61 protein-coding genes (1 of these 61 running past the window's edge) are annotated in these 56879 nt (G+C 46.7%); 49 read left to right on the top strand and 12 right to left on the bottom strand.

The genetic code is table 11. The features are described 5' to 3' along the window. The 4 genes from EGV91_RS00775 to EGV91_RS00760 all read left to right on the top strand — a co-directional run. A protein-coding gene (locus EGV91_RS00775) for an alpha-ketoacid dehydrogenase subunit beta (protein WP_135500266.1) crosses the window boundary here: on the top strand, positions 1 to 962 show its 3' portion. The gene continues 16 nt to the left of window position 1, outside the view; 962 of the gene's 978 nt are visible here — the last part of the coding sequence; its start codon lies beyond the left edge, outside the window; the stop codon is at positions 960 to 962. A 27-nt stretch (positions 963 to 989) separates the two neighbouring features. Beyond that, positions 990 to 2408 carry a dihydrolipoamide acetyltransferase family protein gene (locus tag EGV91_RS00770; RefSeq protein WP_135500265.1) on the top strand — a complete coding sequence of 473 codons (1419 nt, stop codon included), beginning with the start codon at positions 990 to 992 and terminating at the stop codon, positions 2406 to 2408. A gap of 5 nt (positions 2409 to 2413) precedes the next feature. Beyond that, positions 2414 to 3823: a dihydrolipoyl dehydrogenase gene (gene lpdA, locus EGV91_RS00765; protein WP_135500264.1), complete on the top strand. Its 1410-nt coding sequence runs from the start codon at positions 2414 to 2416 to the stop codon at positions 3821 to 3823. Between the two features lie 91 nt (positions 3824 to 3914). Then, on the top strand, positions 3915 to 4742 hold the full coding sequence (locus tag EGV91_RS00760) for a polysaccharide deacetylase family protein (RefSeq protein ID WP_135500263.1): 828 nt from the start codon (positions 3915 to 3917) through the stop codon (positions 4740 to 4742). A gap of 39 nt (positions 4743 to 4781) precedes the next feature. Here the strand turns inward: EGV91_RS00760 and EGV91_RS00755 are convergent, their stop codons facing one another. Beyond that, positions 4782 to 6251: an aminotransferase class I/II-fold pyridoxal phosphate-dependent enzyme gene (locus EGV91_RS00755; protein WP_135500262.1), complete on the bottom strand. Its 1470-nt coding sequence runs from the start codon at positions 6249 to 6251 to the stop codon at positions 4782 to 4784. A gap of 136 nt (positions 6252 to 6387) precedes the next feature. Between EGV91_RS00755 and EGV91_RS00750 the strand changes: the two genes are divergently transcribed. Both EGV91_RS00750 and EGV91_RS00745 read left to right on the top strand, forming a co-directional pair. Then, positions 6388 to 7359 (top strand): NAD(P)H-dependent flavin oxidoreductase, encoded by a 972-nt coding sequence (locus tag EGV91_RS00750; RefSeq protein ID WP_135500261.1) that lies wholly within the window; start codon positions 6388 to 6390, stop codon positions 7357 to 7359. A 9-nt stretch (positions 7360 to 7368) separates the two neighbouring features. Further along, positions 7369 to 7644, top strand: a complete 276-nt coding sequence (locus tag EGV91_RS00745) for a UPF0223 family protein (protein WP_135500260.1) — start codon at positions 7369 to 7371, stop codon at positions 7642 to 7644. 16 nt (positions 7645 to 7660) lie between these two features. Here EGV91_RS00745 and EGV91_RS00740 read toward each other — a convergent pair whose 3' ends face one another. Further along, entirely contained in the window at positions 7661 to 8296 is a 636-nt protein-coding gene (locus EGV91_RS00740; protein WP_135500259.1) for a YktB family protein, read from the bottom strand. 165 nt (positions 8297 to 8461) lie between these two features. Here EGV91_RS00740 and EGV91_RS00735 point away from each other — a divergent pair, with 165 nt between their 5' ends. Together EGV91_RS00735 and EGV91_RS00730 are read left to right on the top strand one after the other, a co-directional pair. Then, positions 8462 to 8656 carry a hypothetical protein gene (locus EGV91_RS00735; protein WP_135500258.1) on the top strand — a complete coding sequence of 65 codons (195 nt, stop codon included), beginning with the start codon at positions 8462 to 8464 and terminating at the stop codon, positions 8654 to 8656. Positions 8657 to 8751: 95 nt separating this feature from the next. Then, positions 8752 to 9543 (top strand): inositol monophosphatase family protein, encoded by a 792-nt coding sequence (locus EGV91_RS00730; RefSeq protein ID WP_135500257.1) that lies wholly within the window; start codon positions 8752 to 8754, stop codon positions 9541 to 9543. Between the two features lie 70 nt (positions 9544 to 9613). On the opposite strand, the gene EGV91_RS00725 is transcribed toward EGV91_RS00730, so the two are convergent. After that, positions 9614 to 9799, bottom strand: a complete 186-nt coding sequence (locus EGV91_RS00725; RefSeq protein ID WP_135500256.1) for a YlaF family protein — start codon at positions 9797 to 9799, stop codon at positions 9614 to 9616. Positions 9800 to 9910: 111 nt separating this feature from the next. Between EGV91_RS00725 and typA the strand changes: the two genes are divergently transcribed. Together typA and EGV91_RS00715 are read left to right on the top strand one after the other, a co-directional pair. Next, positions 9911 to 11758 (top strand): translational GTPase TypA, encoded by a 1848-nt coding sequence (typA, locus tag EGV91_RS00720; RefSeq protein ID WP_135500255.1) that lies wholly within the window; start codon positions 9911 to 9913, stop codon positions 11756 to 11758. A gap of 56 nt (positions 11759 to 11814) precedes the next feature. Then, positions 11815 to 12114, top strand: a complete 300-nt coding sequence (locus EGV91_RS00715) for a YlaH-like family protein (protein WP_135500282.1) — start codon at positions 11815 to 11817, stop codon at positions 12112 to 12114. Between the two features lie 501 nt (positions 12115 to 12615). Here EGV91_RS00715 and EGV91_RS00705 read toward each other — a convergent pair. Both EGV91_RS00705 and EGV91_RS00700 read right to left on the bottom strand, forming a co-directional pair. Beyond that, positions 12616 to 12819 carry a YlaI family protein gene (locus tag EGV91_RS00705; RefSeq protein WP_135500254.1) on the bottom strand — a complete coding sequence of 68 codons (204 nt, stop codon included), beginning with the start codon at positions 12817 to 12819 and terminating at the stop codon, positions 12616 to 12618. A gap of 11 nt (positions 12820 to 12830) precedes the next feature. Beyond that, on the bottom strand, positions 12831 to 13337 hold the full coding sequence (locus EGV91_RS00700; protein WP_135500253.1) for a peptidyl-prolyl cis-trans isomerase: 507 nt from the start codon (positions 13335 to 13337) through the stop codon (positions 12831 to 12833). A 165-nt stretch (positions 13338 to 13502) separates the two neighbouring features. On the opposite strand from EGV91_RS00700, the gene EGV91_RS00695 reads away from it, so the two are divergent. From EGV91_RS00695 to pyc, 3 genes are all read left to right on the top strand, one after another. Next, on the top strand, positions 13503 to 13784 hold the full coding sequence (locus EGV91_RS00695) for an Fpa/YlaN family protein (protein ID WP_135500252.1): 282 nt from the start codon (positions 13503 to 13505) through the stop codon (positions 13782 to 13784). A 64-nt stretch (positions 13785 to 13848) separates the two neighbouring features. Beyond that, positions 13849 to 15015, top strand: a complete 1167-nt coding sequence (locus EGV91_RS00690; protein ID WP_135500251.1) for an FtsW/RodA/SpoVE family cell cycle protein — start codon at positions 13849 to 13851, stop codon at positions 15013 to 15015. A 15-nt stretch (positions 15016 to 15030) separates the two neighbouring features. After that, complete coding sequence (gene pyc / locus EGV91_RS00685) at positions 15031 to 18471, top strand: pyruvate carboxylase (protein ID WP_135500250.1); 3441 nt, start codon at positions 15031 to 15033, stop codon at positions 18469 to 18471. 62 nt (positions 18472 to 18533) lie between these two features. Here pyc and EGV91_RS00680 read toward each other — a convergent pair whose 3' ends face one another. After that, the gene (locus tag EGV91_RS00680) at positions 18534 to 19397 is read right to left on the bottom strand and encodes a COX15/CtaA family protein (RefSeq protein WP_241666076.1); all 864 of its coding nucleotides are present in this window, start codon (positions 19395 to 19397) and stop codon (positions 18534 to 18536) included. A 403-nt stretch (positions 19398 to 19800) separates the two neighbouring features. Here EGV91_RS00680 and cyoE point away from each other — a divergent pair, with 403 nt between their 5' ends. From cyoE to EGV91_RS00645, 7 genes are all read left to right on the top strand, one after another. Beyond that, a complete protein-coding gene (gene cyoE / locus EGV91_RS00675) occupies positions 19801 to 20718 on the top strand; it encodes a heme o synthase (RefSeq protein WP_135500248.1) in 918 nt (305 codons plus the stop codon). 51 nt (positions 20719 to 20769) lie between these two features. After that, on the top strand, positions 20770 to 21864 hold the full coding sequence (gene coxB, locus EGV91_RS00670; protein ID WP_135500247.1) for a cytochrome c oxidase subunit II: 1095 nt from the start codon (positions 20770 to 20772) through the stop codon (positions 21862 to 21864). Positions 21865 to 21898: 34 nt separating this feature from the next. Next, complete coding sequence (locus EGV91_RS00665; RefSeq protein WP_135500246.1) at positions 21899 to 23785, top strand: cytochrome c oxidase subunit I; 1887 nt, start codon at positions 21899 to 21901, stop codon at positions 23783 to 23785. After that, the gene (locus tag EGV91_RS00660) at positions 23772 to 24398 is read left to right on the top strand and encodes a cytochrome c oxidase subunit 3 (protein WP_135500245.1); all 627 of its coding nucleotides are present in this window, start codon (positions 23772 to 23774) and stop codon (positions 24396 to 24398) included. The genes EGV91_RS00665 and EGV91_RS00660 overlap by 14 nt, the downstream gene beginning before the upstream one ends. Position 24399: 1 nt before the next feature. Continuing rightward, complete coding sequence (gene ctaF, locus EGV91_RS00655; RefSeq protein ID WP_135500244.1) at positions 24400 to 24732, top strand: cytochrome c oxidase subunit IVB; 333 nt, start codon at positions 24400 to 24402, stop codon at positions 24730 to 24732. A gap of 159 nt (positions 24733 to 24891) precedes the next feature. Then, positions 24892 to 25815: a cytochrome c oxidase assembly factor CtaG gene (ctaG, locus tag EGV91_RS00650; protein ID WP_135500243.1), complete on the top strand. Its 924-nt coding sequence runs from the start codon at positions 24892 to 24894 to the stop codon at positions 25813 to 25815. Positions 25816 to 25838: 23 nt separating this feature from the next. Further along, positions 25839 to 26300 (top strand): DUF420 domain-containing protein, encoded by a 462-nt coding sequence (locus tag EGV91_RS00645; RefSeq protein WP_135500242.1) that lies wholly within the window; start codon positions 25839 to 25841, stop codon positions 26298 to 26300. A 151-nt stretch (positions 26301 to 26451) separates the two neighbouring features. On the opposite strand, the gene ytvI is transcribed toward EGV91_RS00645, so the two are convergent. Both ytvI and EGV91_RS00635 read right to left on the bottom strand, forming a co-directional pair. Continuing rightward, positions 26452 to 27510 (bottom strand): sporulation integral membrane protein YtvI, encoded by a 1059-nt coding sequence (gene ytvI, locus EGV91_RS00640; RefSeq protein WP_135500241.1) that lies wholly within the window; start codon positions 27508 to 27510, stop codon positions 26452 to 26454. Between the two features lie 180 nt (positions 27511 to 27690). After that, complete coding sequence (locus EGV91_RS00635) at positions 27691 to 28056, bottom strand: YugN family protein (protein WP_135500240.1); 366 nt, start codon at positions 28054 to 28056, stop codon at positions 27691 to 27693. Positions 28057 to 28413: 357 nt separating this feature from the next. On the opposite strand from EGV91_RS00635, the gene EGV91_RS00630 reads away from it, so the two are divergent. Next, positions 28414 to 29481 (top strand): CAP domain-containing protein, encoded by a 1068-nt coding sequence (locus EGV91_RS00630; RefSeq protein ID WP_135500239.1) that lies wholly within the window; start codon positions 28414 to 28416, stop codon positions 29479 to 29481. A 7-nt stretch (positions 29482 to 29488) separates the two neighbouring features. Here the strand turns inward: EGV91_RS00630 and EGV91_RS00625 are convergent, their stop codons facing one another. Further along, positions 29489 to 29974 carry a PaaI family thioesterase gene (locus EGV91_RS00625; protein ID WP_135500238.1) on the bottom strand — a complete coding sequence of 162 codons (486 nt, stop codon included), beginning with the start codon at positions 29972 to 29974 and terminating at the stop codon, positions 29489 to 29491. A 73-nt stretch (positions 29975 to 30047) separates the two neighbouring features. Here EGV91_RS00625 and EGV91_RS00620 point away from each other — a divergent pair, with 73 nt between their 5' ends. Then, positions 30048 to 30494: a YlbF/YmcA family competence regulator gene (locus tag EGV91_RS00620; protein WP_135500237.1), complete on the top strand. Its 447-nt coding sequence runs from the start codon at positions 30048 to 30050 to the stop codon at positions 30492 to 30494. A gap of 55 nt (positions 30495 to 30549) precedes the next feature. On the opposite strand, the gene EGV91_RS00615 is transcribed toward EGV91_RS00620, so the two are convergent. Next, positions 30550 to 31461, bottom strand: coding sequence for a glycerophosphodiester phosphodiesterase family protein (locus EGV91_RS00615; protein WP_135500236.1), 912 nt, complete (start codon positions 31459 to 31461; stop codon positions 30550 to 30552). A gap of 174 nt (positions 31462 to 31635) precedes the next feature. On the opposite strand from EGV91_RS00615, the gene EGV91_RS00610 reads away from it, so the two are divergent. Beyond that, positions 31636 to 31908, top strand: a complete 273-nt coding sequence (locus tag EGV91_RS00610) for a YlbG family protein (protein WP_135500235.1) — start codon at positions 31636 to 31638, stop codon at positions 31906 to 31908. Here the strand turns inward: EGV91_RS00610 and EGV91_RS00605 are convergent, their stop codons facing one another. Further along, on the bottom strand, positions 31909 to 32289 hold the full coding sequence (locus EGV91_RS00605; protein WP_135500234.1) for a DUF7147 family protein: 381 nt from the start codon (positions 32287 to 32289) through the stop codon (positions 31909 to 31911). 81 nt (positions 32290 to 32370) lie between these two features. Between EGV91_RS00605 and rsmD the strand changes: the two genes are divergently transcribed. From rsmD to EGV91_RS00590, 3 genes are read left to right on the top strand one after another with little or no spacing between them, the layout of a single operon-like run. Beyond that, the gene (rsmD, locus tag EGV91_RS00600; protein WP_135500233.1) at positions 32371 to 32946 is read left to right on the top strand and encodes a 16S rRNA (guanine(966)-N(2))-methyltransferase RsmD; all 576 of its coding nucleotides are present in this window, start codon (positions 32371 to 32373) and stop codon (positions 32944 to 32946) included. Beyond that, entirely contained in the window at positions 32939 to 33418 is a 480-nt protein-coding gene (coaD, locus tag EGV91_RS00595; RefSeq protein ID WP_135500232.1) for a pantetheine-phosphate adenylyltransferase, read from the top strand. Before rsmD ends, coaD begins: the two co-directional genes overlap by 8 nt. A 55-nt stretch (positions 33419 to 33473) precedes the next feature. Next, positions 33474 to 34499: a SepM family pheromone-processing serine protease gene (locus EGV91_RS00590; protein ID WP_135500231.1), complete on the top strand. Its 1026-nt coding sequence runs from the start codon at positions 33474 to 33476 to the stop codon at positions 34497 to 34499. Here the strand turns inward: EGV91_RS00590 and EGV91_RS00585 are convergent. After that, positions 34487 to 35686, bottom strand: a complete 1200-nt coding sequence (locus EGV91_RS00585; RefSeq protein ID WP_135500230.1) for a nucleotidyltransferase — start codon at positions 35684 to 35686, stop codon at positions 34487 to 34489. The two genes, EGV91_RS00590 and EGV91_RS00585, sit on opposite strands and share 13 nt — an antisense overlap. 128 nt (positions 35687 to 35814) lie before the next feature. Between EGV91_RS00585 and EGV91_RS00580 the strand changes: the two genes are divergently transcribed. The 23 genes from EGV91_RS00580 to EGV91_RS00475 form a co-directional block, all read left to right on the top strand. Then, positions 35815 to 36348: a YceD family protein gene (locus tag EGV91_RS00580; protein ID WP_135500229.1), complete on the top strand. Its 534-nt coding sequence runs from the start codon at positions 35815 to 35817 to the stop codon at positions 36346 to 36348. 24 nt (positions 36349 to 36372) lie between these two features. Continuing rightward, positions 36373 to 36549, top strand: a complete 177-nt coding sequence (rpmF, locus tag EGV91_RS00575) for a 50S ribosomal protein L32 (protein ID WP_135500228.1) — start codon at positions 36373 to 36375, stop codon at positions 36547 to 36549. 83 nt (positions 36550 to 36632) lie between these two features. Beyond that, positions 36633 to 37385 (top strand): enoyl-CoA hydratase/isomerase family protein, encoded by a 753-nt coding sequence (locus EGV91_RS00570; RefSeq protein ID WP_135500227.1) that lies wholly within the window; start codon positions 36633 to 36635, stop codon positions 37383 to 37385. Positions 37386 to 37934: 549 nt separating this feature from the next. Then, positions 37935 to 39284, top strand: a complete 1350-nt coding sequence (locus EGV91_RS00565; RefSeq protein WP_135500226.1) for an acetyl-CoA carboxylase biotin carboxylase subunit — start codon at positions 37935 to 37937, stop codon at positions 39282 to 39284. Beyond that, positions 39281 to 39496: a biotin/lipoyl-containing protein gene (locus EGV91_RS00560; RefSeq protein WP_135500225.1), complete on the top strand. Its 216-nt coding sequence runs from the start codon at positions 39281 to 39283 to the stop codon at positions 39494 to 39496. The genes EGV91_RS00565 and EGV91_RS00560 overlap by 4 nt, the downstream gene beginning before the upstream one ends. 32 nt (positions 39497 to 39528) lie before the next feature. Further along, positions 39529 to 41079, top strand: coding sequence for an acyl-CoA carboxylase subunit beta (locus EGV91_RS00555; RefSeq protein WP_135500224.1), 1551 nt, complete (start codon positions 39529 to 39531; stop codon positions 41077 to 41079). A gap of 80 nt (positions 41080 to 41159) precedes the next feature. After that, the gene (locus tag EGV91_RS00550) at positions 41160 to 42017 is read left to right on the top strand and encodes a ketopantoate reductase family protein (protein WP_135500223.1); all 858 of its coding nucleotides are present in this window, start codon (positions 41160 to 41162) and stop codon (positions 42015 to 42017) included. 3 nt (positions 42018 to 42020) lie between these two features. Next, positions 42021 to 42404 (top strand): DUF3397 family protein, encoded by a 384-nt coding sequence (locus EGV91_RS00545; RefSeq protein WP_135500222.1) that lies wholly within the window; start codon positions 42021 to 42023, stop codon positions 42402 to 42404. Positions 42405 to 42525: 121 nt separating this feature from the next. Next, positions 42526 to 42783, top strand: a complete 258-nt coding sequence (gene bshC, locus EGV91_RS17430) for a bacillithiol biosynthesis protein BshC (protein ID WP_277751525.1) — start codon at positions 42526 to 42528, stop codon at positions 42781 to 42783. 35 nt (positions 42784 to 42818) lie between these two features. Beyond that, positions 42819 to 44144, top strand: a complete 1326-nt coding sequence (gene bshC / locus EGV91_RS00540; protein ID WP_277751524.1) for a bacillithiol biosynthesis cysteine-adding enzyme BshC — start codon at positions 42819 to 42821, stop codon at positions 44142 to 44144. Between the two features lie 148 nt (positions 44145 to 44292). Further along, positions 44293 to 44724 (top strand): division/cell wall cluster transcriptional repressor MraZ, encoded by a 432-nt coding sequence (gene mraZ, locus EGV91_RS00535; RefSeq protein WP_135500281.1) that lies wholly within the window; start codon positions 44293 to 44295, stop codon positions 44722 to 44724. 21 nt (positions 44725 to 44745) lie between these two features. Continuing rightward, complete coding sequence (gene rsmH / locus EGV91_RS00530; RefSeq protein ID WP_135500221.1) at positions 44746 to 45690, top strand: 16S rRNA (cytosine(1402)-N(4))-methyltransferase RsmH; 945 nt, start codon at positions 44746 to 44748, stop codon at positions 45688 to 45690. Between the two features lie 31 nt (positions 45691 to 45721). Then, the gene (gene ftsL, locus EGV91_RS00525; RefSeq protein WP_135500220.1) at positions 45722 to 46081 is read left to right on the top strand and encodes a cell division protein FtsL; all 360 of its coding nucleotides are present in this window, start codon (positions 45722 to 45724) and stop codon (positions 46079 to 46081) included. Further along, the gene (locus EGV91_RS00520; protein ID WP_135500219.1) at positions 46078 to 48393 is read left to right on the top strand and encodes a penicillin-binding protein; all 2316 of its coding nucleotides are present in this window, start codon (positions 46078 to 46080) and stop codon (positions 48391 to 48393) included. Before ftsL ends, EGV91_RS00520 begins: the two co-directional genes overlap by 4 nt. Before the next feature lie 29 nt (positions 48394 to 48422). Then, positions 48423 to 49391 carry a phospho-N-acetylmuramoyl-pentapeptide-transferase gene (gene mraY, locus EGV91_RS00515; protein ID WP_135500218.1) on the top strand — a complete coding sequence of 323 codons (969 nt, stop codon included), beginning with the start codon at positions 48423 to 48425 and terminating at the stop codon, positions 49389 to 49391. A 1-nt stretch (position 49392) separates the two neighbouring features. Continuing rightward, complete coding sequence (gene murD / locus EGV91_RS00510; RefSeq protein ID WP_135500217.1) at positions 49393 to 50757, top strand: UDP-N-acetylmuramoyl-L-alanine--D-glutamate ligase; 1365 nt, start codon at positions 49393 to 49395, stop codon at positions 50755 to 50757. Positions 50758 to 50776: 19 nt separating this feature from the next. Then, complete coding sequence (locus EGV91_RS00505; protein WP_135500216.1) at positions 50777 to 51559, top strand: cell division protein FtsQ/DivIB; 783 nt, start codon at positions 50777 to 50779, stop codon at positions 51557 to 51559. Next, positions 51537 to 52259, top strand: coding sequence for a DUF881 domain-containing protein (locus EGV91_RS00500; RefSeq protein WP_135500280.1), 723 nt, complete (start codon positions 51537 to 51539; stop codon positions 52257 to 52259). The genes EGV91_RS00505 and EGV91_RS00500 overlap by 23 nt, the downstream gene beginning before the upstream one ends. Positions 52260 to 52275: 16 nt before the next feature. Next, positions 52276 to 52989 (top strand): DUF881 domain-containing protein, encoded by a 714-nt coding sequence (locus EGV91_RS00495; RefSeq protein ID WP_135500215.1) that lies wholly within the window; start codon positions 52276 to 52278, stop codon positions 52987 to 52989. A 5-nt stretch (positions 52990 to 52994) separates the two neighbouring features. Further along, a complete protein-coding gene (locus tag EGV91_RS00490; protein WP_135500214.1) occupies positions 52995 to 53360 on the top strand; it encodes a small basic family protein in 366 nt (121 codons plus the stop codon). A 101-nt stretch (positions 53361 to 53461) separates the two neighbouring features. Next, positions 53462 to 54742, top strand: coding sequence for a cell division protein FtsA (gene ftsA, locus EGV91_RS00485; RefSeq protein WP_135500213.1), 1281 nt, complete (start codon positions 53462 to 53464; stop codon positions 54740 to 54742). Positions 54743 to 54798: 56 nt separating this feature from the next. Beyond that, the gene (gene ftsZ, locus EGV91_RS00480) at positions 54799 to 55977 is read left to right on the top strand and encodes a cell division protein FtsZ (RefSeq protein ID WP_135500212.1); all 1179 of its coding nucleotides are present in this window, start codon (positions 54799 to 54801) and stop codon (positions 55975 to 55977) included. Between the two features lie 241 nt (positions 55978 to 56218). After that, positions 56219 to 56879: YggS family pyridoxal phosphate-dependent enzyme (locus tag EGV91_RS00475; protein WP_135500211.1), on the top strand; the 661-nt coding region annotated here is incomplete at its 3' end.

The raw sequence follows: 56879 nt of genomic DNA, 5'->3' as shown, positions 1-56879 counted from the left end.
TGGTTCAAGCAATCACTGACGCTCTAAGAACAGAGATGAAAGACGATGAAAATGTTCTGGTTTTTGGAGAAGATGTCGGCAATAACGGCGGCGTTTTCCGGGCTACGGAAGGGCTGCAAAAAGAATTCGGAGAAGACCGCGTTTTTGACACGCCTTTGGCAGAGTCAGGAATCGGCGGACTGGCAATCGGTTTAGGCCTTCAAGGGTTCCGCCCGGTAGCTGAAATCCAATTTTTCGGTTTTGTTTATGAAGTGATGGATTCAATCAGCGGACAAATGGCACGCATGCGTTTCCGCAGCGGCGGCAGCTTGAATTCGCCTGTCACAATCCGTTCGCCTTTCGGCGGCGGTGTGCACACACCTGAAATGCACGCGGATTCATTGGAAGGCTTGATGGCTTCACAGCCAGGTTTGAAAGTTGTCATCCCGTCCACACCGTATGACGCAAAAGGCTTGCTTATTTCTTCTATCCGCGACAACGATCCTGTCATCTTCCTGGAGCATTTGAAATTATACCGTTCAGGGCGCCAGGAAGTTCCGGAAGAATCATACACGATTCCACTCGGCAAAGCCGACGTGAAGCGTGAAGGCACAGACTTGACGATCATCGCCTATGGCGCAATGGTCCAAGAAAGCTTGAAAGCTGCAGAAGAACTTGAAAAAGAAGATTTTTCAGTAGAAGTGATCGATTTGCGCACTATCCAGCCGCTTGACATCGAAACGCTTGTCGCTTCAGTTGAGAAAACTGGGCGTGCAATGGTCGTGCAAGAAGCTCAGAAGCAAGCGGGCATCGCTGCAAACATCGTTGCAGAACTGATGGACCGTACAATCTTGAGCCTCGAGGCGCCGGTTCTGCGTGTAACTGCACCGGATTCCATCTTCCCATTCTCGCAGGCTGAACAAGTTTGGCTTCCAAATTCGAAGGATATAGTAGAAACAGCTAAAAAAGTTCTAACGTTTTAATGTTCGAGAATAGAAAGGGTGAAACTAATGGCTTTTGAATTTCGTTTACCGGATATCGGTGAAGGTATCCACGAAGGTGAAATCGTAAAATGGTTCGTAAAAGCGGGAGACCGCATTGAAGAAGACGACATCATGTTTGAAGTGCAGAACGATAAAGCGGTAGTTGAAATGCCGTCGCCAGTATCGGGCACAGTTAAAGAAATCATTGTCGAAGAAGGAACAGTTGCAGTTGTTGGAGATGTGCTCGTGCGCATCGAGAGCGATGACGCAGCTGACAATGAAGGTTCAGGCGAAGAGCCAGCACCGGCTCCTGAGAAAAAAGAAGAACCTAAAGGCGAAGAAGAAACAGAAGAACAAGTACAGGCTGGAACAGCGGAAGCTGCCCAAAATGTTGATAAAGAACCGGCGAAAGAAGAACAGCCGGCTTCAGAAGAAACAGGTGCCGGTTCACAGGCGCAAGCACAAAATGCGCCGAAAGATCCAAATGCACGCGTTATCGCAATGCCATCCGTCCGCAAATTTGCACGCGACAAAGACGTCGACATCACTCAAGTTACTGGCTCAGGAAATAACGGCCGCATCTTGAAAGAAGACATCGAATCGTTCATGAGCGGTGGACAGCAGCAAGCAGCAGATGCGCCAGCAGCAAGCACTGAAACTGCAGAAGCAGCGCCAAAAGAAGAGGCTGCAAAAGAATCTTCTAAAGAAGCGGCTCCGAAAGCAGCTCCTGCACCAGAAGGCGAATTCCCTGAAACGCGCGAAAAAATGTCCGGCATGCGCCGTGCCATTGCCAAAGCGATGGTCCACTCGAAACAAACGGCACCGCACGTAACGTTGATGGACGAAGTCGATGTGACAGAACTTGTCGCACACCGCAAAAAGTTCAAAGACATTGCAGCAGAAAAAGAAATCAAATTGACTTACTTGCCGTACGTGGTCAAAGCACTCGTCAGCACATTGCGCGAATTCCCGGCATTGAACACGTCGTTCGATGACGAAACAAGCGAAGTCATCCAAAAGCATTATTTCAACATCGGCATCGCTGCTGATACGGAGAAAGGCCTGCTTGTGCCGGTCATTAAAAATGCTGACCGCAAATCAGTATTCGCGATTTCCGACGAAATCAACGGCTTGGCAACAAAAGCACGTGACGGCAAATTATCGCCTGCAGAAATGAAAGGCGCGTCTTGCTCGATCACGAATATCGGTTCAGCTGGCGGCCAATGGTTCACGCCGGTCATCAACCACCCGGAAGTAGCAATCCTTGGAATCGGCCGCATCGCCGAGAAACCAGTAATTAAAAATGGTGAAATTGTAGCAGCACCTGTGTTAGCATTATCATTGAGCTTCGATCATCGAATGATTGATGGAGCAACTGCACAGCACGCATTAAATCACATCAAGCGTTTATTAAGCGAACCAGAATTATTATTAATGGAGGCGTAAAACTTATGGTAGTAGGAGATTTTCCGATCGAAACAGACACGCTCGTCATCGGTTCAGGCCCTGGCGGATATGTAGCAGCAATCCGTGCAGCGCAAACTGGCCAAAAAGTAACAATCGTTGAGAAAGAATACATCGGCGGAGTATGCTTGAATGTCGGCTGTATCCCTTCAAAAGCGATGATTTCTGTAGGACACCGTTTCGAAGAGGCGAAGCATTCTGAAGACATGGGGATTATTGCAAAAGAAGTTTCCCTTAACTTTGAAAAAGCACAAGAATTCAAAAACGGCGTTGTGAAAAAATTGACTGGCGGCGTTGAATCATTGCTAAAAGGCAATAAAGTTGAAATCGTCCGCGGCGAAGCTTATTTCGTAGATGAAAACACAGTCCGCATCATGGACGAAAAATCGTCTCAGACTTATAAATTCAAAAACGTCATTATTGCTACTGGATCTCGTCCGGTTGAAATTCCGACGTTCAAATTCACGAAGCGCGTCATCAACTCTACAGGGGCTTTGGCTCTTACAGAATTGCCTGGCAAACTTGTTGTCATCGGCGGCGGTTATATTGGTACGGAACTAGGAACTGCATTTGCGAATATGGGTTCTGAAGTTACGATTCTTGAAGGCGCACCTGACATTTTGGCTGGATTTGAAAAGCAAATGACGGCTATCGTCAAAAAAGGCTTGAAGAAAAAAGGCGTCGAAGTCATTACAAAAGCATCAGCAAAAGGCGTTGAAGAATCCGATGCAGGCGTCAAAGTGACGTATGAAGCAGGCGGGGAAGAAAAAACACTTGAAGCTGATTACGTATTGGTTACTGTCGGACGCCGTCCGAATACAGACGAAATGGGCCTTGAAGAATTGGGCTTGAAAATGTCTGAACGCGGCTTGATCGAAGTCGACAAACAATGCCGTACAAGCATCTCGAATATCTATGCAATCGGCGATGTTGTCGCTGGCCTGCAATTGGCTCATAAAGCATCATACGAAGGCAAAGTTGCTGCAGAAGCGATTGCTGGTGAAAAATCAGTTGTTGATTACTTGGCGATTCCTGCGGTCTGCTTTACAGATCCGGAACTTGCAAGTGTCGGCCTTTCAGAAGAGCAAGCAAAAGAAGAAGGATTCGAAGCGTCAGCTGCGAAATTCCCATTTGGCGCTAACGGCCGTGCTTTGTCTCTGAACGCTCCTGACGGTTTCGTGAAACTGGTTTCACGCAAAGAAGACGGCTTGTTGCTTGGTGCACAAATCGTTGGTGCAGGCGCATCTGACATGATCGCTGAACTTGGTCTTGCAATCGAAGCAGGAATGACTGTTGAAGATATCGCCATGACAATCCACGCTCACCCGACTTTGGCTGAGATTACGATGGAAGCTGCGGAAGTAGCACTTGGCACTCCAATCCACATCATTAAATAATAAGGAAAGAAGCCGCTGCAATGTGCACGGCTTCTTTTTTTATGCAAAAATTTATGGTAAAATTTCACTGAAAGGGCGATGGTGATCATCTATGATACAGAAAAAATGGGCAGTTTTATTGGCCAGCACGATATTATTGGCAGGATGCGGAAATGCGGTCAGCGAAGAAGCTGTGCAGCAGGATGAGACCGCGCCTGCTGAAGCACCGGAACCTGCAAAAGAAGAGGTTCCAGTGCCGGAAGAAGCGCCTGAAGAACCTGAACCACCAGTTGAACAAGCGGAACCGGCATATCGTCTTAATCCTGCGAACTGGGGCGTTGAACCAATTGGGGAAGCTCCTGCACAAGCTGTATTGCTAACCATTGACGATGCACCGGCTGAGCATTCGGTCGGGATGGCTGAAACATTGAAGGCAGCTGGCGTTCCGGCGATCTTTTTTGTCAACGGGCATTTTCTCGACACCGAAGAAGAAAAAGCGAATCTGAAGAAAATCCATGAAATGGGCTTTGCCATCGGCAACCATACATACAGCCATACTAATTTGAAGACAATCGATGACGCCCAGCAGCGGGAGGAAATCATCTCATTGAGCGCGGCGGTGGAAGAAATCATCGGCGAAAAACCGGTATTTTTCCGTGCGCCAAATGGTACGAACACGGATTTCAGCAAAGGGCTTGTCGAAGCTGAGGGCATGCTGCTGATGAATTGGAGTTACGGTTATGACTGGGAAAAGCAGTACAGCGAAGCGGGAGCTTTAGCTGACATCATGGTCAATACGGAATTTTTGCGGAACGGGGCCAACCTGCTGATGCATGACCGTGCTTGGACAGCGAAGGCGCTTCCGGCTATCATCGAAGGGTTGAAAAACAAAGGTTATGGCTTTATCGACCCGGCAGATATTGAACGCGCAGGAAAATAAAAAAACAGCCCGGGGCATAGCACCCGGGCTGTTTTGGTTTTAACGTATCGCTTTTTGTTCCTTGATGACACGCAGCTTTTGCAAAGAATCGTCTTCCGGGCCTTGGACGGGCAATCCGGCTTTGATGTTCATATCGATGTAATCGATGTTTTCCTGAGTAATGATTTCACCCGGTATGAAAATCGGGATGCCAGGCGGATAGACCATGATAAATTCAGCTGAGATGCGTCCGACTGCTTCTTCGATTGGCACCACTTCGGTCGTTGCGTAGAAAGCATCGCGCGGTGTCATCGCCAGGCTAGGAATATCCGGAAGCAAAACGACAGGCTCGACAATCGCCGCTTCACTTTCATACGCTTCGCTCATGCGTTGCAGCGCGTTGATCAACAAATTCAGTTCTTTACGTGTATCGCCGATGGTTACAAGGCAAAGAATATTATACAAATCGGATAATTCGATTTCGATATTGGCGTTTTCCCGCAGCCATTCTTCCGCTTGGTGTCCGGAGATGCCGAGGTCTTTGACGCTGATTAAGAGCTTTGTCGGATCCATATCGTAGGTAGCTGACGTATTCAAGATTTCTTTGCCGACGCAGCGCAGATGCGGTATTTTATTGATGCGCTTGCGGGCGTCCTGGGACAGGCGGATGGCTTGGTCGATCAAATCGAAGCCATGGACCGCCAATTGGCGGCGCGCCGTATCCAGTGATGCCAGGATAGGGTAAGACGTCGAAGTCGTGGTCAGCATCGACAGGATTGATTGCACGCGCTTCGGTGAAACAAGGCCTTCCTTGACGTTTAAGACGGAGCTTTGCGTCATTGAACCGCCAAGTTTATGGACAGAAGTAGCTGCCATATCCGCTCCGGCAGACATTGCCGAGACAGGGAGTGCTTTATGGAAATGGATGTGGACGCCATGCGCTTCATCAACCAGCACGGGAATGTCGCGCTCATGCGCGATGGAAACAATGCGCGTTAAATCGGCTGCGACCCCGAAATAAGTGGGGTTGATGACGAGCACTGCTTTGGCGTCCGGGTATTCGATTAAGGCTTTTTCCACAGCTTCCGCTGAAATGCCATGTGAAATGCCAAGTTCTGGATCTACTTCCGGATGGATGAAGATTGGAATAGCCCCGGCGAAAACGATCGCCGACATGATTGATTTATGGACGTTGCGCGGCACCAGGATTTTATCGCCTGGGCCGACGACGCTCAGAATCATCGTCATGATTGCGCCGCTTGTTCCTTGTACAGAGAAGAACGTGTAATCTGCTCCGAAAGCCTTTGCAGCAAGTTCTTGCGCTTGCTTGATCGCGCCTTTTGGAGAATGCAAATCATCCAAAGGGGCGATATTGATCAAGTCTATCGATAATATATTATCGCCGACGAATTCTCTGAATGCCGGATCGACGCCTTGGCCTTTTTTGTGGCCAGGAATATGGAATTGAATGGGATGCCGATTCCGGTGCTTCAGCAAAGCATCGAATAACGGAGTTTCTAATTGAGACAATGGGAACCCACCTAACTTATTAAAAATAAAAACAAATTGAATTATAGCATGCCAGTCATCGCTATACTATTAAAATAAAAGGAATTCACGCAGTTTTATCGAATATTTCTAAAGTGGAAAGGGAGGAGATTGTTTTATGAAATTTAACACGCGAATTACAGAATTGCTGGGAATCCGTTTGCCGATCGTCCAAGGGGGGCTTGCATATTTAGCTTATGCAGACTTGGCGGCTGCTGTTTCCAATGCCGGGGGGCTTGGCCAGATAACAGCCATGAGCCTAGCGGATCCTGAACAATTAAGAGAAGAAATCCGTAAAGTGCGTACGATGACCGACAAACCTTTCGGCGTCAACTTCGCGATTGGGGAACACGGCCGCGCTTTTTCCCATATGCTCGCAGTTGCAATTGAAGAAAATGTGCCGGTCGTATCAATGACCGGCGGGAATCCGACGCCGATTTTTGAACAGTTGGAAGGTACGCCGATTAAAAAGTTGGTGCTGGTAGCTGCAAGGCGCCAAGCGCAGAAAGCCGAAGAACTTGGAGCGGATGCAGTCATGGTCGTCGGCCACGAAGGCGGCGGGCATCTTGGGCGCGACGACATCGGCACAATGGTGCTGATACCGCAGGTAGTTGATGCCGTGTCGATTCCTGTTATCGCCTCAGGCGGCATCGGGGACGGGCGCGGCTTGATGGCGGCTCTCGCGCTGGGAGCGGAGGGAATCGAGATGGGAACGCGTTTTATCGCGACCAAGGAATGCGTCCATGCCTCACAAATTTACAAAGAGGCATTGATTTCCAGTTCGGAAAATGATACCGTCATCATCAAGAAGAGCATCGGTGCTCCAGCCCGTACATTGAAAAACAGCTGGACTGATAAGATTCTTGAAATAGAAGCCGAGACGCCGACTTATGAAGCGCTGCGCACATATGTCAGCGGCGAGGCCAATAAAAAATACATCTACGAGGGCAAAACCGAAGAAGGTTTCGGCTGGGCCGGGCAAGTAGCAGGCCTGATCCACGACGTGCCGACTGTCCAGGAGCTATTCAGCCGCATGGAGCAGGAAGCCGAAGCCGTCGCTGGCAAATGGTCTCTCATGATTGGAAAGTAGGAAATCACTATGGATTATTCGTATCCCTTTTCCATCGACTGGAGCACAGATGAAATCATCGATGTCGTCGCCTTTTTCGAAGGCATAGAAATGGCCTATGAAAAAGGCATTAAACGGCAAGACCTTTTAGCCCGCTACCGCAGGTTTAAGGAAATTGTGCCGTCCATCGCTGAAGAAAAAACGTATTTCAGGGAATTCGAGGAAGAAAGCGGCTATGCCAGTTTTCCTGCGATCAAGGACATGAAAACGAAAAGCGATGATGAAATCATCAAGATAAAAAAATAAACAAAAGTTCCTCAGCTCAGCGCTGTGGAACTTTTGTTTTGTTCAGGAGAATGTCGTAAATCGGCAGCAATTGTGAAAAAGTGTCTTCCACAGCTGCATGGAATTCTTCCGTACTCATCTGCACGGCTTCTTCACGTGTAATGTGGCGTCCGATCACCAATTCGCCTTTTTTAACGTCTCTCAAACGAACGAGCAAACGGTCGATGCCATCTGAAGACAATTCATCCAGGTCGGAAGCTTCCGGTTTCATGTGGTCTCCGGACAACATGAAATCTTTCGGCAGCGCTTCAAGCGCGTTTGATGCCAAGAGGCGTTCCGCCATCGCGCTTTTTCCGGAAGCTTCATAAATGACAGCCAGAATCACGAAAACATGGCTGTTCCATAAACCGATCTGGAAATGCGGAACAGCTTTATAGCCGCGCTTATGTGGAGCGAAAGCGACCCAGCTGTCATTTGGGGGATTGACAGTGCGGCGCATATGCTTGGCAACATGCGGGTAAAACTCTTCACCGGTCTTGCCGGAGAAAAAAGAAGAATAGTCTTTACCGAGTTCTTCAAATTTAGGGCGCACATGGGCAATCAATGCCTCCATGCGTCTTTCAAGTCCAGGTGTTTCAAAAACTTCGAAATCTTGCTGGTTCCAGTAGGCCATAAAATAGGTTTCCTCCTTTAAATCGAAACTCAGGTTTCATTTTAACGAAGTTTGGGAAGAAAGAGTATAAATAAGTTTTTCTCACTCGCCAATGGGGTATATATAAGTAACTTTAATTCGAGAAGTCTGAATTATCGGAATGTGAAGAGGAAGGGGTGCTTATCTATGAAACAGATGATTCAAATTATCCGCAAAGCTGAAGTGGAAAAGGAATACATCAATGCATTGAAGCTGGAATTGGATTATGAGCTTGCATCTTTGTTTGACGCAATGCAGCAGAAAGATGAATTGCAAAGCGGCAAGAGCAAAAAACGGCTCCAAGAAATCCATGTTGAACTGGAGGCCCTTCATGCGCTCTAATACATTTATCACATAAAGGCACCTACTGAGAACAGACAGTATGTGCCTTTTTCGTTTATATTATAGAGAGCATTAAAAAAAGGGGAGGACCACCAGTGGATTTGCATGAAATGGACAGATACATAAAATCACTTATAAAAGAAGCAGGCCACCGCATCCGCACATCATTTCGCGGAGACATCGAAATCGAAACAAAAGCGCACGTCAACGACTTGGTCACGAATATCGACAAAGAAATTGAACAGCTCTTCATAGAACGCATCAATACCGATTATCCTGGCCACCGGATTTTTGGTGAAGAAGGATTCGGCAACGATATCCAAGATTTGAAAGGCGTCATCTGGATGCTTGACCCAATTGACGGCACGATGAATTTCGTGCACCAGCAGCGTAATTTTGCCATTTCACTGGGCATTTATAAAGACGGCGTAGGCGAGCTGGGCTATATCTACGATGTCGTCAATGATGATCTATACCATGCGGTTAGAGGCGGCGGTGCATACTTCAACGATGAGAAACTGCCGATGCTGCAGGAGACCTCGATTTCCGAATCGATAATCGGCATGAACGCCATGTGGGCGACGCCGAATAAATACGTCGAACACGAATCAACAATTCGGTTGATCCGTGATGTCCGCGGTACCCGATCCTACGGTTCGGCTGCACTTGAATTGGCATTTGTCGCTAGTGGGCGCATAGACGCTTATATTTCCATGCGATTGTCGCCATGGGATATTGCAGGCGGCTCCGTCATCGTCCGGGAAGTAGGCGGAATGACGTCGAATTTCAAAGGCGACAAAGAGAATTTACTCGTACAGGATACTTTTATGGCGGCTAATCCGTCGATACATGGCAAGATTCTTTCTGAATACATTCAGCCCAAATAAAAAAAGGTGCAGATATCCGCACCTTTTGCACGCCGCCGGGAAAGTTTCCGGCGGCTTTATTTCTGATCGCTTACAGAACGCCTGCGTCAATCATCTCTTTTTTCTTTTTGAAACCGCGCGCCATGACAAAGCCAAGCAGCACAATAGCCAGTAAAATTCCCGGCACGCTGCGCAAACCTACGGCAACTCCGATACCGGCCATTGAAAGCATTGCAGCAAGTGAATAGAAGACAAAAATCCATTTTATATTTTTCACGGTATTTTCCTCCTAGGATAAACGTTTGAAATAAAGTCTTAGGGTTTTCCCCCTATATGTGATATACTAACACAGTTATAGGGACGAAAAAAGAATAATTGGAGTGAAAGTATGACTAACTTACGTAACGACTTAAGAAACATTGCTATTATTGCCCACGTTGACCATGGTAAAACGACGCTTGTGGATCAGCTTCTGCAGCAATCAGGAATCTTCCGTTCAAATGAACACATGGAAGAACGCGCTATGGACTCTAACGACATCGAGAGAGAACGCGGAATCACGATTCTTGCAAAAAACACAGCCATTCAATATAAAGACGCTAAAATCAACATCCTTGATACACCTGGACACGCCGATTTCGGTGGAGAAGTTGAACGTATCATGAAAATGGTTGATGGTGTCTTGCTAGTAGTTGACGCTTATGAAGGCTGTATGCCACAGACGCGTTTTGTATTGAAAAAAGCACTTGAGCAAAACTTGAAGCCAATTGTAGTCGTCAATAAAATTGACCGCGATTTCGCTCGCCCGGAAGAAGTGGTTGACGAAGTCATCGAATTGTTCATCGAACTTGAAGCGAATGACGAGCAATTGGAATTCCCGGTTATTTTTGCATCAGGCATGAACGGTACAGCAAGTCTTTCATCTGACCCTGCAGACCAGGAAGAAAACATGCAAGTAATCTTCGATGCAATCATGGAACATGTTCCAGCGCCAATCGATAACAGAGATGAGCCACTTCAATTCCAAGTAGCGCTTCTTGACTACAATGATTATGTTGGGCGTATCGGAATCGGCCGCGTATTCCGCGGAACGATCGAAGTCGGACAATCTGTATCCTTGATGAAACTTGACGGTTCTGTCAAAAACTTCCGTGTTACGAAAATTCACGGTTTCATGGGCTTGAAGCGCATTGAAATCCAAAAAGCCGAAGCTGGCGATTTGATTGCCATTTCTGGTATGGAAGATATCAACGTAGGGGAAACGGTATGTCCTTCAGATCATCCTGAAGCTTTGCCGATTCTGCGCATTGATGAGCCTACATTGCAAATGACATTCCTTGTCAACAACAGCCCGTTTGCCGGTAAAGAAGGTAAATGGATCACTTCTAGAAAAATCCAGGAACGTTTGGATGCACAATTGCAAACAGACGTATCGCTTCGTGTAGAACCTACAGATTCACCTGACGCATGGGTAGTTTCCGGACGCGGAGAATTGCATTTGTCGATCTTGATCGAGAACATGCGCCGTGAAGGTTTTGAAATCCAGGTTTCGAAACCGGAAGTTATCGTCCGCATGGTTGATGGCGTACGCTGTGAACCAGTAGAACGCGTTCAAGTGGATGTTCCAGAAGAATACACTGGCGCTATCATCGAGTCTCTTGGTGAGCGCAAAGGTGAAATGCTGGATATGATCAATAACGGAAGCGGACAAGTCCGTTTGGTATTCAATGTACCAGCACGTGGATTGATCGGCTACACGACTGAGTTCTTGACTCAAACGCGCGGCTACGGAATCATCAACCACACATTCGACAGCTACCAGCCAGTTGCTTCTGGCCGTGTCGGCGGACGCCGCCAAGGTGTATTGGTATCTATGGAGCGCGGTAAAGTTTCGACTTACGGCTTGATGGGCATCGAAGACCGCGGAACTGCTTTTGTCGAAGTCGGAGCTGAAATCTACGAAGGCATGATCGTCGGCGAACATAACCGCGACAGCGATTTGACGGTTAACATCGTTAAGATCAAAGCAGCGACAAACATTCGTTCAGCGAACAAAGACCAAACAACGACAATGAAAAAAGCTCGTTTGATGAGCCTTGAAGAAGCTTTGGAATACTTGAACGACGATGAGTATTGCGAAATCACGCCACAAACAATCCGTTTGCGCAAGAAAATTCTTGATAAAAACGAACGCGAGCGTATGGCTAAGAAGAAAAAAGTAGCAATCGAAGAATAATAGACTGGGAGGATGTATAATCTGTGGGCGACGAACAAGCTTTTGTCTATGACAGTATGTATCCCGTAGCTCGATTTTTATACGAAACCATGCCGAATTACACGATAGCAGGATATGCGCTCTTTGCAGTGATCTTTCTGCTATCTGCGTTCGTCTATAAACTCGGGTTTGCAAAAAAACTATCCGTCGGAAAAAATGCTGTGATTGCTTTGTTTCTGCTGGCTGGAGGTTTAGGGCTGACGTTCTTAGCCTTTTTCCTGCCGGTTGTGGAAGGCCTTGTAATCGCTGCAATGATTCTGATCTTGTATAAAATCCGCCTTTGGCGCGAAAAACGCGAAAACGCTGCATCTCATTGAGACGCAGCGTTTTTTGCGTTGTTGGAACTTTATAAACATAAAAACGGTCCATCTCATTGAGATGGACGTTTTTGCGTTCGAATGTTTTATACAGTACTGGGAGCGCCATTGCGTAAGTCAAGTGGGCGAAAACCCAATACAAGATTGCTCCAGCGTCAGTGAAGCCTGGAACATCTTCCCGGATGGCCATAGCGGACAAAGGGAAGTAAAGCAGATAGAACGGGATGCTCATAGCTAAACTCAGCAGCACCAACTGCCCGAACGAATGCGGGCGGCGTTTTGCCAAGTAGACATAAACGATGCCGATGATAAGAGAGATGATGATGTGGAAAGCGAACTCCACAGGCTCTGGCCAATTGATGGGGCCGATAAGCGGTATGAAGTCAACGTTCAATAGAAGCGTGTAGACTTGTTCGCCTGTCACAGCCTGGATCCATTTAAGGAGCAGCCCAAGGAGCAGCCCGCTCCAAAAGCCGATCCAGATGCCTTTAAGCACTTTCATCAAAAGTCATCCTCAATTCTTCTGGAGCTCCGGTAAAAATGGAACTTTCCGGTAGCAATCCGCTGTTTTGTCCGTTCCGTGATCCGGTCATGGCATTTTTTGCACATATGGGTATGAATGGGCCGGTTGCGGAGTCTTTTTGCTTCAAGCGTATCGTCGACCAGTTCTTCGATGGTATCACAGATTACACATTGCACACGCATGGTGAATCCTCCTATTCGACCCGGATCGCTAAAATGTCCGTAATGGGGTTGTCTTGGTTGGCGCCGTCCGGAAGCAGCACGTGGACAGGGCCGTCTTCTTTCAAAGGCTTGCCTTTTTCGCTGAACTTGAAGATCAGTTCTTGCGCTTCTGCGATTGGAAATGCGTGCTCGCCATGCGCGGTTTCAAATACGACAGTGCTTGCCCCAGCTTCCGGTTCTGCATTTTTCAAAAATGGAGCGAATTTCATGCCGAAAGTGCCTGTCAGCATTTCGTTTTTTTCCGCTCTTTTGTATGTCTTTTCCGAATTCAAGGTCGGCGGCACCGTTGCGCCTTCCATGATTTCACGCGACCAGTGTTCACCCATGCCGCGTTTGTATTCTTCCAGCTCATCTTTTTCAATATGTTCTTCCGTAAAATAGGTTTCCAAATTGAGCTTGCGGTCATCAAAAATCCAGACCGTAGGATCCAGAGTCAATTTGAATTTAACTTCTCCTTTGAAAGGTACAATAAATTCCATCCTGAAAACCTCCATTAAATATAACTCTTTTATCAGTATACCGTTTTCTGGCAAAATCCTAAAGGGATTAATTCCACACGGGAAAGAGGCTTGCAATTTCACCTGTGAAAAGATACACTTTAAACAGGTTAATAGAGATAAATATCAATTAATGGGGGAGTCCTCATGGAAAATACAGAAGAACAAACTTACCAATTGAAGGCATTGGATCTCCTGAGAGCCGATGCTGAAAAAATAGAGCATTTGATAAAAGTCCAAATGGACAACCTGACTTTGCCTTCTTGCCCGTTATATGAAGAAGTGCTCGATACGCAGATGTTCGGCTTGTCGAGGGAAATCGATTTTGCTGTCAAACTGGGGCTGATTGACCGCGAAACCGGCAAAAACCTAATGGACACGCTGGAGAAGAAACTTTCGATCCTCCACGACGCGTACACAAATAAATGACTTAAAACTCAAACGACTTTTGTTTGAGTTTTTTTACTAATCCAGAAAAAAGAGGTCTTAAAACATGAAACAATACATCAAAAGATACGCAAAAAACTTCGATTACCCTTTATTCTTTGTATACATAGCTTTAACCTTGTTCGGTCTGGTAATGATCTACAGCGCCAGCATGGCTTGGTCGGTCAATTATTACGGTGATGATCCGGACCGCTTCTACATACAGCAATTGATCAATCTGTCATTGGCGTTTCCCGTTTTTGCGGTAGCAGCGCTATTCCCGTATAAGCATTTCAGCAAAAAATGGATGCTTATGACCATACTTGCGGTCATCTTTCTCGGTTTGGTGCTGGTTCACTTCATCGGCTACGCAGCTGGTGGGGCGCAAAGCTGGATCAACCTCGGTTTTGCCAATATCCAGCCGTCCGAAGTGGCGAAAGTGGGCATCATTTTCTATCTTTCAGGTGTTTTTGCCAACAAGTACAAAAACGGCAACATCAATAAACTAAACGAATCTGTGGCACCGCCGGTCATTATACTGACACTCGTGCTATTGTCGGTGTTCTTAGAACCCGATCTTGGCTCGATGATGATCATCGGCGCTGTCGGCCTTGCGGTGATGGCAGCAAGCGGCATTCAATTCAAATTCTTTGCGCGGCTCGCGGCGATTGTCGTCGGGGCATCCGCAATATTCATCTTGCCGATCATGATTTTTGCTTCGGACATGATTTTCACTGAAAAAAGGCTTGGCCGCCTTGATGCATTCTTTAACCCGTTCTCCGATGAGCTTGGTTTCGGCCTGCAAATAGTCAACGGCTACCTGGCAATCGGCTCTGGGGGCCTCAGTGGATTAGGCCTTGGGCAATCCATCCAGAAACTCGGGTATCTGCCTGAACCCCACACTGATTTCATCATGTCAGTCATCGCAGAAGAACTTGGTGTCTTTGGCGTACTTTTTGTGCTTGGCGGCTTGGCGTTTATCGTTTTGCGCGGTTTATCAATTGCCATGACAACGAAAGACCCGCTGGCCCGTATGCTGGCTACCGGGGTCTCAAGCATGATCGGCATTCAGGCATTCGTCAATTTAGGAGGCATGACCGGGCTGATCCCACTAACCGGTGTAACGCTTCCATTTATCAGCTATGGCGGAACGTCCGTAATTTTGTTATCGTTAGCTATGGGAGTATTGATGAATGTCTCCATGTTCCACAGATTTGAAAAATCCAAAAAGTAAAGGGTGTGCTGCGGTGTGAAGACGATTAATAAAATCTTAGTAGCCAATCGCGGAGAAATTGCAATACGGATTTTCCGCGCGTGTACAGAACTGAATCTTCGGACAGTTGCGATTTATTCGCAGGAGGACAGCGGTTCGTATCATCGTTATAAAGCAGATGAATCTTATTTAGTCGGCAAAGGCAAAAAACCGATCGACGCTTATCTGGATATCGAGGACATTATCCGTATCGCAAAAGACTCTGAAGTAGATGCGGTTCACCCAGGTTATGGTTTTTTATCTGAGAACGTTCACTTCGCACGCCGGTGTGAAGAAGAAGGGATTGTTTTCATCGGCCCGACTTCACGCCACTTGGACATGTTCGGGGATAAAGTCAAGGCCCGCGATCAAGCGATTGCAGCTGGCATACCGGTTATTCCAGGTACAGACGGCCCTGTAGAATCGTTGGCGGAAGTGGAAGAATTCAGCAAAACAGCAGGTTTCCCATTGATGATTAAAGCATCTCTAGGAGGAGGCGGCCGCGGCATGCGGATCGTCAGAAACCAGGAAGAACTGGCATCAGCGTATGAACGCGCCAAATCGGAAGCGAAAGCCGCTTTCGGCTCAGACGAAATGTACGTAGAGAAATTCGTCGACAAACCAAAACATATTGAAGTCCAAATTCTAGGGGATGCAGAAGGCAACGTCGTCCATTTATATGAGCGCGACTGTTCCATTCAGCGCCGCCATCAAAAAGTAGTCGAGATTGCTCCTTCAAATTCCATCAGCAACGAACTGCGCAACCGCATTTGCGACGCAGCAGTGAAATTGATGAATAATATCGATTACATAAATGCAGGAACAGTAGAGTTCCTTGTGGCAAACGAAGAATTCTTTTTCATCGAAGTCAATCCACGGATCCAAGTGGAGCACACGATCACCGAAATGGTGACGGGCATTGACATCGTCCATGCGCAGATAAAAATCGCCATGGGTTATAGCCTTCACAGCCCGGAAATTGCGATGCCTTTGCAGCAAGATATCCCATTATTCGGTTTTGCCATCCAATCCCGCGTTACGACGGAAGATCCGTTGAATGACTTTATGCCAGACGCCGGAAAATTGATGGTCTATCGTTCAGGCGGCGGCTTCGGTGTCCGACTGGATGCGGGGAACGGGTTCCAAGGAGCGGTCATTACGCCATTTTACGATTCTTTGCTCGTGAAATTGTCGACATGGGCTGTGACGTTCAAAGACGCAGCAGCTAAAATGGACCGCAATCTCCAGGAATTCCGTATTCGCGGAATCAAAACAAATATCCCTTTCCTGGAAAATGTTGTAAAACATCCGAACTTCTTAAAAGGGGAATTTGATACAAGCTTTATTGATTCGACTCCTGAATTGTTTATTTTTCCGGTCCGCAAAGACCGCGGCACGAAATTACTGAACTATATAGGCAATGTGACAATCAACGGATTCCCGGGAATCGAGAAGAAGAAAAAACCGATTTTCGCGTCTCCGAGGAAGCCGGCAATCGACATTACAGCGGCACCGCCTGCAGGTACGAAACAGATTCTTGATGCACAAGGCCCAGAAGGATTGGCAAAGTGGATCCACGAACAAAAAGACGTTCTTTTGACAGATACAACATTCAGGGATGCCCATCAATCCTTGCTGGCGACGCGGGTGCGTTCACACGATATGTTCTCTATCGCCAAAGAAACCGCGCATTTGCAGAATGATCTATTCTCAATGGAAATGTGGGGCGGGGCAACATTCGATGTTTCGTACCGTTTCTTGAAAGAAGATCCTTGGCAGCGTTTGATCAAATTGCGCGAACAGGTGCCGAACGTATTGTTCCAAATGCTGTTCCGCGGTGCGAATGCAGTTGGATATAAGAATTATCCGGATAACGTCATCCGTGAATTCGTCCGTAAATCAGGGGATGCCGGAATCGATGTATTCCGTATTTTTGATAGCTTGAACTGGATCAAAGGCATGGAAGTGGCGATTGATGAAGTCCGCCAATCAGGGAAAGTGGCTGAAGCGGCGATCTGTTACACAGGCGATATTCTTGACCCGAGCCGCGACAAATACACGGTCCAGTATTATAAAGATATGGCAAAAGAGCTGGAAGCTGCCGGCGCGCATATTTTAGCGATTAAAGACATGGCTGGATTGCTGAAGCCAGAAGCGGCGTACCGCCTGGTTTCAGAATTGAAAGATACGGTTTCATTGCCGATCCACCTCCACACGCACGATACGAGCGGCAACGGCATTTATTTGTATTCGAAAGCGATTGAAGCGGGTGTCGATATCGTGGATACGGCTCTTGGAACAATGGCAGGACTGACTTCCCAGCCAAGTGCAAATTCATTGTATTACGCGATGAAAGGCAGCGGGCGTGAAGTGAGAACCGATGTCCAATCACTCGAAAAACTGTCGCATTATTGGGAAGATGTCCGGAAATACTATGGTGATTTCGAAAGCGGCATGAATAGCCCGCATTCGGAAATCTACGTCCATGAGATGCCGGGCGGCCAATACAGCAATTTGCAGCAACAGGCAAAAGCGGTTGGCTTGGGAATGCGCTGGGAAGAAGTGAAAGAAATGTATTCCCGCGTCAACCTATTGTTCGGTGATGTGGTGAAAGTTACACCATCTTCTAAGGTAGTCGGAGACATGGCATTGTTCATGGTCCAAAATGATTTAAATGAAGAAACGGTGCTGACACGTGGTGAAACAATCGATTTCCCGGAATCGGTCATCGAATTCTTTGAAGGTTATATCGGGCAGCCACACGGCGGATTCCCGAAAGAGCTGCAGGCAGTCATCCTGAAAGAACGGAAGCCGATCACTGTGCGTCCGGGTGAATTGCTGGAGCCGGCAGATTTTGACAGCATCGAAAAAATGCTGTTCGAGAAATTGGATCGTCCGGTTACGAGCCATGAAATATTGGCCTATGCATTGTATCCGAAAGTATTCGAGGAATACTCGGCGACAAATCAGCAATTCGGAGATGTTTCCGTTTTGGACACATTGACGTTCCTTTATGGCATGAGGCTCGGTGAAGAAATAGAAGTGGAAATCGAAAAAGGGAAAACGTTGATGATTAAAATGGTCTCAATCGGCGAACCTCAAAAAGATGGCCACCGCACAATCTATTTCGAGTTGAACGGCCAGCCGCGTGAAGTCAATATCCAGGACATGACGATCGAAGCGGATACATTAGCCCGCCCGAAAGCGGACATGAAGAACGAAACGCATATTGCGGCTACGATGCCGGGCACTGTCTTGAAGGTAGTGGCGGAAGTCGGAGCGAAAGTGAAGCGCGGCGACCATCTCCTGGTAACAGAAGCGATGAAGATGGAAACGACTGTACAAGCCCCGTTCGACGGCATTGTCAAAGAAATCAATGTCAATGCAGGCGAAGGCATTTCAACAGGAGATTTGCTTATTGAAATGGAAAGAGCTTAACGCTGAAAATTCAAAAGGCGCCGCCATCCACGAACTAGTGGATGGCGGCGCCTTTTCTTGTTTTAAGATTTTTTGACTCTGCTTCTGGATACGAGAAGAACCATATAGCAAAGCAATCCGAACAGCAATGAAATTAGCAGCGAATGCAATAGCGCTACTGCCAAGTTCAATTTTGTCAGCACCACGAGCATGCCAGTCGTTGCCTGCAGGAGCACAATGATGAAAGCTGTGATCCAGCCCCAGTAAATCGCGCGCTGGTCTTTGTAATTCTTGAATGCGTGCCAAGCGATATAGCCCAGCCAAATGACGATTAAGCCGGCCGCAGCTCTGTGGCCCATTTGGACCCATTCAAACATATTATTCGGCAAAGCGAACTGGTCATTGCGGCAAAGAGGCCAATCAGAGCAAATAAGGCTTGCTTCAGTATGCCGCACTAACGCGCCTGTATAAACGACGATGTAGGAATACAACGTGACAGCGATTGTGTGGAACTTCAGCTTGTTGCCGATAGCCAAACGGTCTGTATCGAATTTACGGTCTACTTCAAATATCAGCAATGTCAATAGTAAAACGGATGCAAACGAAATGAGCGAGATGCCGAAATGCAGCGCCAGGATAAAATCGCCTTGCCCCCAAAGGACTTGGGCAGCACCGATCAATGCCTGTAGAATCAGGAAGAAAACGGCCATAGCTGCCAGGAATTTCGTTTCACGGATATGGCCATACTTGATCCAAGACCAAACCCCAAGAACCAGAATCAAAATTCCGACAGCGCCCGTGACGAGCCGATGGGAAAATTCAATGAGGACTTCTGTGGTGATTTCAGCGGGAATCAATTCACCGTTGCAGCTTGGCCATGAACGGCCACAGCCCATTCCGCTGTCGGTCTTTGTGACGAGCGCACCGCCCAGCAAAATGAGCAGCATGCCGACTGTAGCCGCAACCGCAAACCATTTAATGTATTTACTTTGTTGCAAGGATGCCACCTACTTTTTTCTATAGAAAACTTTTATAATATGTCCGTTGCCTGCATACTCGATAATAGCGAAAGTTATTGGAAAACACAACGGAAAATCAGCAATAGCGGAAACTTTCAAGATTTGGACATAATAGAAGGGTCCTTCACAAACTGTTCAAAAACAAATCTTTTTCTATCTTAAAATAACGTGGATACTAATGTATGATAAGAGGAGCGTATTTCTGAGACAAATTACATGAAAACATCGCTTTTATCGGGAAATTTCAGTTATATGTAGAAAATGGGCTGGAATTTAGATATAGTTATGGTTAGCGGAATATGCTTACAACTTTGAAAGGAGGGGGTATTATATGTCAAACGGCCGGTCTTTGTCTGCAGAAACCCATCAGACAACTGAAACGACCACATTTATGAAAGATTTTCTCGCTTTGATAAAAATTGGAATCGTAAATTCGAATTTAATAACCGTATTTACAGGTTTGTGGTTAGCATTTCAGTTTTCCGACAGGCATTTTCTGCAAGAGTTGGACATCCTCGTTTATACGCTGGTCGGCTCAGCCTTAATAATTGCTGGTTCTGCTGCAATGAATAACTACATTGACACAGACATCGATCCGTTAATGGCGAGCAAAAGATCCCGTCCGACTGTAACAGGAAGATTCAAGCCGTCTGCTGTATTGGCACTCGCTTCATCTTTCATCGTTTTAGGCGAAGTATTTTTGTTCTCTGCTTCTGTATCAGCTGGTGTTTTAGGGATTGCAGGAATTTTGGCGTACGTCGTCCTTTATTCTATGTGGTCAAAGAGAAGGCATGTCGGCAACACAATAGTGGGGAGCATTTCGGGAGCCATCCCGCCGCTTATCGGCTGGGCTGCAGTTGAACCGGCTCTCGGTATGGGCGCATGGGCGTTATTCTTAATCATGTTCGTTTGGCAGCCGCCGCATTTTTATGCATTGGCTATGAAACGCACTGAAGAATACCGTGCAGCGGGCATCCCGATGCTGCCAGTGGTCAAAGGTTTCCACCGCACTAAAAAATCCATGCTTGCATGGGTTTTGCTGCTGTTCCCTCTGCCATTCCTGTTAATGGATCTCGGAATAAGCTTCATCATCTTGGCAACATTATTGAATCTTGGATGGCTGGCACTTGCCATCAAAGGCTTCAAAGTGAAAGATGATTTGAAATGGGCGAAAACGATGTTCATCTATTCGTTGAACTATATGACCATCTTATTTGTATCGATGATCATCTTCGCTGTTTTCGTCTAGATCCAGCATTTCAAACAAATTCATTTAATTGAGAGAGGGGTATGAAAAGCTATGAAAAAAGGGCTCAAAAATTGGCGTCTTTTCGCTTTATTGACAGCTTTGCTCGTCTTTCTGTCAGGATGCGGGCGTGAAGAAATCTCCACATTATTGCCTGCCGGCGAAGTAGCAAGCGATCAATTCAACATGTTGATCCTTTCATCAGCCGTAATGGCATTTGTCATTCTTGTCGTTACTATCATCTATGTTTTGGCAATCGTAAAATTCCGCCGCTCTAAAATTGGCGAAGATGTGATTCCTGAACAAGTTGAAGGAAGCGCGAAACTTGAATTTTTATGGACAGCTATTCCTATCGTGCTGATTTTAATCATCGCTGTTCCAACGGTTTACTCCACTTTCGACCTTGCAGACACGTCTACAATGGACGTAGCAGCTGAAGATGGAAGCATGACCAACCTGACTGTAAATGTAAACGCTATGTTGTACTGGTGGGAATTCGAATACCCAGAACAAGGCATCGTTACTTCACAGGAATTAGTCGTTCCGACAGGCGAAAGAGTTTACTTCAATCTGCTCGCTGCGGATGTTAAACACTCTTTCTGGATTCCTTCTATCGGCGGGAAATTGGACGCCAACCCTGAAAACGTCAACACTTTCTACTTAACGTTCGATAAAGAGTCTTCAGAACTTGAAGACGGAGTCTTTTACGGCAAATGTGCTGAGCTTTGCGGCCCTTCACACGCATTGATGGACTTTAAAGTTAAAACTCTTAGCCCTGAAGATTTCGATCAATGGGTAGCCGCAATGCAAGAAGAAACGCCTCCTGCAGAAGAGACGCTAGCACAAGAAGGCGAACAGCTTTTTGGAGCTGATGGCGCTGGCTGTATCGCATGCCATGCGACTTCTGGTGTTGGTAAAGGCGGAGTAATGCAAGGCCCGAACGTAGCAACATTCGGCGACCGCAACCGCGTAGCCGGCATTTTAGAACATAATGAAGAAGAAGTGAAAAACTGGATTTCTGATCCACAAAAATATAAGCCAGGCAATTTGATGCCTAGTCCGAAAGCTTTAAACGATGGCAAGGATTTCACAGAGCAAGAGCTTGATGCACTTGCTGCTTACTTGATGAGCTTGTCAGTTGAAGAGTAAAAGTGTCGGAGCTTAAAAAAGGGAGGTATACATTGTGAGTTCTATTGCTCAGAAAAAGGGCTTCGGTGCTACCGTTTGGGACTACATGACAACAGTAGACCATAAGAAAATCGCGATTCTGTATTTTATCTCCGGGGGATTATTCTTCGTAATCGGCGGTATCGAAGCGATGATGATCCGAATCCAGTTGATGAAAGCCGGAAACGATTTCTTAAGTGCCGGACTATACAACGAAATTATTACTATGCATGGTACGACCATGATTTTCTTGGCCTCGATGCCATTATTGCTCGCCTTTATGAACGCCGTTATGCCTTTGCAAATCGGCGCACGTGACGTAGCATTTCCGTTTTTGAACTCACTTGGTTTTTGGTTATTCTTCTTCGGGGGTATTTTCCTGAACCTTTCATGGTTCCTAGGCGGAGCACCGGATGCTGGTTGGACTAACTACGCATCATTGGCTATGGCTTCTGAAGGGCACGGAATCGATTTCTACACACTTGGTTTGACGATTTCCGGATTCGGTACGTTGATTGCTGGGATTAACTTCCTGGTAACAATCATCAACATGCGTGCTCCGGGTATGACTTATATGAGAATGCCGCTATTCACTTGGACGACATTTGTCGCTTCTGCTTTGATTTTGCTGGCATTCCCGCCGCTTACAATCGGCTTGTTCTTCATGGTATTCGATCGCCTATTCGGCGCAAACTTCTTCGATGTAGCAATGGGCGGAAATACGATCATCTGGGAGCATTTGTTCTGGATCTTCGGTCACCCTGAAGTTTACATCCTGATCTTGCCGGCTTTCGGTATCTTCTCTGAAATCTTTGCGATCTTCTCCCGTAAACGCCTTTTCGGCTACACGGCATTGGTATTCGCAACGATCCTTATCGGTTTCTATGGCTTCATGGTTTGGGCTCACCACATGTTCACAGTTGGTCTTGGGCCGACAGCTAACGCTGTTTTCGCTCTTGCGACGATGATCATTGCTGTTCCAACAGGCGTTAAAATCTTCAACTGGCTTCTGACGATTTGGGGAGGAAGCATCAGCTTTACAACGCCGATGCTATATGCGATTGCGTTCATTCCTTCGTTCGTTGCTGGTGGAGTAACGGGTGTCATGCAAGCTATGGCACCGCTTGATTATCAATTGCACGATTCTTACTTTATCGTTGCCCACTTCCATTACGTTATCGTCGGTGGTGTTGTTCTTGCGATTCTAGCAGGTACACATTTATACTGGCCGAAAATGTTCGGAACGATGCTGAACGAAAAATTAGGAAAAGTGACATTCTGGTTCTTCTTGATCGGATTCCATTTAACATTCTTTATCCAGCATTTCCTAGGTCTTATGGGTATGCCTCGCCGTGTTTACACGTTCGGGACTGACCAAGGCTGGGATGCTTACAACTTGATCAGTTCGGTCGGTGCTTTGTTCATGGCAATCGGCGTTATTGTTCTAGTTATCAATGTTATCTTGACTACGATTAAAAACGAGCGTGTCGGCAACGACCCATGGGGCGATGGCCGTACGTTGGAATGGGCTATCCCATCTCCGCCGCCATTCTATAACTTCGCCCAAACTCCATTGGTGCGCGGACTTGATTCTTACTGGATCGAGAAAATGGAAGGCAATAAAGAAGGCATGGTTTATGCCGAGCCACTAGGCGACATCCACATGCCGAACGGTTCATTTATTCCAGTTGTTATTTCATTCGGTATGTTCGTAGCTTCTTTCGGTGCTCTGTACCATATGGATGGCGACAAAGCTTGGGCTCTTCCGGTTCTGATCATCGGACTGGCGATCACTTTCGGTTCAATGCTAGTGCGTTCACTTAAAGATGATTTAGGTTTCCATATCACGAAAGAAGAATTACTGAGAGATGCTAAAGGGGGCAATAAAGATGGATCTAAATAAAAAATATACCCCTCAGACGTGGCCGGACCATCCGGAAACGGCAACACTCGAAGGTAAAAACAAATTCGTGGGATTCTGGCTTCTGCTTGCTGCGGAGACTGTAACGTTCGCATCTTTATTCGCCACTTACCTGGCGCTTAAAGATAAAGGGCCAAGCGGTATGGAGTTCACAGCTTCCGGCTTGTTCGAACTTCCATTGGTTTTCGCAATGACGATGATTCTTTTGACATCATCGTTGACAAGTGTTTATGCAATGTACCACATGAAAAACCATAATTTCAAAGCGATGCAGGCTTGGTTGGGCATAACAGTCCTATTGGGCTTAGTGTTCCTAGGACTTGAAATTTACGAGTTCAACCATTATGTTCACCTTGGCTTCGGCTATACGAACAGTGCCTTCAGTTCAGCGTTCTATACGCTGGTCGGAACGCACGGAGCGCACGTTTTGTTCGGTTTGAGCTGGTTCATCGCATTGATGCTCCGCAACGCTAAACGCGGCTTGAACATGTACAACGCACCAAAATTTTATTTAGCCGCATTATACTGGCATTTTATTGACGTAGTATGGGTATTTATCTTTACTGTAGTCTATTTGATGGGAGTGATCGGTTAATATGGCACACGACGTTCATACACCGACAAGATCACATACTGAGTACGAATACCTCAGACGCCAACGTTCGAAAGAAATGCGCAGCCAATTGACGTCATTTGCGATTATGATTTTCTTGACTCTGATCGCATTTACGACAGTTTCTGCGGGCTTCTCGCCTTACCTGATTGTGCCAATCATTCTATTATTGGCCGCAATCCAAGTAGTTTTGCAGCTTTACCATTTCATGCACTTGAGCAATAAAGGGCATGGCACTGTAGCATTCTTTATGTTCAGCGGCATGTTCGTAGCGTTCATCACGGTCCTTACGTTCGTAACGATCGTCTGGTGGTAAGACAGAACCCCTTCATCTTCAATGATGAAGGGGTTTTTTCTTGCTGTCTGCATGGCATGGACTGCTTTTCTTTTTTCAATTGTCATAGTTCGTTCATTGATATACCAAGCCTGGAGCTATATAATGGGGGTACTTGAGGTAAAAGGGAGGTCTACAGGGATGCCGATCAGTATATTTGGATTTCAGGCTTTATGGAGTCCGGTTTACTTAGGAATTCTCGTATTGATTACGATATTCTATTTTGTAGTTACGATAAAATGGAGAGGCAAGTTTAAAGACAGCGAACCTCTAAAACCTAGAGAAGCGATTCTTTTCGTTTCCGGCATGTTGCTGATGTACGCCATCAAAGGCTCACCGATTGATCTGCTGGGGCACATCGTTTTCTCAATGCACATGGTGCAGATGGCGCTGTTGCTGTTATTGATACCACCGTTATTGATTATGGGTATACCGACGTGGATATGGCGCCCATTCGTCAATCTGCCAGTTGTTAAACCGATTTTCAATTTCTTTTCGAAGCCGATGTTGGCATTGATTTTGTTCGGGATGGTATTTTCGTTCTATCACATTCCACTGGTTTTCGATTTTGTAAAATCGGATACGATGCTCCATGCCCTCGCTAATCTTATTTTGTTTGTTTCTGCTATATTTTATTGGTGGCCAGTAGTCAATAATCTCGAAGGGACGTACCGTTTCCACGGTTTGAAAAAACTGGCGTATCTGTTTGGGCTCAGCGTACTTATGACACCGGCTTGTGCATTGATCATTTTCAGCGGCAATCCGTTTTACATGACGTACACGGACGGGGAAGCTTGGCTGCAGGCGATGGCGTTATGCGTACCTACAGGGACGTTGTCGCAACTGAACTTATCAGGACCGGAATTGTTTTCTCCGATGTCTGCATTGGAAGATCAACGTACGGGCGGCATCATTATGAAAGTTTTGCAGGAGCTCGTTTTTACAGTCTTTCTATGGCTGGTGTTCTACGAGTGGCTGAGAAACGAAAACGATAATGCGGATGAAATTACCGCACAAGTACTGCAGGACCGAAAAGATATGGCGATGCACAGACATAATGCTTAATGAAGCAAAAGGGGATCAAGTGAATGAATTTGCCTTTATTACCAACTATTAGTACGTTTTTTATCGTTTTAAGCGCTGTACTTGTGGCGATTGGCTGGTACCTTATCAGCAAACGCAGAATCGAAGCACATAAGAAGTTCATGCTGGCTGCAGGAGTGTCTGCGCTGACGTTCTTCATCATCTATGTGTCACGTACGTTATTCGTCGGCAACACCGCTTTCGGCGGCCCAGACGAACTTAAGATTTTCTACACGGTATTTTTGATCTTCCATATTACATTGGCTACAACTGGCGGGGTAATGGGCCTTTATACAATTTGGCTCGGTTTAAAGAACCGTTTGGACAAGCACCGTAAAATTGGTCCGATCACAAGCATTGTCTGGTTTTCCACGGCAATCACAGGAGTAGCGGTTTACATGCTGCTTTATGTTATCTACGAAGGCGGCCACACGACTTCCGTATTTAAAGCAATTCTGGGCGGATGAAAAGAAACAGCTTGAGAGAAGTCGTTAATTTCTCCCAAGCTGTTTTATTTATGAGCTTAATGAATCCTTTCAGTACGTGAAAACTAAAAAAAGCGCTGTCCCGGAATGCCTATTTCAAGGCTTCCGGGACAGCGCTTTTTATATAGTTAGCTTAAATTTTAAAATCGACTTTGATCATTCCGGACTCACGGGCGGATGTGAACAGGATGACGATCAGTGGGCCGATGAAGAAACCAAGAAAACCGAAAAGCTGCAAGCCGATATACATGGCGATCAAGGTTGCAAGAGGGGAAAGGCCAATTTGCGTGCCCATCACTTTCGGTTCAACAGTTCTCCGGATCACCAGCAGTATGAGTGCCAGAATAGCTAATTTCGTTCCTAGGACTACATTTCCAATGATGAATTGATAGATGAACCAAGGAGCCAGAACAATGATCGATCCGAGAATTGGAATGAAATCGATAAGCCAGATGAACAATGACATCGGCACCGCATACTCAGGAATGATGATGAGGAGACCGATGAGTGTGACGATAAAGATAAGAACGCTCACCAAAAACTGAGCCTTCAGGAATCCGAAGATTACATGGTTCAGCCGAGCAGCCATGAATCGAACTTTTTCTGCAGTGCTTTCCTTTAATCGCTTAAACAGTAATTCTTTCAAGTTCAGCAATTCCAGCATGAACAGGAATAGCGCAATCAGGAAAACGATGAAACTGACAAGAAATGTGGGAATCCCTGTTAAGAGATTGGTAACCGTATCATAGTTAACGATGGTCAGAAACCAATCACGAATTCCTTCCAAAAAGCTTGCCAATTCCGTTTCAATGGAAGAAACCACTTCAACCGGCATGTCTTCGGTAGAGCGCAGGAAGAAACTTTGGACTTCGTTCCACATCTCAGTCAACGAGTTGGCGTATTCAGGCACCATTTTAGTAAATTGAATAATTCTGCCGATCAACTGTGTAACGGTCCAGTATAAGATGCCGGAAACCGCCAGTACAAAGAAAATGAAGACAGTAATGACGGATGTTTTTCGATGCCATTTAAACCGGTTTTGCACGAAAGTGACAAGCGGTTCAAGAAAAATAGCTGTCAGCAATGCGATGATGAGCGGAATTGAGATGGGCAATATGTATACGGAAATCACGATAAGCACCGCAATAACAATCACAGTAGTAAATATGCGTTTATTGAGCCACTTAGACACAGCAATCCTCCTAAAAAGTTCTTATATTATTATAGCAATAATGGGGATTCCCAAATAGGTCATTTCTGAAAAAATTAACCTTTATTTTTTGTTCGCAAGAGAAGAGAAGGTGGATATAGAGAGCTGCTGCTGGCAACAGGTAAATAAAAACCGCAGTTCGTGGTGAACTGCGGTTTCGCATTATGCTTTAATGATGAAGCTTTCAAGGTCTGTTCTGATCGCTTTTAACACTTCAGTGCTGGATTTGATCAAATGTTCTGGGAAGTGCTCGTCTTCACCGTATTCCACACCGTGCGGATAATAATGTTTGCCGATTACCGGCTTCATGACGTGGACGATTGCATCATTTGAATCGATATCGCCTTCAACGGCATAAGCGAATACCCGAAGGTAGAAAGTGCCTTCACGAATCATGAATTTACGATCGAAAGTTACACGCTCGTAATCCCATTGGCCTTCTTTAGTCATACCATGTTTTCTCATAATGTCGTCTAGTAGAGCAAAGTCTACTCGAATGTCCTCAAGTCCTGTATTTTCAAAATACATAGGATCTCCTCCTCAATATCATAACTGACTATACGCTTCTTTAATAATAGATGAAAATAATGCTTGTTGCAATGGCTAGATTGTGTCAGAATACAGACGGCTGTTATAATTATCTAAATAAGGGGAACTTAAATTTTATAAGTTTCGATATTCCGCAAAACAGCTGCAAAGGTATCGATCCAAGAATTGGGACGATACCTTTGCGACGAGCTTGCGCAGGAGCAATGCTCTTTCATGTCTCGAAGCTAGCGAAGCGATGCATAGACAGAAACAATCGTTTTTGCTCTGCTCAAAGCGGCGTATAATCTTAAATTCTTTTGTTCAACATATTTAAATAGTAAATAAGGAGATGATCGATTGAAGGACTTAGTGCGCATCATGATTTTTCTGTCGGTTATCCTGATTGTCTTCTTTTATTTTGATTCTTCCATAGAAGAAAATGATTTGCTTGAAGCGCCGGTCCCTCAAGATCCGCTGCCGGCCGATGATTTGGTGGAAAACCCGTTGGAGCTTGAACGCCCATCCAAAGGGCTGTCGACGTATATCGGACTGCCTGCAGAAGAGTGGCTTGCCGATTATGGTGATCCGTCGCGCAAAGAGCCATCGGCATTCGGCTATGAATGGTGGGTTTATAACCAGTCGTATTCCAGTTATTTGATGGTTGGCGTCAAAGAAGGGGAAATTGTCCAAGTATATGCGGCAGGAAAAGCGGCACAAGTGGAGCCATATACCATCGGACAGACGCTTGATGATTTGTACCGTTTTACAATAGTAGAAAACGAAATATCGGTAAAATACGATGATAGCATATTTACATTCAATTTGGGGCCTGAAGATTTGGATCGGCGTTTACTGATCCGATTTGAAAAAATCTATGCGCAGCTTTATATCGATGAGGAAGACCGCATTCTTGAAGCTGTGAGGTTTATGGATGCAGAAACGCTTGTCAGGCACCAGCCTTATGACATGATGTTCACAGGCGACTTGCTGCCGGTCATCAAACCTTCCTCAACCCAGCAGCAATCAATCGATGCTGCAAACGCTAGACAGATTATCGACATGACCAATGTCTACAGAATCCACCACGAATTGGTCCCGCTGGATGAAAATATGGCTGCCAATGAACTTGCCCAGACACATAGCGAGAATACCGCAAAGAAAAGTTTTTCTTCCGGCCAGGAAGTCGAACTGGAAAGTCTGAACGTTCGGCTTAAGAACGCCGGCATCGGTTTTGAGGAGGCTGCTGAAAATACAGCGTTCCAATATTTTGACGCAGCTGAAGCCGTACATGGCTGGATTAATTCGCCGGACCATCGCAAGGCCTTATTATCGGACCGTTTTGATGAAATCGGGGTGGGTGCGTTCGGAAAATACTATACCCAGATCATGCTGAAACCTCCAGAAGAAACCGCAGAAGCGGAGTGACGGCAAGTCAGCCCTCTGCGGGAACAAGAAAAAATGAACCGGTTGCAGTCGCAATGTGCTTACCGCCGGATTCGAAAATATTGCCTTCGACTACCATCGTATGCCGGCCTTGGCGAATCATCTTTGCCTCGGCTTTGATTTCGTTTTCTGTCGCTACAGCCAAATAATGAATCGTTAAGTTTGTTGTAACCGCAGCCATCCCATCAGCGCATTTGCTGTTGGCGAGCGTACCCATGGCGGTGTCCAAAAGAACCGCCAAAATGCCGCCGTGTGGAATGGCGATATTATTATGGATAAAAGCGGTATTTGGAATGGAAACAATGCTTTTTTCAACAGACGTTTCACGTTTCATGTTTAAGCTGGCACTCAAATAAGTGTTGAATTCGCCTTGTTGCTTTTTCTCGAAGTTTTCCAAAAAATCGGCCAGGATGTTTAAGTCGTCCGGTGTGCTGCTGTCTAAAATACGCTGGAATTGGTTTGTAAGATTTTCCATGGGACAGTCCTTTCGCTATGTATGAATATGATGGGATTTCTGCTATTATTGAAATGTAGAGGAGGAATTCAATATGTTCATGACCTATGAATGGGTTCAAATTACTGACTCTGCAGAAGAGTTGAGCGAACTGATTTTACAATCGGAGCAGGCGGAAACGTATCGCCAAGCTTACCGTGATGTATATAATGATAAAAATCTTGCAGATGAAATCCAAGCTTTTGCAAGGTTGAAAGACCAATATGAAGAAGTTCAACGCTTCGGCAAATACCATCCTGAATACAGCAGGGTGATGAAACAAATCCGTGTCGACAAGCGGAGAATCGACTTGAATGAACAAGTCGCTGCGCTGCGCTTTGCGGAGAACGATTTGCAGGATCTGATGGACCAAGTGAGCTTCATCATCGGCCGCTCGGTTTCAGAAGCCGTAAAAATCCCTTCAAGCAACCCATTTTTCTCATCCGATTCGTCTTGCGGCAGCGGGTGTGGAACGGGTGGAGGCTGTTCGTGTTCAGCTTAGAGCCATAATTATAAAAAAATGTGCAGCGTCTCCGCTGCACATTTTTTTATTGGATTTAATTGTTTTCAGCGTCTTTAACGGTTTGTAGGGCAATGTCCGGGCGGTCTGTAATGATGCCTTTTGCGCCGGCTGCGACTAGAGTCTTGATGGCTTCCGGTTCGTCGATCACCCAATAATGAACAGGAACATTCAGATTCGACAGAAAAGCGATGAAACGCGGCAAATCCAATCGGAACATCGAAGACTTAACCGGAATTTGGAAAACGTCCGCTTTCGGCTGGTACAAATGGCCAAACTGGCTATTAAAGGCAGCATAAGCTTTCCGGACTTCATTTTCGCCAGCGCCGATAGCGACGCTGTTTTGTGCGTATAAATTGAAGCGGTCAATTTGCTCGTCGAAGAAGCTTGTGACAACTACCCGGTCATGCACGCCAAGCGAATCGATCAAACGCCAAAGTTTAGAAGGAATCAAACTTCCTTCGTAGGTTTCTGGCGAATCTTTCATATCGATGTTGATCCACATGTCCGGGAATTTTTCGATCAATTCCTTCAACGTGACAATCGTTTCGCCTTTTCCACGGTAAGGGTTATTTTCTTTATCATCTGCAAAGCGGTAGCCCAGGTCCAGCTTGCGCAGTTCAGGCAAAGCCAGATCGGCAACGCGCCCAGCTCCATCTGTCGTACGGTCGAGGAATTCGTCATGGAAAACGATGATTTCTTCGTCTTTCGTCAGTCGGATGTCGATTTCAAATCCATCCACTCCAAGTTCGGCGGATTTGGTGAAGGCGGCCATCGAGTTTTCGGGAGCGATTGCGCTGCCCCCGCGGTGTGCCAATATGGCCGGTGTTGTATATGTGAGCACTTTTTTGCCAGGGCGCACCTGGGGAGTTGCGATTGCCTTAGAGCCAGCCCATGCGGCAGCTCCGACTGCGACGGCAGCAATTCCTATTTTTGTCTTTTTGCCCATGCGGATAAGAAACCCCCTTGAAAATTCTACTAAAACTATTATAGCGAATCCGGTATGTGAATGTCATTTTTAAATGAGCACGGGCATTGTGGGCATGCCTGCTGCGAGGATTTCCTCAGTTGCGGCTTTTTTCTTACCTATGGTATTGTAGAAGTTAAGAAAAGAGGGATGATTATGCATGATCGCCAAGGCCTCATCGTTTATGTGCATCATTTAAAGCAAGCAAAATCATTGCGGAAATTCGGGCATGTCCATTTTATTTCCCGCAAATTGAAATATGTTGTGCTGTATATGGATCAGGATGTTATTGAAAGCACTAAAACCAAATTATCAAAATTGCCCTACGTCAAGCTGGTGCTTGAATCGCAGCGCCCGTTCCTGAAAACCGAATACGAAAACGCCAAGCCCGATAAGGCGAAGGAATACGATTATAAGATCGGCCTGTAATTATTGCATCGGTGGGATATAATGGTTCAACCGCAAAATAGCGATCAAATGGCTGAAATAAAACCGTTTTTCGCCGTAGGCCGAAGAATGTTTCACATCCATCTTAATCGGCGTATGGCCCAGTGCCTTGACAGCCTCTTCAAAAATTTCGAGGCGTTTTGAGTTTTCTGGAATGCCCTCCCGGCAAATGTAGATCGGCATGAAACCGCCTTGTGCAGTCGGTTCAAATGCAGCAGCCACAGATAATGTGGATTTGCCGTCGTGCTGTTCTGAAACAAATATAAAACCGTGTTTGAAACGGTGTGAATTTGTTGTGATGAGTTCACGGAGTTCGAAGATATCTCCGTATCCTTCTCCTAATTCGATAAAACGCTGTATCATAAAACCACGTCCTTTCCAAAAACCATTTTACCATTAAGCACATTCTTTTCATAAGAAAATCAGTAAATAAGAGGCGATAAAATGCGTGTTGTAGCAGGATCAGTAAAAGGGATTCCGCTGAAAGCGGTTCCGGGCACTACAACTAGGCCCACGACAGATAAAGTGAAAGAATCGATTTTCAATATGATCGGGCCGTTTTTTGACGGCGGCATCGCGCTAGATCTATTTGCAGGGAGCGGGGGGCTGGGAATCGAAGCGTTGAGCCGCGGCATAGACCGTGTGACGTTCACCGATAAAGACCGCAAAGCCATTGAAACCATCAATGCGAATCTGGAGAAGACCAGGCTTGCCGAGCGTGCGGACGTCTTCAAAGCAGACGCGGAGCGGGCGTTGAAAGCGATGCAAAAAAACGGTCTCCAAGCCCGCCTGTTGTTCCTTGACCCGCCTTACCACATGGAAAAGGCTTACGGTTTGATGGATAAAGCTGCAGAACTCGGCTTAGTGACTGAAGATGCTATTGTGGTATGCGAACATGACCGGGATGTGGAATTGAACGACCGCACCCGATTTTTCGAACGTTTCAAAAAAGAGCTCTATGGCAACACCATCATTTCAATTTACCGTTTTCAAGGGGAAGAGGGAGAAAAGTTTGAGTAAAATTGCAGTTGTGCCAGGAAGTTTTGATCCGATTACGATGGGCCATTTGGATATCGTCAAGCGGGCTGCCGCTATTTTTGACGAAGTCAGAGTGGTGGTCATGAATAATTCTTCGAAAAATCCATTGTTCTCGGTCGAGGAGCGCATCGCATTGATCAGTGAAGTGACAGATGCCATTCCAAACGTCAAAGTCGATTCATTCGGAGGCTTGCTCATCGATTATGCGATTGAAGTCGAAGCCAACGCCATTATCAGAGGGCTGCGCGCTGTGTCTGATTTCGAATACGAAATGCAAATCACTTCGATGAACCGGTTTTTAAACGAAAACATTGAAACTTTGTTTATGATCTCAGGCAACCAATATTCTTTCCTGAGCTCAAGCATAGTCAAAGAAGTGGCCAAATATGGCGGCAAAATAACGGGCCTTGTACCGCCAGCAGTTGAAAAAGCCTTGAAACAGAAGTATCAATAAGCCACGGCATACGTGGCTTTTTGTCATTTAGCCTGCAGGGGGGGAAGAAATCGATATGAAAAAGAAAAAATTGGCGTTTTTCGCCATTATTGTCGCTTTAGCGGTTTTGCTGTCATCGTATCCGCTGGACTCCTACATTTCACGGCCAGGCGGTGCGTATGAATTAGGTCCGCTTGTGGAAGTGGCTGGAGGGGACGAAGACGACGAGGGGACGCTCAGCTTGATGACCATCTCGCTGCTGAAGGCGACACCGGTTTTATATGCGTTCGCCAAATTCCAGGACGGCTATAAAGTCATGCCGGCGGATCAAGTCAGAAGCCCGCATGAAAGCGATGAAGAATACAATGTCCGCCAATTGAAAATGATGGCGGATTCCCAGGTCAATGCGCTGCAAGTGGCGTTCGACATTGCAGACAAGCCTTACGAAGTGACGAATAACGGAGTTTACGTCATGACCGTTCTCGAAGGCGGAGCGGCTGATGGAATACTTGAAGCCGGAGACCGCGTCATTTCAGTAGATGACAATCAATTCAGTACACAAGAAGAGTTTGTCGAATACTTGAGCGGCCAGGAAGAAGGCCAACAAGTGGAACTTGTATACGAAAGGGAAGACCGTGAAATCACGGACACAGTGGAACTGGCTCCATTGCCGACTGACCCTGAGCGCATCGGGATCGGCATCGCATTTGTTGAGAACAAGGAAATCACCACAGATCCGGAAGTGACGATTGACTCGGAAAAAATCGGCGGCCCTTCCGCCGGCTTGATGTTCACGCTGGAAATCTTGAACCGGCTGCTTGATGAAGATATCACCAAAGGCTATGATATTGCCGGAACGGGCACGATGGAAAGCGACGGTACAGTCGGGCGCATCGGAGGCATCGACCAGAAAGTAATTGCCGCCGACAACCAGGATATCGAAATTTTCTTTGCTCCGGATGATGTAACTGAAGGTGCGTCGGAATCCAATTATGCGCTGGCCAAAAAAACGGCAGAAAAAATAGGCACCGACATGGAAGTGGTGCCCGTTAAAACGATTGAAGAGGCTATGGACTACCTAGAAGAGCTTCAGCCGAAATAAATCGGCGGCGTCGTGTATTCGCGCTTCAAATTGTCTGCGCCAAGCCCGAGAAAATACATGGAACTGGCATGAATATCGATTTCCCCCATCGGGTCCGCCAAATCGGCGGCACGGCTGATGAGCGGGAGGCCGATATTCTTTTTTTGTCCATTCAGGTAATGGCGACCCGTTTCCGACATCCCCAAAAGCCGCAAATAGGACGGCCCTTCGAATGACCGGAGCTGGTCCCACGTGAACCCTGTATAGATGTGCGTGAGCATGCGTTGAATCCGGGTGCGGGTATAGCGCTTTGATTTAACACGATTAATAAATCCTTCGAATGTGGGCTCCTTTTTCGCCGATTCGAAAATCAGGTGTTCAATTCCTTCCGCAACTTCCGAGAAACGTTTTATATTATGGGGGCGTTCTTTCAGGATGCTATAGCGCAGCAACGGATAAAATTGAGTCCAGCTGCCAAAAGCGCCGTAATCCTCATGAAAGGCTTTCAAAGCCGACAGTGAAGGGGCGGGCAGGTAATTTTCAATCCCTTCCAGGGAGCCTTCTTCGAAAAAAGCGCGCCGGATGCCAGTGGCGCTCGCGATGTTCGAGCCTGGTTGAATCGGATCATGGTAGCCAGCGGCGATCCGCTGGATGGTCAAAGGCTTGATGGTGGAGCCGCTTTTCTGGGCAGCTTCAATATAATGAAAGCCCAAAATATTATTCGGTTTCGCCAAATCGGCAAATCCGCTGCGAGAACCGGTGAGGCTGTGGTAAGCTTCGTTCAACGCCTTTGGATAGCTGATACCGGTTTGGACGGCTTCATGAATCGATCGTTCATAAGTATCACGCTGGCTGTCCAGCAGCTCCCAAGTGTTCAAGAAAGGTTCGATAGAGCCTTCTTCGCTGCCGAAACAGAAAGATTCACAGCCTGCAGCTCCCAACAGCTCAATCGCGCCTTTTGCAAAATCGGACGCCTGTGCAGTTGCATAGACATATGGCAATTCAAAGACGATATCGATTCCTGAGGCAAGCGCCATTTCCGTCCGCGTCCATTTATCAGCGAACGCCGGCTCACCGCGCTGAAGAAATTGCCCGCTCATTACGGCAATCACCACATCTGCGCCAGCCTTCTGCCGTGCTTGCTGCGCGTGGTACAGATGGCCGTTGTGAAACGGATTATATTCAACAACAATGCCTGTAGCTTTCATTTAATTCTCCCCTTTGGTAAACTTACAATACAGTTTACTGATATCAGGTACACCCTGACAAGATTTTATCTTGACATCCTTTTCTGTACATTATACAATAAACTTTGTTGTCTTAGAGGTGATACTTTATGAAAATCGCGATTCAACAGCTTCAGAAGCATCGCAAAGACGGAATGCCAATTGACGAAACTGTTCGGCTTGATGCAGTGAAAAAGCGCAATAGCGATATTCGCGAAATTTCAGCTGTGCGGGTCACAGGAAAGTGTACAGTTGGTTCACAACAAACGACGTGCAAGCTCCATCTCGAAGGCATGTTAATCTTGCCTTGTGCACGAACTTGGGAAGATGTTGAATTCCCTATCGACATTGAATCGGTTGAAATCTTCTCTTGGTCCGAAAAAGACCGGGGAAGCAAGGATGAAAATGTTCATTTTGTAGACGCTGAAACAATTGATCTTCAGCCGATACTCGAAGAACTGGTCCTGCTTGAGATTCCGATACAAGTCTTTAAGGAAGACGCCGATGAAGCCGTTATTAAAGGCGGCAAGGATTGGTCGTACACAACAGATGAACAAGTGGAAGCCGAGAAAGCTGAAGCACCACCAAAACCGGATCCAAGACTTGCTGATTTAGCAAAGTATTTTGATCAGTCAGATGAATAGAATCATTGTAAGGAGGTGTCACCAATGGCTGTACCAGCTAGAAGAACGTCCAAAACCGTTAAAAGAAAACGCCGTACACATTTCAAATTGTCAGTGCCGGGCATGGTAAACTGCCCAAGCTGTGGCGAATCGAAATTGGCTCACCACGTCTGCAAAGCATGTGGATCATACAAAGGGAAAGAAGTTGTAGCAAGCAAGTAAACCAGTATTTGCTGCTAAAAGGCTATTGAGAGGCCATGGCTCTCGATAGCCTTTTTCTCTATCCAAAAATAAGGGGTGGCAAGATGTCATACAAAATTGAATTGGCAGAAGGAATCCTGACTTTTACAATTGACCGGCCGGATATCCGCAATGCGATCAACGCAGATGTCATGGAAGGCCTTGAAACCTTAATAACCAAAGTACATACCTTGAAACCGCGTTTCGTCATCATTACAGCAGCTGGCACGCAGGCTTTCTGCTCTGGAGGCGATTTGTCGGTCTTTCACGAGTTAAAGACAGAGGAACAGGCATATCCGATGCTAAAGCGCATGAGCGACGTTCTTTATGGCATTAAGACATTGCCTGTGCCGGTGATTGCGCTCGTTAATGGGGCAGCAGTCGGCGGCGGATGCGAGATTGCCACGGCGTGCGATTACAGGCTCGTAAGAGAACATGCTAAATGCGGCTTTATACAGGGCACGCTGGCCATTACAAGCGGCTGGGGCGGCGGTACCTACTTATTGGACATGCTGCGCCATGACCATGCTTTAAAGATGCTGTGCGACGCCAAGCCTTATACAGCGGATGAATTGCTGGAGAATGGATGGGCGACAAAGATCATCAAAGAAGATGGCGATGTGGCGGATTTTATCCGGTCGATGAAAAAAATTCTGCCGGAAGTCCACCAAGCCTATAAGGAAATTGCCATCAGACAATGGCAGTCCACTAACCTGAAAGAACGGGTAGAAGCCGAAGTCAGCCGCTGCGCCAAGCTTTGGGCAGAAGACGCGCACCACGAAGCAGTCGATAATTTCCTGTCAAAATCCAAAAAATAAGGCTCCCGCTTGTTGGGAGTCTTTTTTCTATTTAGGCTGAGAATAAGAATTTATAGTTTATACACCGCACCGGGCATGGCTCCCGCCCTGAGTCGAGAAGAATACTCGTCTCATTGCTTCGCCTAGCCCTTGATCGTGCCTTCGCTTAATAAGCACTTTGAAAATAAAATATTTATGTAAATCTGCAATTCTGAAGATACGGAGCAAAACTGCGGAGACGCCTGCGGGAAAGCGAGTCAGCTAAGACCCTGCAACGCTTTTCTATGTTTCGAAGCTAGCGCAGCGATGCAGAAACAGGAGCGCAGCGACGAAGCGGCTTAGCGCTCGCACGCGGCAAAAAAAACGTGCTCCTGCAGCACTGCGTGCTTCGTCGCAAAGGTATCGCCCCAATTCTTGGCTCAATACCTTCGTAGAAGTTTTGCGGAGTATCCATATAATGAATCATCGGTTCAATTTATATATTTAGAAAATTTCGTCCCAATAGTTGAAATCGCTTACAAAATTCGTATATGCTAGAGAAGGGAGAAAAACATTGGGGGTATTTCTAATATGAAAAAAATCCTGATCGCGAACCGAGGCGAAATTGCGCGCCGCATTATCCGCACGTGCAGCCGCCTTGGCATCGAAACGGTCGCTATCCATTCCGAGGCAGATGGGGATCTGCCTTACGTCAACGAAGCGACTGAAGCAGTATTGATCGGACCGAATCCGGTCGTGCAGTCTTATCTGCAAGCAGACAAAATCATTGAAGCCGCAAAAGCGCATAACGCCGAAGCGATTCATCCCGGCTATGGGCTGTTGTCGGAAAACGCGGACTTTGCCCGTAAAGTGGCAGAAGCCGGCCTGATTTTTATCGGACCTTCCGCGGATATCATAGAAAAAATGGGCGACAAGCTCGAATCCCGGCAAACCATGGCGAAAGCAGGCGTCCCTGTAGTGCCTGGAACGGTCAATGGGGTTGCTACGATTGACGAAGCGATCGAAGAAGCTGCTAAAATCGGCTATCCGCTGATGTTAAAAGCGAGTGCAGGCGGAGGCGGCATCGGCATGGTGCGCTGTGATAGTGAGCAAGCGCTCAGTCAGCAGTTTGCGTCTGTCAAAAACCGTGCTAAAGCGTATTTCGGTGATGACGTCGTTTACTTAGAAAAATTCATTGCAGATTCACGCCACATCGAAGTGCAGATTTTTGGCGATGAGCAGGGCAATATCGTTCATTTATTCGAACGCAATTGTTCGGTCCAGCGCCGCAACCAGAAAGTGATTGAAGAGTCGCCGTCACCGGATCTGCCGGAAGATGTGCGCCAGCAATTATGCGATGCGGCGGTCAAAGCAGCTAAAGCAGTCAGCTACACGAATGCGGGGACGGTCGAATTCATCGTTGATAAAAACAATGAATTCTATTTCCTCGAGATGAACACACGCCTTCAAGTCGAGCATCCAGTCACCGAAGAAGTGACGGGCTACGATTTGGTTGAATGGCAGCTCGACGTGGCGGCTGGCGGAACATTGCCATCGCAGGACAGCATCCGCTCAACAGGCCATTCCATCGAATACCGGATTTATGCGGAAGACCCGAAAACGTTCTTTCCATCACCTGGCTTATTGCAGACGGTCGAATGGGGCCAAGGCGCGCGCATTGAAACGGGCTACGAACAAGGCAACACCGTAACACCGTTTTACGATCCGATGATTTCAAAAGTGATCATCACGGGCATTGACCGGGCAGACGCTTTGAATAAATCACAGAATTTTTTCAATCAAGCTTCAATAGTCGGTGTTAAAACCAATTTGCCGTTATACCGTGAATTTATCGGTTCAGAACCGTTTGCTTCTGGTGCATACGCAACTTCCGTGCTGCCGGAATGGATGGAAAAATCAAAGGAGGAACAAAAATCATGAAAGAATTAAAAGCATCAATGGCAGGAACAGTCCTAAACGTATTAGTAGCAGAAGGCGATACAGTAACGCCAGGCCAGGCAGTGGTTATGCTTGAATCCATGAAAATGGAGATCCCGGTGGAAGCTGAAGTCGGCGGCGTAGTTGAAAAGGTCCATGTCGAAATCGGCGGTTTCGTCAACGAAGAAGAGACATTGGTTACAATCGCTGAATAAGCGGAGTTTTTTACGCAAAGGGGACAAGTGAAATGACTAAAACAACCGAAACAACGGGGTATAATGAGCGTTTGGAACAAAAACTTGCAACGATTTTTGCGGGCGGCCATCCCAAATACCATGAAAAAATGAAAGAAAGCAATAAATTATTCGTTCGGGACCGCTTGAAATTGCTGTTTGACGACGAAAACTACGTGGAAGACGGCCGCTTTGCCAACGTCGAAGCGGGCGATTTGCCGGCTGATGGCGTTGTGACGGCAATCGGCAAAGTCAATGGCCAAACCGTTTGTGTTATGGCCAATGATTCGACGGTAAAAGCCGGTTCGTGGGGCTTCCGGACAGTGGAGAAAATTATCCGCATCCAGGAAACCGCTGAGAAAATGCAAGTGCCGATGCTTTACCTGGTCGATTCAGCCGGTGCACGGATTACCGATCAATTGGACATGTTTCCAAACCGTAGGGGTGCGGGGCGGATTTTCCATAACCAAGTAAGAATGTCCGGCATGGTGCCGCAGGTCTGCTTGTTATTCGGACCATCTGCAGCTGGCGGAGCTTATATTCCTGCCTTCTGCGACATCGTCATCATGGTCGAAGGCAATGCTTCGATGTATTTGGGTTCACCGCGGATGGCTGAAAAAGTCATCGGTGAAAAAGTGACGCTTGAAGAAATGGGTGGAGCGCGGATGCATTGTACGGTCAGCGGCGTCGGTGATGTGTTGGTGGCGACGGAAGAAGAAGCGATTTCCGAAGCACGCCGTTACCTGCAGAACTTCCCCGCGAACTTTGCGATGAAGCCGGAAAAAATCGAAGCGAAGGCAGCGAAAGCTGGCCGGACGCTGGAAGCGATTATTCCGGAAAACCAGAACGCACCATTTGATATGTATGAATTGATCGACCAATTAGTCGACGAAGGAAGCTTTTTCGACATCAAGAAATTGTTTGCGGCAGAATTGATTACAGGAATCGCCCGCATTGAAGGCCAAGTCGTCGGCATCCTTGCCAACCAGCCGAAAGTCAAAGGCGGCGTGTTGTTCGGCGATTCTGCCGACAAAGGCGCAAAATTCATCAACTTATGCGACGCCTTTTCGATTCCGCTCTTATTCCTTGCAGATGTGCCAGGCTTCATGATCGGTACGAAAGTCGAGCGCGCAGGCATCATCCGCCACGGCGCGAAATTCATTGCTGCGATGAGTTCTGCGACCGTGCCGAAAATTTCGGTCATCGTCCGCAAAGCTTACGGCGCAGGATTGTATGCAATGGCAGGCCCGGCTTTCGAACCGGACGTCTGCATCGCATTGCCGACTGCACAAATCGCGGTCATGGGCCCGGAAGCAGCAGTCAATGCTGTTTATTCAAATAAAATTGAAGCGATCGAAGATCCGAAAGAGCGCATCAAGTATGTGCAGGAAAAACATCGCGAGTATAAAGAAGAAATCGATATCTACAAATTGGCTTCTGAATTGATCATCGATGAAATTGTGGCTCCCCACCAATTGCGCGGAGTCCTGGCGCAGCGCCTATCCTTCTATGAATCAAAAGAATTGCCGTTGCCATATCGAAAACATGCCATTACTCCTGTATAATAAAATGAAACCAGAAGTCTGCCTTGCTAAGGCAGGCTTCTTTTAAAAAGGTGAAACCATTCTGGCTAGGAGGGGTTGTAATGGAATACGTCGTAGTGGGGGCAGGTTCTGTCGGTATGCTGATGTCCTGCATGCTCCGCGATGCAGGGGCCAGCGTTAAGCTGATCACCCATCGCAAAGAACAGGCGCAATTGATCAATGAGCAAGGCATCAAAAGGGGCAGTGCCTATTATGTTGTCGATGCGTCTGAAAAACTGGAAAACATCAATCGCCATGCGATTGTGCTGCTTGCCGTGAAATACGATGCTCTTGAAGAAATTCTGCCGACCGTCAACAAGGAATGTGCTGAAAATCCCATCGTCTTCCTGCAGAACGGCATGCTGCACCTTGAGTACTTGAAAAGCATGCCTCAGCCGAACATAGCTGCAGGCAGTGTCGAGCATGGGGTGATCCGCATCAGCGATAACGAAATCGAACACACCGGCAAAGGAGTTTTGAATTTGGCTTTGCTGAAAGGCGAGAAAAGGCATTTTTTGCCCTTGCTTGATTTAAGGAGAGTGCTGACCCGCTGGCATGAAGATGCCGATCGCATGCTGTTCCGGAAAGTGCTGCTCAACAGCATCATCAATCCGCTGACAGCGCTGATGGAGATCAAGAACGGCGAATTGCTGACGAACCCCTACGCCTACGAATTGATGAAAGATCTGTATACGGATCTATACAGGGCATTTCCAGATATCGACGCCTTATTGCCATTTGAAGAAGTTACTTCTTTGTGCGCATCAACTGCTGGCAACACGTCGTCAATGCTTGCTGATAAACGGGCCGGCCGGAAGATGGAGATCGACACGATCATCCGCTACACATTGATGCGGTCGCCGATCGAACTGCCGACATTAAAAGCTTTTTATAATTTATTAAAATCAGTCGAGGTTTAACCAATGGATATCTTTTATTCGCTTGGGGCCGTTTTCATTTTCGCCCCTGCCACTGCCTTTATACTAATCGTACTTTTCGCAAGAAAGCGGTTGGGCTATCGCTCAATCGGCTTGGCTGCGGACTTGACCACTTTTCTCTTGTTTTTTTCAATTCCGGTGGCTATCGGAGCCTTATGGGAATTTGACGCTTCATTCATTTCTTATGCGGCAGCGATTATCGTGGCGATTGCCATGCTCATCAATGAATGGAAAAAGTCGAAGGAAATTGAAATCCTGAAACTGGGGCGCAAAACCTGGCGAGTTTATTTTCTGCTGCTCAGCATTGCCCATTGCTTGATCTGGGCAGTGGGAATTGCGTTCGCACTCAACGACTTCTTGACTGCTTGAAGCTTACAAGAAAGGCCTGTGGAAACTCCGCAGCCTGAACTTGTAAGCTTATTTTTTTTCAATGGCGTCCAGGTTTGATATAGTTGTATCTGAATGTAAAGGGAAAAGGGGACATTTTTAAATGAATATAGAGGAACTTTATATAGAACCGGCCAGTAAACTGATGAACGATTACATAAACGGCGAACCCGCGATCGGACAATTTTTTTCTTATAAACCAGACACGGCGCAGTTCAAAGAGCGCTATCAAAAACTGAAAGAGCATCCAGTGGATCGGCACCAGCTCACTGGGATCCTGCGCAATTATATGTCTCCGAACGGTCTTTCCGAGAATGCCGAAAAGAATTTGGCAGCTTTCGAAGCGGGCGCGCCGTCGTAGTTGCGGGGCAGCAGGCAGGCCTTCTTACAGGTCCTTTGTACACTGTCCACAAAGCCATCTCCATCATCGTGCTGGCTAAGCAAGCAGCTGTTGAGTTGGGAACGGACGTCGTACCTGTTTTCTGGATTGCGGGAGAAGACCATGATTTAGCAGAAGTCAGCCACTTGTACCGCGGTATAAACGGCCGGCTCGACAAATTAAATGTCCCACATACTGAATATGGCAAGAATTCTGCTTCCACGGCACAATTGAATAAATCAACGGTCGAAGCCTATTTGAAAGAATACTTCCGTAGCCTGCCAGAGACAGCCTATAGCAAAGAGCTGCAGGCGTTGGTATTTACAAAGTTGGAAAAGGCAGATTCCTACACGGATTTCTTTGCGCTGCTTTTAAACCATTTTTTCAACGAAGAAGGGCTATTGTATATTGACGCTGCGGATACGTCTCTTCGCCAATACGAAACTCCATATTTCGAGGAGATGATCCGGCACTCTGAAGAGATAGCGCATGCCGTTGCCGATACTGAAGCGCAATTGCAGGAAGCCGGGTATGCTGCAGCTATCGGAGCTGAAGAAAATGCCGCCAATTTATTTGTCACGGTGCAGGGCGAGCGGATTCTTCTTCAGCGTGAAGGCGAACGCTTCACAGGAAAAGGAGCGGCTATCGAATACACATTGGATGAACTGCTGGAAATCGCAAGAACATCACCTGAAAATCTCAGCAATAATGTAGTGACCCGTCCATTGATGCAGGAAATGGTCTTTCCGGTCTTGGCTTTTGTAGGCGGGCCAGGCGAAATCGCTTATTGGGCTGCATTGAAAAATGTATTTCAAACAGCAGGGATGGAAATGCCAGTTGTTATGCCGCGTTTGAGCATGACCTTGGTTTCTAGAAAAGTTGAGGCCTTATTGAAGAAATACAATCTGTCAGCCGCCGAAGTAGCAAAAGGCCAAAAAATTCCCGAAATGCGCCAGCATTTGATGGAGTCGATACGCGAAGAACAGGCGGAACAGCTCATTGAAGAACTGGAACAGCAGCTCCAAGCCAAATACATCGAAATCAAAAAAGCATTTTCAACGATAAGTGGGGGATTGGAACCGCTGGTTGAGAAAAACCTGCAATTCCATCAGAAACAACTGCAATTCCTGAAGAACAAATTAGAAGATGAAGTAATTCTGCAGAACAGCACACAATTCGCCCACTTTGATTTGCTGGAACTGGAGCTGCATCCGAATGGCGGCTACCAGGAACGAATTTTCAGCCCGTTCCCGTATATGAATGACTATGGATTGAACCTTGTTAAAGAGCTGCTTGCACTCGATTTTGAATATGACAAAAATCATAAACTCATCTACTTATAAGCACGCAAAGTCTGCCTCGGCAGGCTTTTTTTTGTCTCAAGAAGTGCAATTGGGATTTTTTTCTGTAACATACGTGAAATATTTAAAAAACAAGTGGTGGGAAGTGGGGGATTGTGGTACATTAAAAACAATAAGTGGGGTGGATGGCATGTTCATGGGAGAATATCAACATAGCGTTGATGCTAAAGGACGATTAATCGTTCCGGCAAAATTTCGTGAACAACTCGGGGAGAACTTTGTCATTACCCGAGGCCTGGACCAGTGCTTATTTGGCTACACAATGGATGAATGGATAAAGATCGAAGACAAGCTGAAAGAGCTGCCGGTCACTAAAAAAGACGCACGTGCATTTACACGGTTCTTTTTCTCGGGTGCCTCGGAAGTGGAACTCGATAAACAAGGGCGCGTCAACATACCATCGACCTTGATATCATATGCGAAACTTGAAAAAGAATGCGTCATACTCGGTGTCTCCAATAGATTTGAAATTTGGTCTAAAGATGCATGGGAAGAGTATTTTACGGCATCTGAAGATTCTTTTAATGATATTGCGGAAAATTTAGCGGACTTTGATTTTTAGAAACTGAACGGAGGGAAATGATTGTTCAACCACACCACGGTTTTACTTCACGAGACCGTCGATGGACTGAACATTCGTCCTGACGGCATTTACGTAGACTGCACGCTTGGCGGAGCAGGGCATAGCGAGTATCTGGTGCAGCAATTGTCCGAAAAAGGGCATTTGTATTGTTTCGACCAAGATGCGACAGCGATTGACCATGCCAAGCTGAAGTTGAAAGATTATTTAGACAAGATTACATTTATCCATGCTAATTTTAAATTCATTAAAGAAGAACTGGAAATGCGCGGCATCACGAAAGTGGATGGCATCCTTTATGATTTAGGCGTGTCATCGCCTCAGCTTGATACTCCAGAACGGGGATTCAGCTACCATAATGATGCACCATTGGATATGAGGATGGACCAAACGGCGAAGTTAAGCGCTTACGATGTCGTCAACGAATGGGCATTCGAAGATTTGGTGCGTATATTCTATCGTTATGGAGAAGAGAAGTTTTCCAAGCAAATTGCCAGAAAGATCGAAGCAGCTAGAGAGCTAGCGCCGATTGAAACAACAGGGCAATTGGTCGAATGCATTAAAGACGGGATTCCGGCATTTGCGAGACGCAAAGGCGGACATCCTGCGAAGCGGGTATTCCAAGCAATCCGTATAGCAGTAAATGATGAATTAGGTGCAGCTGAAACGTCGCTGCAAGACGCAATCGAGCTATTGGCCATTGGAGGGCGCATCAGCGTCATCACATTCCATTCGCTTGAAGATAGACTGTGCAAGGCGATTTTCAAAGAACATTCATCAATGCCTGAACTTCCGCCGAACTTGCCTGTCATACCGGAAGGCATGGAACCGATATTAAAGTTGATTACACGCAAACCCATTCTTCCTTCAGCGGAGGAATTGGAGCATAATAACCGTTCGCGATCAGCGAAATTGAGAATTGCCGAAAAAGTGAAAGATCAGAAATAAGATCTAAAAAAGAGAGTTAGGACGTGTTCAAATGGCTTTATATGCAAGAAAAGAAGCATACATACAACAGCCGGCCGTTCCTCAAAACCCTACCCGGGAGCCGGCTAAAAAAAGAAATCTCATTACTAAAGGCGAAAAATTCCTTTACTTGTCATTCGTAGCTGTATTCGTACTGTGCGCTGTTCTTGTGCTGCAAAACCAGTCAGTGATTCAGGCTTCGTCTCAGGAAATACAAACAATTGAACATTCAATCGATGAAAAAGTGAAACAAAATACAGATTTGTCTGTGCAAGTCAGCGAACTATCCAGATACGATCGCATTTGGGCAAAAGCAAAGGAAAGCGGCCTAAAACCAAATGAGCGAAATGTAAAGGTAGTGCCAGGGCAATGAAAAAAAAGTTTCGATTTCAATGGGGAGCCTTTCTGCTGTTTTTAGTTTTTGCAGGGCTCTTTTTCCTTTTAACGGCAAGAATCGTAACGATTCAGGCCACAGGTTCTGTTGAAGGGCAGGAATTAGCCGCAAGAGCTGCAGCGAAATACAGCCAGGAAGAAGTGCTTACAGCCAAACGGGGGAAAATCCTTGACCGCAACGGCGAAGTGATCGCAGAAGATACGTTGACGTATAAAGTCGTTGCCGTCGTGGATGAATCGGCCACACAGAAGGCCAGCAACCCGCGGCATGTAACTGACGTGGAACATACAGCCGAAGTATTGTCTGATTATTTGGATACCCCAGAAGATAAACTTATAAGCATCTTGAATTCCGGAATTGAAAAAGACCGCTACCAAGTCGAATTCGGTGTTGCGGGACGTGAAATCAGCCATACGAAAATGCTTGAAATGAAAGAAGAAAAACTTCCGGGCGTTTTATTCGTCCGGGACTTGAAGCGCCTTTACCCGAACGGTTCTTTTGCCTCTCATTTGATCGGTTTTGCATTGAAAGAAGAGCAAAAGGATGGGCAGATGGTAACGAAAGGGAAAATGGGTCTTGAAGCAATCCACGATGAAGTATTAACTGGAAAGAACGGGAAAATGGAATTCAGCACAGATAAATGGGGCTTTTTACTGCCAAATAGTGAATCGGTGGTAACTCCCGCAGTGGACGGGTCCAATGTCCAATTGACATTGGATAAAACACTGCAGAACTTTTTAGAAGATGCGATGTCCAGCGTTCAAGAAGAATATTCACCGAAGCGCATGATCGCCGTTATTGCGGACCCGAAAACCGGAGAAATTCTGGGAATGTCCCAACGGCCGACTTTCAATCCTAACACGCGGGAAGGCCTGTCCGACAACTGGCTCAATGAAAGCATTGAGTTGACCATCGAACCCGGTTCTCCGATGAAGATGTTTACACTCGCTTCAGCGATTGAAGAAGGAAAATGGGATCCGGATGCTTATTACGAATCGGGGACGTATACCTTGCTTGACCGCACGATTGGCGACCATAATAGCGGGCGCGGTTGGGGAAGCATCACATTTTTGGAAGGATTCCAGCGTTCATCGAACGTTTCGATGGCATACTTGCTCGAGCGCTTAGGACCTGAAAACTTGATGCGGTATATCGACGCGTTCGGATTCGGCGAAAAAACCGGCATTGATCTGCCAAATGAAGCATCGGGAACGATTCTCGACAAATGGCCGATCGATCGATTGACCATGTCTTACGGCCAAGGATCGACGGTCACGCCGGTCCAAATGATCCAAGCTGCATCCGCCATTGCAAATGATGGAACGATGATGCAGCCGTATGTCATCGACCAGATTAAAAACCCGGACACTGGCGAAGTAACCAAGAAAAGCGAACCGACCGAAGCTGGCAATCCGATTTCAGCCGAAACGGCAAAACAGGTGAGGGAAATCCTGGCTTCCACTGTAACTTCGGAGGCGGGGTCCGCACGCGGTTTTGCGCTGCAGGATTATACGGTAGCCGGCAAAACCGGAACGGCGCAAGTTCCTGGAGAAAATGGGCTGTATAAAACCGGACGAAACAAGTACCTATTCTCATTTTTGGGTGTGGCTCCGGCTGAAGATCCGGAACTGCTCATTTATATTGGTGTTCAGGAGCCTGAACTGCCGGCAGACGAGTATGGCTCAGTGCCAGTTGCAAAAATCTTTACCTCTGTCATGGAGAACGGGCTTAAATACATGAATATTAAACCGAAAAATGCAGAAACTGTAAAAAAAGCGGAACTGGAAGATTATACCGGTCTTGAGTCAGCGAAAGTTGCTGAGCAGCTTACCGCTAAAGGCCTGAAAGTCATTTCAACTGGCGCCGCCTCTAAGGTGGAAGGCCAATACCCGCAAGCTGGAGAAACGATTGTCGAAGGCGGCACAGTGATTTTAAAAACGGCGGGCGAAACGGCATTGCCGGACTTTACCGCCTGGTCTAAACGAGACTTGCTGGCGTTCCAATCGCTCAGCGGCATCTCACTGGAGATTGTCGGCGAAGGCTACGCCGCAAGCCAGAGCCTGACACCGGGCTCGGCAATAACAGAAGGGGAACCGGTCGTTGTGCAGATGCTGACGCCGGAAGAATCGTTCCAAGTGCAAATGACCGATGGCATGGAAGGGATTCCAGCGGAAGAAACCGCTGAACCTGAAGTTGTGCCGGAAACGCCTCCTGCTGATGAATCGGCAGAAGGCGAATCGGCTGAAACAGAACAAAATGAACAAGCACCAGCTGAAGATTCAGCCCAATAATTTAATGTTTAAAGGAGCTCTTTGCTAACATGAATGGATATATATTGCTTGGATTTGGAATTGCTTTTTTGCTCACGGTTGCCTTAATGCCTATTTTTATCCCGCTTTTAAGAAGGATGAAATTTGGCCAGAGCATCCGTGAAGAGGGGCCAGAGTCCCATATGAAAAAAACGGGGACGCCTACAATGGGCGGCCTTGTCTACTTGATCGCGATCATCATTACTGTATTGGGGGTCGCGCTTTTTGCGGACCGGATGTCACAGGAAATCACCATCCTGCTGCTGGTTTTATTCGGCTACGGGTTGATCGGATTTTTGGACGACTTTATCAAAGTGGTCTTGAAGCGGAATCTCGGGTTGACATCACTGCAAAAATTGATTGCCCAGATCGTTATTGCCGTTATTTCGTTTTTCCTATTGAACGGCACTGAATTCGACACAGCGGTGTATATTCCGTTCACTGATTTCTCTATCGAGTTATCTATGCTGTATGTGTTATTTATCATATTCTGGCTTGTCGGCTTCTCGAACGCCGTCAATTTGACAGATGGCCTGGACGGATTAGTGGCTGGAACTGCATCAATCGCTTTTGCTGCGTTCGGCGTCATTGCCATCATACAGGAACAAGAAGGCATTGCCATGTTCACCTTCGCGGTAGCAGGCGCGCTCTTAGGCTTTCTGGTGTTCAATAAATACCCGGCTAAAGTCTTTATGGGCGACACGGGATCTCTTGCCCTCGGAGGGGCTCTTGCAATGGTCTCGATTTTGTTGAAGCAGGAATTGCTGCTGCTCATCATCGGCTTGGTCTTCGTCATTGAAACGGCGTCTGTTATTTTGCAGGTCGGCAGTTTCAAATTAAGAAAAAAGCGGATTTTCAAAATGAGTCCGATTCACCACCATTTCGAATTGAGCGGCTGGTCCGAATGGAAAGTCGTTACTGTCTTTTGGGCAGTAGGGCTTGCTGCAGCGGTTATCGCAGTTGCGCTGGAGGTTTTATAAAATGAAACAAGTTGAACAGGTTTTCCATAAAAAAGTGTTGGTGCTTGGATTAGCGAAAAGCGGCTTTACAGCGGCGCGCATCCTGCATCAGTTAGGTGCATTTGTTACAGTGAATGATTCAAAGCCATTCGAAGCGAACCCGGAAGCTCAGGAATTATTGAATTTGGGCGTTACGGTCATTTGCGGAAGGCATCCAGAAGATTTGCTTGATGAAGGATTTGAATTGGTTGTCAAAAACCCAGGAATTCCGTATTCCAACGTCATCATTGAGTCCGCTGTCGAAAAAGGGATTCCAATCTGGACAGAAATCGAACTTGCTTATTTGATCAGTGAAGCGCCGTTTATCGGCATCACCGGTTCGAACGGCAAAACGACCACAACGACGCTGTTGTTCCATATGCTTAACCAGGATAAGAAAAAGCCTTTGATTGCGGGCAATATCGGTACAGTCGCAAGCGGTGTGGCGGAAAAAGCAACACCGGATAACGTCATCGTCACAGAACTTTCGTCGTTCCAATTAAAAGGCGTTGAAAAGTTCCGTCCTCATATTGCAATCATTACAAACCTGTATGAAGCTCATTTGGATTACCACGGTACAGCGGGTGATTACGTCGGATCAAAAATGAAAATCGCAGCCAATCAGCTTCCTGAAGATTTTTTCATCTACAATGCAGACCAGCCTATGCTTGCTGATTTCGCGGCTGGATGCCGTGCACAATTGATTCCGTTCACGCTGAAAGGCCGCACGGAAGAAAGCATCAGTGCGGATGACCGCTTTATCTACTGGCAAGGCGAGGCCTTGATTGAACGTTCGAAAATCTTGTTAGGCGGCCAGCATAATTTAGAAAATATTTTAGCAGCCACAGCGGCTGCGTTATTATGGGGCGGCACGAAAGAAACTATTATCCGCGTCCTGACGTCATTTACAGGTGTAAAGCACCGTTCACAATTCGTCCTTGAATGGAAAGGGCGCAAATTCTACAACGACTCGAAAGCGACAAATGCACTTGCTACGAAAAGTGCTTTGGAGGCTTTCCCAGGCCAAATCATTTTGTTGGCCGGCGGGCTCGAACGCAATCATTCTTTGGAAGAATTGCGTCCGTTCATGCCTCGGGTCAAAGCGCTTATTACATTTGGCGAAACTGCCGGCCGGTTTGCGGAATTCGCATCGGCTAACGGAGTTCCAACAGTCGCAAAAGCGGAAGATATGCTGGAAGCCGTTGAAAAAGCGGTCGGCAACTCACAAAGCGGCGACACGGTATTATTATCACCGGCTTGTGCAAGCTGGGACCAGTATGAAAATTTTGAAATCCGCGGCGATGCGTTTATCGATGCGGTACAGCGTGTAACGCAAGCAAACGACTAAAAGATAAGGAGCAGCGAGTATGGACAAAGTGATTGATATCGAAGAACGCATCCCGACGCTCCGTGAGCGGCGGAAAAAAAGAACCAATCGCAAGTTCGTGGCGCTGCTGACCATTTTTCTTTTGTTGCTGGTTGTGGCCATCTACAGCCAGACAAAATACAGCAAACTTCAGGATGTTGCGGTGGCGGGCGCTAATCTTTACGCGCCGGTCGATTACCAGCAAGCCAGCGGCCTGGAATTTGGAGATTCGATGTGGAGCTTCACTGAAAAAGAGATTGAAGAAAAATTGAACGGCCTCGAATGGGTAAAAGCTTCAAGGGTCGAAAAAAAATGGTTGACTGGTTTGGAAATCTACATTGCAGAACACGAAAAAATAGGCTACCTGGATAACGAAACCGGTTATCAGATGGTTTTATCAAACGGATATGCTTTGGAAAAGCCCGTAGATTCAGTCAGCGGTCCGATTTTCACCAATTTTGAAAATGATGAAACCCGCCAGAAACTAGCGGCGCAGTTAACCGACGTCGATTCTGAGGTTTATAACCTCATTTCCCAGATTACGTTGAATCCGGAAGAAAGTTCACCTTTGGTGAGCCTGTATATGAACGATGGCAACGAAGTCAAAGGGACGTTAAGCACGTTGGCGGAAAAACTGAATTATTACCCCTCAGTTATTGCGCAGCTCGATGAAGGGCAAAAAGGCGTAATTGACATGGAGGTCGGAATCTTCTTCCGCTCATATGACGACATGTACGGGCCTCCGAAAGAAGGTGAAGATGATGAAGAACCCGAAGAAGAGTAATCGGCGTTTCAGCAAATCAATTATTTTTTCGCTGGTTTTTCTGGTGTTGGGCTTTATCATGGCTTATTCCTTCAGCCTATCCCAAGCTGAAAAAAACAAGAGCGGCTACACAGGCGGTGCATTTTTCGAGCAAGAAGAGCGCTTCCGCGGCCAATTGATCGAACAACAAGAACGAAATAAAGACCTGCGGGCCGAATTGGAAGAAAAACAGGCGGCAGTCCAGAAATACGAGCAATCTTTTTCTGATGGGCCAGACCGGTTCAGTGATTATGCGGATGAAGCAGAATCGCTGCGCCGCTATGTCGGAGCTCTGCCAGTGGAAGGGGACGGCTTGAAAGTGACGCTGCAGGACGGCGAATATGATGGCAATTCGGAAAACCCGAACGATTATATCGTCCATGAAAGCCATGTGTTCCAAGTCATCAACGAGCTTTACATTTCCGGAGCGCAAGCCATTTCCGTCAATGGCCAGCGCATAGATGGAAATTCCTATATTGTCTGCACTGGACCGGTAATAACGGTCGATGGCGTTCAGTATCCGGCACCGTTTACAATTGAAGCGATCGGCAAATCCGATGTGCTCGAATCTTCCATGAAACTTTCAGGCGGCGTCATGGATCAGCTGCTCAACGATAATATCATCGTCACGCTGGATATGGGCCAGAAAATATCCATGCCTGCCATGCTATCAGAATCTTGAGTAAAGGGGAGCCATCATGAAAAAAATCATATCTTTCCGGTTTTCGCTGATTTTATTCATCATCGGCTTAATGACGGCCATCCAATACAATACCTTGAACGAACCGAACTCACGGGATACGCGCGATGTTTGGGAAGTGCGGCAGGAACTTTCGCGTGAAAAGCAGCTCCACTCGGAATTGCTATCGGAAATCGGCCAGCTGTCAGAAACTTTATCCAAGTACGAAGACGCGGCGGACCAGAGCCCGGAACAGGCATTAGTCGAAACGGTAGAGGATTTGCGAAAGACTGCGGGGCTTACGGAAACGGCCGGCCCAGGAATTGAGGTGTCAATAGAACCTTCGCCTGAAGCGGTCGCTTTGGGGCAGAATATCGAAGGCATTGCTCCTGACTTGCTGATCCGGTTTGTAAACGAAATCAACCGATTTAATGGATTATATGTATCGATCGATGGCAACCGGATAGTCAATACAACGGCAATCCGTGACATCAACGGCAGGACGACGGTGAACACGGTGCCAATCCAGACGCCGCCGTTCAACATAAAAATCGTAGCGAATTCCATGGAAGACACAGAAACGCTTTATAACCATTTGCTGTCGTCTCCGCTGCGCGATGATTTCTATATCGACGATCTGATCGTTGAAGTATCAGAACCGACTGCTGAATTGGCAATCGAAGCGTACGGCAAAGACATTGATTATAATCTGCTAGAGGAAGCAAAGGAGTAGTATAGATGTGGCTATCCATTTTGGGCTTAATATTGGGAATATCATTAGGATTGCTGACGGACATCCAAATCCCTCCTGAATATGCGAACTATCTGTCGATAGCGGTTCTGGCCTCCCTGGATACATTGTTCGGGGGAATAAGGGCCCATTTACAGCAGGTGTATGATGATAAGGTATTTGTATCGGGTTTTTTCTTTAACATCGCCCTTGCCGCCGGCCTCGCTTTCTTAGGGGTGCATTTAGGAGTGGATCTTTACCTCGCTGCCATTTTTGCATTCGGTGTGCGGCTGTTCCAGAATATCGCTGTCATCCGGCGCATAATTTTGACGAAATGGGCAGAGAAAAAAGAATTGCGCGAAACACAGGGGTGAATTGTAAGGAAATTTACAAACTTCTGCTGTTTTGCTTAGACAAGGTGCACAATTTACAATAGAATGAAACTAATGAAGTTAATTTAAGGAGGTGCCACGAATTGAGTCAATCAGAATTATATGTAAGCCTAGACATCGGTTCGTCATCCGTTAAAGTACTTATCGGGGAAATGGCCAATAAATCATTGCACGTTATCGGAGTAGGAAACGTAAAATCAAATGGCATAAAAAAAGGTGCGATTGTTGATATAGATGCAACAGTTCAATCGATTAAAAAAGCTGTCGACCAAGCAGAGAGAATGATCGGCAAGCAGATCCACGAAGTGGTTCTAGGCATTCCTGCCAATAAAGCCATGCTGCAGCCGGTAAAAGGCGTAGTTGCCGTAAACAGCGAAGACCGCGAAATTACGGATGAGGATTTGGACCGCGTAATGGATGCGGCGCAAGTCATCTCAATTCCGCCAGAACGCGAAATCGTCAACATCATTCCTGAACAATACATTGTCGACCATTTGGACGAAATCAAAGATCCGCGGGGTATGATTGGGATTCGCCTTGAAATGGATGGTACAATGGTTACGACATCGAAAACCGTTTTGCACAACGTTCTAAGATGCGTTGAACGTGCTGGCCTTTCGATTCGTGAAATTTACATGCAGCCATTGGTTGCCGGTTATTATGCTTTAACTGAAGATGAAAAAAATCACGGCACGGCCTGCATCGATATCGGTGGAGGATCGACATCGATCGCTGTTTTCCAAGACGGCCACTTGACAGCTTCATCAGTCATACCTGTCGGCGGCGAGCATGTCACAAAAGATTTATCGATCGTCTTGAAAACACCGACAGAACAAGCAGAAAAGATCAAGCTGGAACATGGCCACGCGTTCTACGACGATGCATCTGAAGATGAATTGTTCGAAGTTCCTGTGATCGGTTCAGATACGAAAGAGCAATATAGCCAGAAATACATATCTGAAATCATCGGGGTCCGCCTGGAAGAACTTTTTGAATTGATTTTAGATGAGCTTTACCGCCTTGGCGTCCAAGACCTTCCAGGAGGCGTCGTATTGACTGGCGGAATGGCGAAATTAGAAGGGCTGCCGGAATTGGCTCGCCACATTCTTCAAACCCGTGTCCGTTTGTTCGTGCCGGAATTCATCGGCGTCCGCGAACCACAGTACACGACAGCAGTTGGGCTTATCCAATACGCGTACATGGAAGATATGTTCTATGGCCGTTTAGGAGCGAGCGCTGCATTGACAGAGTCAGCGAAAATCGAGCAAGAACACCATCCTAAAAAACAGCCAAAACAGCCTAAGGAAAATACTGAAGGCGTCGTTTCAAAAGCTAAGAAAATGTTTGACCGATTCTTCGAATAAAATGAACATTGCATCATGCTTACTTTAAAAGCGGAGCAATTTTAGGAGGAAAAAGAATGTTGGAATTTGATACATCAATTGATGCTATGGCAATAATTAAAGTTATCGGTGTCGGCGGCGGCGGAAACAACGCTGTCAACCGCATGATCGAACACGGAGTCCAAGGTGTAGAATTTATCGCAGTCAACACTGATGCTCAAGCGTTAAACTTATCCAAAGCGGAAGTCCGCCTGCAAATCGGCGGCAAATTAACGCGCGGCCTTGGTGCTGGAGCTAACCCTGAAGTCGGCAAAAAAGCGGCTGAAGAAAGCAAAGAACAAATTGAAGAAGCATTGCGCGGCGCGGATATGGTATTCGTAACTGCCGGCATGGGCGGCGGTACTGGTACCGGTGCTGCACCAGTCATCGCTGGAATCGCTAAAGAACTTGGGGCTTTGACGGTAGGGGTCGTAACACGCCCATTCACTTTCGAAGGCCGCAAGCGTTCTACACAAGCAATCAGCGGAATCAGCACGATGAAAGAATCGGTTGATACGCTTATCGTCATTCCGAATGACCGTTTGCTTGAAATCGTCGACAAGAGCACGCCGATGCTTGAAGCATTCCGTGAAGCGGATAACGTTTTGCGCCAAGGTGTCCAAGGTATCTCAGATTTGATCGCAGTTCCTGGATTGATCAACCTTGACTTTGCTGACGTTAAAACAATCATGTCGAATAAAGGTTCTGCATTGATGGGGATCGGTGTTTCTTCTGGTGAAAACCGTGCTTCTGAAGCAGCGAAAAAAGCCGTTTCAAGCCCGTTGCTTGAAGTATCCGTCGATGGCGCTAAAGGTGTTCTTATGAACATCACGGGCGGATCGAACTTGAGCTTGTACGAAGTCCAAGAAGCAGCGGACATCGTTGCATCGGCATCTGACGAAGATGTAAACATGATTTTCGGATCTGTCATCAATGACAATCTGAAAGATGAAATTGTTGTCACTGTAATTGCTACAGGTTTCAACGAAGAGCAGGTACAACCAAGAACGCCGCGGGGCTCTGGATTGAATTCTAGCCGCGTACAGTCTATCCAGCAGCAGTCTCCGCCGCCTTCACTACGTGAATCGCGCCGCGAAGAACAGCGCCGTGAAGACCACGCGCCTTCTTACCAACAAGAGCCTGTGCGCCAGGAAAAACAACAGGATGATGCACTAGACATCCCGACATTCTTGCGCAACCGACAAAAGAGACGCTAATCACAACAGCTGCCGAACCGGCAGCTGTTTTTTTATTGCGCTTAAAAGAGGTCATCGCGTTGCTGCCAAAGCGGAAAGACAATGACGGCAGAGCTTAATTGATAAATATGCCTATACTTGGTACAATAAAGTGAAACTTCAAGCAGCAGGGCCAATAAATGGTCAGGCTTAGTGGCAATTGGTTTTGATGGGCTTTTGCCGATTGGGATTGATTGAACATCCTTAGAAAAGTTGTGAATAAATGAACGCGATAAAACCGGTTTTTGAAAATATTACTAACGAATTAAATAGCATCCGCCCAGGGATCAACATTATTGCGGTGACGAAACAGGTCGGTGTTGAAAGGACTCAAGAAGCAATCGATGCCGGCATCCGGCATCTTGGCGAAAACCGTCCGGAAGGACTTGCCTTGAAGCTCCAATCTATAGACGCCGGCGTCTCGTGGCATTATATCGGCAATCTGCAGACCAGAAAAGTGAAAGACGTCGTCAATAACATCGACTATCTCCATTCACTTGACCGCCTGAGCCTGGCGAAGGAAATTCAGAAACGGGCAGAAAAACCATTGAAATGCTTTGTGCAAGTGAATGTCTCCAACGAAGAAACCAAAAGCGGAATATTGCCGGAAGAGACACTGGATTTTATCCGTTCGCTTACAGCCTTTGATAAAATCCAGGTGGTCGGGTTAATGACAATGGCGCCGAACACCAGTGACAGTGCTTTGATCCGCACTGTGTTCAAAGAGCTTAAATCGCTTCAACTTCAAGTGGCCGCAGAAAAGATGGAGCACGCCCCGTGTACGGAATGTTCTATGGGTATGTCCAATGATTACGTCATTGCCGCCCAAGAAGGAGCAACTTTTGTTCGCATAGGTACTGCATTAGTAGGGTCGGAAAGTGAGG

This window comes from Planococcus koreensis (genome assembly GCF_004761975.1).
GTDB lineage: Bacteria > Bacillota > Bacilli > Bacillales_A > Planococcaceae > Planococcus > Planococcus koreensis.
Note: the sequence above shows the minus strand (reverse complement) of the source record. Positions and strands in the feature narration are given on the sequence as shown.

What these genes read in the sequence shown, in the direction of transcription:
- EGV91_RS00770 (WP_135500265.1), top strand. Translation starts at nt 990, where the DNA reads ATGGCTTTTGAATTTCGTTTACCGGATATCGGTGAAGGTATCCACGAA.
- lpdA (WP_135500264.1), top strand. Translation starts at nt 2,414, where the DNA reads ATGGTAGTAGGAGATTTTCCGATCGAAACAGACACGCTCGTCATCGGT.
- EGV91_RS00760 (WP_135500263.1), top strand. Translation starts at nt 3,915, where the DNA reads ATGATACAGAAAAAATGGGCAGTTTTATTGGCCAGCACGATATTATTG.
- EGV91_RS00750 (WP_135500261.1), top strand. Translation starts at nt 6,388, where the DNA reads ATGAAATTTAACACGCGAATTACAGAATTGCTGGGAATCCGTTTGCCG.
- EGV91_RS00745 (WP_135500260.1), top strand. Translation starts at nt 7,369, where the DNA reads ATGGATTATTCGTATCCCTTTTCCATCGACTGGAGCACAGATGAAATC.
- EGV91_RS00740 (WP_135500259.1), bottom strand. Translation starts at nt 8,296, where the DNA reads ATGGCCTACTGGAACCAGCAAGATTTCGAAGTTTTTGAAACACCTGGA.
- EGV91_RS00735 (WP_135500258.1), top strand. Translation starts at nt 8,462, where the DNA reads ATGAAACAGATGATTCAAATTATCCGCAAAGCTGAAGTGGAAAAGGAA.
- typA (WP_135500255.1), top strand. Translation starts at nt 9,911, where the DNA reads ATGACTAACTTACGTAACGACTTAAGAAACATTGCTATTATTGCCCAC.
- EGV91_RS00715 (WP_135500282.1), top strand. Translation starts at nt 11,815, where the DNA reads ATGTATCCCGTAGCTCGATTTTTATACGAAACCATGCCGAATTACACG.
- EGV91_RS00705 (WP_135500254.1), bottom strand. Translation starts at nt 12,819, where the DNA reads ATGCGTGTGCAATGTGTAATCTGTGATACCATCGAAGAACTGGTCGAC.
- EGV91_RS00700 (WP_135500253.1), bottom strand. Translation starts at nt 13,337, where the DNA reads ATGGAATTTATTGTACCTTTCAAAGGAGAAGTTAAATTCAAATTGACT.
- EGV91_RS00695 (WP_135500252.1), top strand. Translation starts at nt 13,503, where the DNA reads ATGGAAAATACAGAAGAACAAACTTACCAATTGAAGGCATTGGATCTC.
- EGV91_RS00690 (WP_135500251.1), top strand. Translation starts at nt 13,849, where the DNA reads ATGAAACAATACATCAAAAGATACGCAAAAAACTTCGATTACCCTTTA.
- EGV91_RS00680 (WP_241666076.1), bottom strand. Translation starts at nt 19,397, where the DNA reads ATGCTGCTCATTTTGCTGGGCGGTGCGCTCGTCACAAAGACCGACAGC.
- cyoE (WP_135500248.1), top strand. Translation starts at nt 19,801, where the DNA reads ATGTCAAACGGCCGGTCTTTGTCTGCAGAAACCCATCAGACAACTGAA.
- coxB (WP_135500247.1), top strand. Translation starts at nt 20,770, where the DNA reads ATGAAAAAAGGGCTCAAAAATTGGCGTCTTTTCGCTTTATTGACAGCT.
- EGV91_RS00660 (WP_135500245.1), top strand. Translation starts at nt 23,772, where the DNA reads ATGGATCTAAATAAAAAATATACCCCTCAGACGTGGCCGGACCATCCG.
- ctaF (WP_135500244.1), top strand. Translation starts at nt 24,400, where the DNA reads ATGGCACACGACGTTCATACACCGACAAGATCACATACTGAGTACGAA.
- ctaG (WP_135500243.1), top strand. Translation starts at nt 24,892, where the DNA reads ATGCCGATCAGTATATTTGGATTTCAGGCTTTATGGAGTCCGGTTTAC.
- EGV91_RS00645 (WP_135500242.1), top strand. Translation starts at nt 25,839, where the DNA reads ATGAATTTGCCTTTATTACCAACTATTAGTACGTTTTTTATCGTTTTA.
- EGV91_RS00635 (WP_135500240.1), bottom strand. Translation starts at nt 28,056, where the DNA reads ATGTATTTTGAAAATACAGGACTTGAGGACATTCGAGTAGACTTTGCT.
- EGV91_RS00625 (WP_135500238.1), bottom strand. Translation starts at nt 29,974, where the DNA reads ATGGAAAATCTTACAAACCAATTCCAGCGTATTTTAGACAGCAGCACA.
- EGV91_RS00620 (WP_135500237.1), top strand. Translation starts at nt 30,048, where the DNA reads ATGTTCATGACCTATGAATGGGTTCAAATTACTGACTCTGCAGAAGAG.
- EGV91_RS00615 (WP_135500236.1), bottom strand. Translation starts at nt 31,461, where the DNA reads ATGGGCAAAAAGACAAAAATAGGAATTGCTGCCGTCGCAGTCGGAGCT.
- EGV91_RS00610 (WP_135500235.1), top strand. Translation starts at nt 31,636, where the DNA reads ATGCATGATCGCCAAGGCCTCATCGTTTATGTGCATCATTTAAAGCAA.
- EGV91_RS00605 (WP_135500234.1), bottom strand. Translation starts at nt 32,289, where the DNA reads ATGATACAGCGTTTTATCGAATTAGGAGAAGGATACGGAGATATCTTC.
- rsmD (WP_135500233.1), top strand. Translation starts at nt 32,371, where the DNA reads ATGCGTGTTGTAGCAGGATCAGTAAAAGGGATTCCGCTGAAAGCGGTT.
- EGV91_RS00590 (WP_135500231.1), top strand. Translation starts at nt 33,474, where the DNA reads ATGAAAAAGAAAAAATTGGCGTTTTTCGCCATTATTGTCGCTTTAGCG.
- EGV91_RS00585 (WP_135500230.1), bottom strand. Translation starts at nt 35,686, where the DNA reads ATGAAAGCTACAGGCATTGTTGTTGAATATAATCCGTTTCACAACGGC.
- EGV91_RS00580 (WP_135500229.1), top strand. Translation starts at nt 35,815, where the DNA reads ATGAAAATCGCGATTCAACAGCTTCAGAAGCATCGCAAAGACGGAATG.
- rpmF (WP_135500228.1), top strand. Translation starts at nt 36,373, where the DNA reads ATGGCTGTACCAGCTAGAAGAACGTCCAAAACCGTTAAAAGAAAACGC.
- EGV91_RS00570 (WP_135500227.1), top strand. Translation starts at nt 36,633, where the DNA reads ATGTCATACAAAATTGAATTGGCAGAAGGAATCCTGACTTTTACAATT.
- EGV91_RS00565 (WP_135500226.1), top strand. Translation starts at nt 37,935, where the DNA reads ATGAAAAAAATCCTGATCGCGAACCGAGGCGAAATTGCGCGCCGCATT.
- EGV91_RS00560 (WP_135500225.1), top strand. Translation starts at nt 39,281, where the DNA reads ATGAAAGAATTAAAAGCATCAATGGCAGGAACAGTCCTAAACGTATTA.
- EGV91_RS00555 (WP_135500224.1), top strand. Translation starts at nt 39,529, where the DNA reads ATGACTAAAACAACCGAAACAACGGGGTATAATGAGCGTTTGGAACAA.
- EGV91_RS00550 (WP_135500223.1), top strand. Translation starts at nt 41,160, where the DNA reads ATGGAATACGTCGTAGTGGGGGCAGGTTCTGTCGGTATGCTGATGTCC.
- EGV91_RS00545 (WP_135500222.1), top strand. Translation starts at nt 42,021, where the DNA reads ATGGATATCTTTTATTCGCTTGGGGCCGTTTTCATTTTCGCCCCTGCC.
- bshC (WP_277751525.1), top strand. Translation starts at nt 42,526, where the DNA reads ATGAATATAGAGGAACTTTATATAGAACCGGCCAGTAAACTGATGAAC.
- mraZ (WP_135500281.1), top strand. Translation starts at nt 44,293, where the DNA reads ATGTTCATGGGAGAATATCAACATAGCGTTGATGCTAAAGGACGATTA.
- ftsL (WP_135500220.1), top strand. Translation starts at nt 45,722, where the DNA reads ATGGCTTTATATGCAAGAAAAGAAGCATACATACAACAGCCGGCCGTT.
- EGV91_RS00520 (WP_135500219.1), top strand. Translation starts at nt 46,078, where the DNA reads ATGAAAAAAAAGTTTCGATTTCAATGGGGAGCCTTTCTGCTGTTTTTA.
- mraY (WP_135500218.1), top strand. Translation starts at nt 48,423, where the DNA reads ATGAATGGATATATATTGCTTGGATTTGGAATTGCTTTTTTGCTCACG.
- murD (WP_135500217.1), top strand. Translation starts at nt 49,393, where the DNA reads ATGAAACAAGTTGAACAGGTTTTCCATAAAAAAGTGTTGGTGCTTGGA.
- EGV91_RS00505 (WP_135500216.1), top strand. Translation starts at nt 50,777, where the DNA reads ATGGACAAAGTGATTGATATCGAAGAACGCATCCCGACGCTCCGTGAG.
- EGV91_RS00500 (WP_135500280.1), top strand. Translation starts at nt 51,537, where the DNA reads ATGAAGAACCCGAAGAAGAGTAATCGGCGTTTCAGCAAATCAATTATT.
- EGV91_RS00495 (WP_135500215.1), top strand. Translation starts at nt 52,276, where the DNA reads ATGAAAAAAATCATATCTTTCCGGTTTTCGCTGATTTTATTCATCATC.
- EGV91_RS00490 (WP_135500214.1), top strand. Translation starts at nt 52,995, where the DNA reads ATGTGGCTATCCATTTTGGGCTTAATATTGGGAATATCATTAGGATTG.
- ftsZ (WP_135500212.1), top strand. Translation starts at nt 54,799, where the DNA reads ATGTTGGAATTTGATACATCAATTGATGCTATGGCAATAATTAAAGTT.